This window comes from Streptomyces sp. NPDC041784 (assembly GCF_055591025.1).
Genome location: NZ_JBVJAB010000043.1, coordinates 1 through 46,810, shown reverse-complemented (window position 1 = coordinate 46,810; position 46,810 = coordinate 1). Strand labels below are relative to the sequence as shown.

The window sequence follows — 46,810 nt, the reverse complement described above, 5'->3', positions numbered from 1 at the left end:
GTACTGCAGGGGGGACCCTGTGGGAGAGTAGGACACCGCCGAACAATTATTGTGGGAAACCCCCAGACCTTAGGTCTGGGGGTTTTCTGCGTTTAGGGTTTGTCTATGCGCTACGACCTGGTGATCTTCGACAACGACGGTGTCCTCGTGGACAGTGAGCCGATCTCCAATCGGCTGCTGGCCGGCTATTTGACCGAGCTGGGGCATCCGACCAGTTACGAGGACTCCATCCGGGACTACATGGGGTCCGCGATGCACCGGATCCACGACCTGGTCCTGGAGCGCACGGGGGAGCGGTTGCCGGCGGACTTCGACGACGTCTTCCACCGGAGGGTGTTCGAGGCCTTCGAGCGGGAGTTGCAGCCCGTCGCGGGCGCCGTGGACGTACTTGAGAAGCTGGCGGTGGATGAGGTGCCGTACTGTGTGGCGTCCTCCGGGAGTCATGAGCGGATTCGGGTGGGGCATCGGACGACCGGGCTGGACCGGTGGTTCGAGGAGGCGCGGGTCTTCAGCTCGCAGGATGTGGGGAAGGGGAAGCCCGCCCCGGATCTGTTCCTGTACGCGGCCGAGCGGATGGGGGTCGCGCCGGAGCGGTGTGTCGTCGTGGAGGACTCCCCGCTGGGGGTCCAGGCGGCTGTCGCGGCCGGGATGGACGTGTACGGGTTCACCGCGATGACGCCGGCCGCCAGGCTGACAGGGGCCACCGGACTGTTCTCCGACATGGGTGAGTTGGCGGGCCTGCTGGCCTGACATGCGGCATGCGGAGGTCGGGACGCTCGTTTCTACCGACCAACCCTTATGGTCGGACACGTAAAGATGAAGGAAATTCATCTTTGGCTGGATCTACCCACGGGTACGCCGGGGCCCTACGCTCGCCGCCATGACAGAAGTGCTGCGGCGCGGTAGGGCCTCGTTGGCGTTCAGCTTCTTTGCCCAGGGGGCTGCCTTTGCGCTGCTCGTCACCCGGATCCCGGCCATCCAGGACCGGTACGGGGTCTCGGACGCGCTGCTGCCCGCCTTCCTCGCCGCGGTGCCGGTGCTTGCCGGGGTCGGGAGTGTGGCGACCGAGCAGTTGGTGAAGCGGGTGCCGGCCAGTCGGCTGTTGCGCTGGTCGCAGCCGGTGGTGCTGCTGGCGCTGGTCGGAGTGGGGGCCGGGGACGCGATGGTCCAACTGGGGGTCGCGCTGGCTGTGTTCGGGCTCGCCGTGGGGGCGCTGGACGCTTCGATGAACATGCTTGGGGTGAGTCTTCAGCGGTCGTACGGGCGGAGCATCATGCTCAGTTTCCATGCCGTGTACAGCCTGGGCGGGATCGTGGGGGCCTCGCTGGCGTGGGTGGGGGCGCACTGGCATCTCGCGCTCTGGGTGTCGTATCTGCCGGTTGTGGTGGTGCTGTTGCCGGCGGTGGTGGCGGGGAGTCGGTGGTATGTCGACGGGGATGCCGGGGGCGCGCAGGGGGGCGGGGTCGGTGGTGGGGGTGTGGAGGATGCGAAGGCCGGTGGTGGGGGTGTTGTTTTCAAGCTGTTGTTGCCGTTGTGCCTGGTGATGACCTTCGCCTATATCGGGGACTCGACGGTCTCCAACTGGAGTGCGAAGTATCTGCAGGACGTGCTGGGGAGCAGTGAGCAGCTGGCCACCGTGCCGTACAACGTGTACATGGTGACCACGCTGGTGGGGCGGACCATCGGGGACTTCGGGGTGCGGCGGCTCGGGGCCGCGGCGGTGGTGCGGATCGGGGCGCTGGTGGCGGCGGTGGGGTTCGCGGTGGTCGCGGGGGCGCCGGGGGCCTGGGTGGGGATGGGCGGGTTCACTCTGGTGGGGCTGGGGTTGTGTGTGCTGGTGCCGCAGACGTTCGCAGCGGCGGGGCGGTTGTTCCCGGGGGCGTCCGATGCGGCCATCGCTCGGTTGAACGTTTTCAACTACGTGGGGTTTTTGGTGGGCTCGCCGTTGGTGGGGGCGTTGGGGGACGCCTGGAGTTATCGGGGGGCGATGGTGGTGCCGATGGTGTTGGTGCTGGTGACGTTGGTGTACGCCCGGTCGTTCGCCGCTCAACCGGACCGATACGGTGGCGGGCATGAGCGGCCGCGCACAGCTGATGTGGGACGAGGCAGTAACGGGCTATGACTTCGGGCCCGAGCATCCGATGGATCCGGTTCGGCTGGAGCTGACCCGGAGGCTGGTGGGCGCCCTGGGGCTGGACCGGGAGATGGAGGTCGTCGGGGCGAAGCCTGCCGGGGATTCCACCCTACGGCTGGTGCACCGGGAGGACTACGTGGAGGCCGTGAAGGCGGCCTCGGCGGATCCTCGGGCGGCGGACGTGTCGTACGGGCTGGGTACGGTGGATGATCCGGCCTTCGCCGGGATGCACGAGGTGTCCTCGTTGATCGCCGGGTTGTCGGTGGGGGCGGCGGAGGCCGTGTGGCGGGGGGAGGCGCTGCACGCGGTGAACTTCTCGGGTGGGCTGCACCATGCGATGCCCGGGGGTGCGGCGGGGTTCTGTATCTACAACGACGCGTCGTTGGCCATCGCCCGGTTGTTGGAGTTGGGTGCCGAGCGGGTCGCCTATGTGGATGTGGACGTGCATCACGGGGATGGGGTGCAGGCGGCGTTCTGGGAGGACCCGCGGGTGCTGACGATCTCGTTGCACGAGCATCCTCGTACGTTGTTTCCGCAGACCGGGTGGCCCGAGGAGACCGGGGCGGGGGCGGGGGAGGGGGCCGCGGTGAACGTCGCGTTGCCGGCGGGGACCGGGGACGCGGGGTGGTTGCGGGCGTTTCATTCGGTGGTGCCGGAGCTGATCGCTGATTTTCGGCCGGATGTGCTGGTGACGCAGCACGGGGCGGATACGCATTTCGAGGATCCGTTGGCGCATCTGGCGGTGTCGTTGGATGCGCAGCGGGCGGTGCAGGTGGCGTGTCATGAGCTGGCGCATGAGTACGCCGGGGGGAAGTGGGTCGCGCTGGGTGGGGGTGGGTACGCGGTGGTGGATGTGGTGCCGCGGTCGTGGGCGCATCTGGTGGGGGTGGTGGCGGGGCGGCCGGTGGCGCCGGAGACGGTGATTCCGGAGAGTTGGCGGCAGGAGGTTTTTGCTCGTACTCGGCAGTTGGCGCCGGTGCGGATGACGGATGGACGGTGGCCGGTGGGGTGGGCCGGGTGGGAGGCGGGGTACGACCCGGCGGATCGGTTGGACCAGGCGGTGTTGGCTACGCGGCGGGCGGTGTTTCCGTTGCGGGGGTTGTTGGCGTAGGGCTCCGCCGGGGTGGGGGTTTTGCCCACCCGCCCGCCCGACTCGGTTGGTTGAGGGGTTGGCCCTGCCCCGGGGCTGCGCCCCGGACCCCGGCGGGGACTGCGTCCCCTGCATCCCCTCGCGGTAGGGCTGGGTGGGGTGTGCCGGGAGCAGGGCGACGGGAGGAGAACTGCAGGAGGAGGGAGAGGGGTGTAGGGGGATCTACGGCGGATGGGGGAACCGCGACGTATGCGGGGCCGGGGCGCGCGTTCCCCGTGGGTCTGGGGTGCAGTCGGGCGAGGGGATGCGGGGACGTGGGGTGCATGGGCCCCGCGAGGGGATGCAGGGGGCAGGGGGAGTGACCCCCCGCCGCCCTCGCCGCCCCCGCCGCCCTCGCCACCCCCCTTACGCCAACCGTGCCCACTTCCCCCCGTTCGGTGGTCCGGTGGGAGGGGGTGGGAAAGGATCGATGGGTGGTGGGTTGTGGGGGGATTCGGGAGTACCTCGTCGCGGTGGGGTTGGCGGGGGTCGTTGGGGCGGGAACGGGGGCGGGGCGGGAGAAGAGTCTGGGGCGGTATCGGTTGTTCGCTGCTCGGGATCCTCGGGTGCTGATGGGGGTCGAGCCGCAAGGGGCCTGGGGGGTGGGGGAGTTGCTTGCGTTGATGGCGGAGAAGTGTGGGGTTTCGGCCGATCCTCGATGCGTTTCCGGGCATGATGTGATCGATCCGGAGCGAACCGTTGCCGCGCTCGATGCCTTCGCCGAGCGGGTGGGGATGGTTGCCCAGCGTGGTGGGAGCGTGTTGATCGGGACCGGGCATCCGGATCGGCTGCTGGGGTTCTACGGCGGGCTCGCGGACGCTTTGTCGGCGGTGGGATGTACCGTTCTCACCCTCGCGCAGGGTCGCTCTGTCGACATAACGACCCGGTTCGGTCTACGCACGTACAACCTTGACTACGTACGAGGGGTTGCGGTCGTCCGGGAGGGCGACGGTGAACGCGCCGGTTGTGCGACCCCTGTGCACAGTCACTCGCCGCTGCCGGTTCGGGTCGCGCTCGGGGCGGCCGTGGAGGAGGGCCGGCCCTTGCCGGATCTGGTGATCGGGGACCACGGGTGGGTCTGCGGGGCAGGTCAGCTGGGGTTTGAGGCCATTGGGCTGGCCGACACCGATGACCCCGCGGTGTTCGTGGGGGAGGCCGAGGGGGTGGTGTCCGTTGCCGTTCCACTTGATGACGGCGTGCGGTCCGATTACTACCTGCCGCTTACCCGCTACGTACTCAATCGAGCGTGTCTGTCACAGTAGGCCTGCGATGGGTGCACCTCTTCCCCACTCGCATCACCCGCCCCTACATTGGGGAGTGAGCACGCAACGACGAAGAGTCACCGGAAGGGGAAGCCGGTGGCCGTCGAGTGCGGAAGGTTCAGGTGTGTCATGGCTGCAGCTGGCGAAAGGCCTCTGAACGAGGTTCAGTTCCTTACCGTGGCGGAAGTCGCCTCGGTGATGCGAGTGTCGAAGATGACCGTGTACCGGCTGGTGCACAGTGGTCATCTGCCCGCTATCCGGGTGGGGCGGTCCTTCCGCGTCCCCGAGCAAGCGGTACACGAGTACCTCCGCGAGAGTTACGTGGGGGTGGAAACCGCCTGAGACGGCGCCGGCGGAGGGGTCCGCAACAGCGGCACAGGGCACCTTCAGGACCCCTCCCGTCACCTCGATTACACCCTCAGCGCTCAGGCGGGTAGGCTAGCCCCTCGTAGGTCGTATGGGCCCATGGCGCCCAGCACCGAGTGATGAGAAGTGAGCGAGGGTAGTCGTGGGCTCTGTTATCAAGAAGCGGCGCAAGCGGATGGCCAAGAAGAAGCACCGCAAGCTGCTCAAGCGCACGCGCGTCCAGCGTCGTAACAAGAAGTAAGCGGATCCGGTACTCCGGTACCGGTTTTGCGCGACGCGAGCCGCGAGAGTGTGGTGTGGCCCCCCAGTCAGGGTTTCCTGTTGGGGGGCCACACTCATGTCCGGGTGATGTGCGGCCGGCTGAACCCTGTGCGTATGCCTGGACGGGCGGGGTGGCTGATCCGGTCGTATGACCGGCCGCTTTCGTCACTTCGTGCATCGGGTGGTCATCACAGCGCAACATCGACCCGGTAGGTTGGCCCGCACACGGGAATCCGGCAGGGTACGAGCAGTGCAGCAACCGAGCGGGACTGAGGCGGAAGGAAGGCGCTGGTCTTGGGGAAGGTCGTGCTCGTGACCGGAGTGGCCCGTCAGCTGGGGGGCCGGTTCGTACGACGGATTCAGCGGGACCCCGATGTCGATCGTGTCATCGGCGTGGACGCCGTGCGGCCCGAGCACCATCTCGGCGGCGCCGAGTTCGTCCAGGCCGACATTCGCCAGCCCACCATCGCGCGGGTGCTCGGCGAGACGGGCGCCGACACCGTCGTTCACCTGGACGTGACGGCCACCGCGCTGGGCAGCGGCAGCCGGACCACGGTCAAGGAGACCAACGTCATCGGGACGATGCAGCTCCTCGGCGCCTGCCAGAAGTCTCCGAGCGTGAAGCGACTGGTCGTCAAGTCGTCCACCAACGTCTACGGGTCCGCGCCGCGCGATCCCGCCGTGTTCACCGAGACGACCTCCGCCAAGTCGCTGCCCAGCGGTGGTTTCGCCAAGGACACCGTCGAGGTCGAGGGGTATGTGCGGGGCTTCGCGCGGCGGCGGCCCGATGTCGCCGTGTGCGTGCTGCGGTTCGCCAACATCCTCGGGCCCACCGCCGAGACGCCGCTCGCCTCGTACTTCTCGCTGCCCGTGCTGCCCACCGTGTTCGGCTACGACCCGCGGCTGCAGTTCGTGCACGAGGACGACGTCATCGAGGTGCTGCGTATCGCCTCGCACGATCCGGCGCGCTCCACCTTGAACAGCGGCACTTTCAACATCGCCGGTGACGGCGTGCTGCTGCTCTCGCAATGCTCGCGGCGGCTCGGGCGGCCCACCGTGCCGCTGCTGCTGCCCGCGGTCACCTGGGCCGGCTCCCTGGTGCGCACGCTGGGCATGACGGACTTCTCGCCCGAGCAGATCAGGCTGCTGACGCACGGACGGGTCGTGGCGACCGCCCAGATGCGCGAGACGCTCGGGTTCACGCCGCGGTACACCACGGCCGAGACCTTCGCGGACTTCGCGCGCGGTCATGGGCCGGGGCTGCTGCCGCCCGAGGCCGTCGCGGAAGCCGTCGACCGGATCGCCGCGCTGCCCTTCGCGGGCGGCGGCCTCCCCGGGGCCCACGCCCAGGCCCACCCCCCGACGCCGAGCGCCAACTGAGGAGCGCATCAACGATGGCGGACGCCAAGGTCATTCCGTTCGACGACGACCGGTCCCGCGGGGGCGCCGTAGGGCGGCTGCCGCGGCGGCGGGGCGCGAGCCGGCGCAGGAACGGCGAGTCCGCGCCGGTCCGTGAGATCGGTGACATCGCCGAGATCGGCGAGGTCCAGCCCCTGCCCACCAGGTCTGTCGAGCAGGATGATGTTCCTGTGACGGACGTGCGGGGTGGGTGGGACGAAGGGGGCCTGGAGCGGCGTATCGCGGGCGGGCTGGCCTTCCTGCGCCGTCGGCTCACGGGCGACTACGAGGTCGACGACTTCGGCTACGACGAGGAGCTGACCGATCAGGTCCTGATGTCGCTGCTGCGGCCGGTGTACGAGAAGTACTTCCGGGTCGACGTGAAGGGTGTCGAGAACATCCCGGCCGAGGGCGGGGCGCTGATCGTCGCCAACCACTCGGGGACGCTGCCGCTGGACGGGCTGATGATGCAGGTCGCCGTCCACGACCAGCACCCCGCCGGCCGGCATCTGCGGCTGCTCGCGGCCGACCTGGTCTTCGTGCTGCCGGTGGTCAACGAGCTCGCGCGCAAGCTCGGGCACACCCTCGCGTGCTCCGAGGACGCCGAGCGGCTCCTGGGGCAGGGGGAGCTGGTCGGGGTGATGCCGGAGGGGTTCAAGGGCATCGGGAAGCCGTTCGGGGAGCGGTACAAGCTCCAGCGGTTCGGGCGGGGCGGGTTCGTCTCCACCGCGCTGAGGCAGGGCGCGCCGATCATTCCGTGCTCGATCGTGGGGGCCGAGGAGATCTACCCGATGATCGGCAACGCCAAGACGCTGGCGCGGGTCCTCGGCTTCCCGTACTTCCCGCTCACGCCGACGTTCCCGTGGCTGGGGCCGCTGGGCGCGATTCCGCTGCCGACGAAGTGGACGATCCAGTTCGGGGAGCCGATCCCGACGGACGGGTATCCGCCGGAGGCGGCGGAGGACCCGATGCTGATGTTCAACCTGACCGACCAGGTACGGGAGCAGATCCAGCACACGCTCTACAAGTTGCTGGTGCAGCGGCGATCGGTGTTCTTCTGACCGCAGGGTCAGCCGGTCGGTACGGCGATGGGGCGCCCCTCCGAGGAGGGGCGCCCCGTTTCTGTGTGCGCCGGCGCTAGCCCGCGTCCTCGCTGTCGATGCCCAGGCCGGGCAGGAGGCCGGGGAGGAGGGGCGGGATGGTGACGTCGGGCTGGTCGGACGGGGTGGTGGTGGACGGGGAGGCCGTGCCGGACTCCTGCGGGGGGTCGAGCAGGCCGCCGGTGCCGCCGCCGAGGAGGCCGTCGTCCCCGGTGCCGGCGGTGGACGACTTGCTGGGGCTGCCGCCGGTGCCGGTGCCGCTTCCCTGGGAGGAGTCGGTGCCGGGGGCCGTCGAGCGGCCGGTGTCCGAGGTACCGGTGGACGCCGAGCCGGTGCCCTGGCGGCTGCCGGTGCCGCCGCCCTGGGCCGGTGGCTGCGGCAGCAGGGACTGGAGCGGGGCGACCTCTTCGTCTATGGCCTCGAAGACCGACGAGACCTGCTGACTGACGTCGCCGAGCTGCACGGGGAGCTTGTCGCGCAGGGCGCCCCAGGCGTCGCGGTGCGAGCGGGAGAACGCGGAGAGGGCCTGGATGGGTCCCAGGGACTCCGGGTCGCGCTCGTACGCCTCGTGGAGGAGGCGGTGGCCCTCCGAGGCGTCGTGCTGCATGCCGGCCAGGGCGCGCCGGATCTCGCCCAGGGACTCGTGGTCGAGGTGGCCGCCGCGGCCGCGTTCCATGAGCCGGCGGGCCTCGCTGAGCCGGGTGGAGGCCTGGTCGAGATAGGTCCGCCCACGCTCGTCGTTGCCGTCGGCCAGGTAGTTGAGCTTGAAGTCCTCGATGCCGCGCTTGAGTCCGTAGAGCCCGTCACCCGGGAGGGCGTCGGAACTCGCTGCCGCGACTCCGCCGAAGGCACCCGCGGCGACACCGACGCTCAGGCCGCCGGCCGTGAGGCCCTTGGCGATGCGGGATCGGGGTCGGAACTTGCTCAGTGGACTCGCCCGGTGGGCTCCCCGCGCGCGGTGCGACCGCTGCTCGGGCACCGAACGCTCCGCTGCCTCGCCTCCTACGGTGCCCGCTTGCAGCATGGCCTCCATCGCGGCGACCAACTGGGCCCGCTGGACGACCTTGACCTCGGGGTCGAACACCGGTTTGGGCAGCTCGGCGAGACTCGTGGCGAGGGCCAGAAAGCGGCCCCGCTCGGTCTGGTCCGCAGCGGCCGGTGCCGGCGGTGATCCTTCGGTCTGCTCGGCCGCCGTGTCCTGGTCGGACTGGTCCTCCAGGGCCTGGGCGAAGGCGTTCGCCCGCCGGTGTGCCGATACGTTCGCGATCACTGGCGGCACCTCCTCTCGTCATGACGGTCGACTCCCCGGGGGTCTCGAGGGTTGCACGTCCCGAACCGCTGCCACCCGATCGAGTGATCGGGGACGGCCGGAACGTGACCACAGGGAGCCTGTATCCCGCACAACGACTGGCGCGGCACTTGGGTTACGGACGGCGGATGATCGGATCGGGAAGTCAACGGACTTTCACTGAACGTGAGTTGGGGATTGCCGACAGTGGGTGCCGGACGGGTCAGTCAGCGGGCGTCGTCCGGCAGGAGGCGGGCCAGCGTGCGGACGGCCCGGTACTGGAGGGTTTTGATGGCGCCCTCGTTCTTGCCCATCACGCGCGCGGTCTCGGCGACGGACAGGCCCTGGAGGAAGCGGAGGGTCACGCACTCCTGCTGCTGGGGGTTGAGCCGGCGTACGGCGTCCAGGAGCGCGGCGTTGGAGAGGGACTCCAGGACGGAGTCCTCGGGGGAGCGCTCGACCTCGTTGGCGTCGAGCATCTCGCCCGTGGTCACCTCGAGGCGGAAGCGGCTCGACTTGAAGTGGTCGGCGACGAGGTTACGGGCGATGGTGACGAGCCACGCGCCGAAGTCGCGGCCCTGCCAGGTGAAGGTGCCGATGCGGCGCAGGGCGCGCAGGAACGTCTCACTGGTGAGGTCCTCGGCGGTCGCCTTGCTCCCCACGCGGTAGTAGATGTAGCGATAGACGGTGTCGCTGTACTGGTCGTACAGCCGCCCGAAGGCGTCGGCCTCGCCGGCCTGGGCGCGTTCGACGAGGTCCATCATGCGGGCGCTGTCGCTGTCGGCGGCCGGGCGGCGGGCGGCGGGGGACGCGCCGGTCGTACGTCCTCTTCTGCCCACTGTGGCGCTGCCTTCCGCCAGTGCGTAGCACGGGCTTGCCGGTGCGGCGGTGGCGAAGGCGGGTACGGCGTACGCGGTGGGGACGAAGCCGCGCAACAGGTCCTGGACCGTAGCGACCGTTGCGCGCAGCGTAGCCAGGCCCGAGGTGTCAACCCCGACGTGTGGGTACACGGGACTCCCAGAGGCAGAGCTTCCATCACGTGCAGTGCGGGACCTTTCACCCGTCGTGACGACAGGAGGGTTCCGGTTTGCGTCTGAGGAGAATAACGCTTCGTGCAGGCGCTGCTACACCGAGTTGCTCAAAACTTCGATTACGTCGCTTCTGTGACCTGTTGACGTTCGATCAAGTTGCGCAGGGTGAGCGATTGTTGATCGGAAGGGTTCGGGTTTCCGGTCGGTCCAGGGCGTGTTGTGGCTGTGCGCGGACAACCGTCAAGCGGGCATGAATAAGGACGGCCGTAGGGGGTACGACCGTCCTTTGTGCGCGCGCCCGCCGCGCGTCGGTTCAGCGGCGCCGGCGGTTGTGCAGGGCGATCGCCGCCGCCGTTCCGCCCGCGACCGCCCCGACCCCGGCGGCCGCCGGGATGCCCACCTTCGCCGCCTTGCGGCCCGTGCGGTAGTCGCGCAGGCGCCAGTCCAGGCCTCGGGCGTGTTTGCGGAGCTTGGTGTCCGGGTTGATGGCGTAGGGGTGCCCGACGAGGGAGAGCATCGGGATGTCGTTGTGGGAGTCGCTGTACGCGGCGCAGCGGGAGAGGTCGAGGCCCTCGGCCGCGGCGAGGGCGCGGACGGCCTCCGCCTTCGCGGGGCCGTGCAGCGGTTCGCCGACCAGCTTGCCGGTGTAGACGCCGTCGACCGACTCGGCGACCGTGCCGAGGGCGCCGGTGAGGCCGAGGCGGCGGGCGATCACCTGGGCGATCTCGACCGGGGCGGCTGTGACCAACCACACCTTCTGGCCGGCGTCCAGGTGGGCCTGCGCGAGGGCGCGGGTGCCCGGCCAGATGCGCTCGGCCATGTACTCGTCGTAGATCTCCTCGCCGATCGACATCAGTTCGGCGACGCGGTGGCCCTTGACGATGGACAGGGCCGAGTCGCGGGCGTCCTGCATGTGCTCGGGGTCCTCGATGCCGGCCAGCCGGAACCACGCCTGCTGCCAGGCGAACCGGACCAGGTCGCGGGTCTCGAAGAACTTGCGTTTGTACAGGCCACGGCCGAAGTGGAACAGGGCGGCGCCCTGCATCACGGTGTTGTCCAGGTCGAAGAAGGCGGCGGCCAGCGCGTCGCCGTGGACCGGGAACTGCGGTTCGTCCGCGGTGAGCTGTTCCTGCTGTGCGTCCTGCGAGGACTTGCGGGCGGCCTCCGCCGAGGCCTCGCCTGCCAACACGCTCCGCGCCGTGGCGGAGCGCCTACGGGGAGTGAGCCATCCGAGAGCGGCCATGGCGTGAGCATAGCCATTCTGTTCGGTGGTTCCGGAGCCACGAGGTTCGATGGGTGTGAACTCTCCGCGACCGCGCCGTTAAAGAGCGCGAGAATGGCCCACATGAGTCCCCTCTTTCGACGGAAGGCCGCGCCGCAGGAGCGGCTGGTCACCCTCATCGGCAAGCCCGGGTGTCATCTGTGCGAGGACGCGCAGGTCGTGATCGAGAAGGTCTGCGGAGACCTCGGAGTCCCCTGGGAACAGAAGGACATCACCCAGGATCCGCAGCTGCACGACCAGTACTGGGAGCAGGTCCCCGTCGTCCTGGTGGACGGCAGGCAGCACACCTTCTGGCGGGTGGACGAGGGCCGGCTGCGCAAGGAACTGACCGAGTAGTACAAGACCCGCCGAGAGTCGCTTAGGATCGATGGCGATTTGGTCTCGGGGGCGGGATTCACGAGGAGAGTGTCGGTTTTGCCCCCAGGAACAACGCGCGTGACCCCGGTCACGTTGGGCGGGCAAATCGGACACCATCTTTGTGCACGCGTTCACAAAGACATAGCCTGCTGTCGACGGGGCGGTCTGGGGACGTACGACCGCTCGCAGCCCCGCTCTACCCGCAGGAGCACCGTGGCAACTGGCCGAACTCACCGACCGGCGACCCGTAGCCGAGGGATTCCCGAGGCCACCGTCGCCCGGCTTCCGCTGTACCTCCGTGCGCTGACCGCACTGTCGGAGCGCTCGGTACCCACGGTGTCGTCGGAGGAACTCGCGGCCGCGGCGGGCGTCAACTCCGCCAAGCTGCGCAAGGACTTCTCGTACCTTGGCTCCTACGGGACGCGCGGTGTCGGCTACGACGTCGAGTATCTCGTCTACCAGATCTCCCGTGAGCTGGGGCTCACCCAGGACTGGCCGGTCGTGATCGTCGGTATCGGTAACCTCGGCGCCGCGCTCGCCAACTACGGCGGGTTCGCCTCGCGCGGGTTCCGGGTCGCCGCGCTGATCGACGCCGACCCGGCGATGGCCGGCAAGCCCGTCGCGGGCATCCCCGTGCAGCACACCGACGACCTCGAGAAGATCATCACGGACAACGGCGTGTCGATCGGTGTCATCGCCACTCCGGCCGGTGCCGCCCAGCAGGTCTGCGACCGGCTCGTGGCCGCCGGGGTCACCTCCATCCTGAACTTCGCGCCGACCGTGCTGTCCGTGCCCGACGGCGTCGACGTGCGCAAGGTCGACCTCTCCATCGAGCTGCAGATCCTCGCCTTCCACGAGCAGCGCAAGGCCGGCGAGGAGGCCGCGGCCCCCGACGGTGCCGTCCCGGCCCCCGTCGGCCGCGACGACTCCCACACGACCGAGACCGACCAGGGACCCGACGGGGACGTACCCGCCGTGATGCCGGCATGAGTCTCCTCGTCGTCGGGCTGAGTCACCGCAGCGCCCCCGTGAGCGTCCTGGAGCGGGCCTCGCTCTCCGCGGACGCCCAGCTCAAGCTGCTCCAGGACACGGTCGCCGCCGAGCCGGCCACCGAGGCCACCGTCCTCGCCACCTGCAACCGGATCGAGCTGTACGCCGACGTGGACAAGTTCCACGCCGGTGTCGCCGAGCTGTCCACGCTCCTCGCCCAGCACAGCGGCGTCGGGCTGGACGAGCTGACCCCCTATCTCTACGTGCACTACGAGGACCGGGCCGTCCACCACCTGTTCTCGGTGGCCTGCGGGCTGGACTCGATGGTCGTCGGCGAGGGCCAGATCCTCGGGCAGATCAAGGACTCCCTGGCCCGGGCGCAGGACCTGCACACCGCCGGACGGCTGCTGAACGACCTGTTCCAACAGGGCCTGAGAGTCGGCAAACGCGCTCACTCCGAGACCGGCATCGACCGGGCCGGGCAGTCCCTGGTCACCTTCGGTCTGGAGCAGCTCGCCGCGGGCGAGGACGTCCAGGCGTGGGCGCGGGGCAAGAAGGCGCTGGTCATCGGGGCCGGCTCGATGTCCTCGCTGGCCGCCGCGACCCTCGCGCGCGCCGGGGTCGCCGAGGTCGTCGTCGCCAACCGCACCTTCGACCGCGCCGAGCGGCTCGCCCGGATACTGACGGAGGACGAGGGCACGGACGTGCCGGCCCGCGCGGTACCGATGGAATCGGTGCCGGCCGAGCTGACACGTGCCGACATCGCCGTCTCCTGCACGGGCGCGACGGGCCTCGTCCTGACCGCGGAGGCGATCGCGGCGGCCGTCGAGGGCCGCACCGGCGCGCCGGCCGCCTTCGACGAGGCGACCCCGGTGATCGTCCGCGCGCTCCCGCCGACCTCCCTCGGGACCGACGAGAACTGCCCGCTCGACCTGCCGGCCGCACAGCAGTCCGGGTTCTCCGTGCTGGGCGAGGCCGCCGTGGCCGGCATGGACGCGGCGACGCTGGAGCAGCACGCCGCCTGGGTGGACAACGCGACCGTGGACCGCCGTACGGCCGCCCGGCGCACGCCCGAGGCCGACGCCGAGCTGATCACCGCGCTCGCCGCGGCAGCCGCCACCATCGGCCGGATCCCCGAGCGCCGCAGGCCCGAGCCGGCCGCCGGCCTCGTACGCCCCGAGCCCGTGCTGTTCCTGCTGGACCTCGCGATGCCGCGGGACGTGGACGCTGCCGCGCACCGGCTGGCCGGGGTGCGGCTGGTGGACATCGAGTCGCTGGCGGAGGCCTCCGCCGACGCCCCGATGGCCTCCGACGTGGACCAGGTGCGGCGGATCGTCGGCGACGAGGTCGCCGCGTTCGGTGCCGCCCAGCGGGCCGCGCACATCACGCCGACCGTGGTGGCGCTGCGCGCGATGGCCGCCGATGTCGTCGCGAACGAGATCGCGCGCCTGGAGGGACGGCTGCCCGGCCTCGACGACAAGCACCGCGCGGAGATCACCCAGACCGTGAAGCGGGTCGTCGACAAGCTGCTGCACGCGCCGACCGTACGGGTCAAGCAGCTCGCGGCCGAGCCCGGCGGCGCCGGGTACGCGGACGCGCTGCGCACCCTGTTCGACCTCGACCCGGAGACGGTGGCCTCTGTCTCCCGGGCCGACGACAGCACCGAGAAGAACCGAGGGCCGGCATGACTGACAAGGCATTGAGGCTCGGGACCAGGCGGAGCAGACTCGCCATGGCCCAGTCCGGGCAGGTGGCGGACGCCGTGAGCCAGGTGACCGGACGGCCCGTCGAACTCGTCGAGATCACCACCTACGGCGATGTCTCCCGCGAGCACCTCTCGCAAATCGGCGGCACGGGCGTCTTCGTGACCGCGCTGCGGGACGCGCTGCTGCGTGGCGAGGTCGACTTCGCGGTTCACTCGCTGAAGGACCTGCCGACCGCGCAGCCCGAGGACCTGGTCCTGGCCGCCGTACCGGTGCGCGAGGACCCCCGCGACGTGATCGTCGCCCGGGAAGCGCTGAAGTTCACCGACCTGCCGCGCGGGGCGCGCATCGGCACCGGCTCGCCGCGCCGCATGGCCCAGCTCAACGCGTACGCACGCGCCCACGGCCTCGACATCGAGACGGTCCCGATACGCGGGAACGTCGACACGAGGATCGGGTACGTCCGCGACGGCGCGCTGGACGCGGTGGTACTGGCCGCGGCCGGCCTCAGCCGGATCGGACGCATCGACGAGGTCACCGACTTCCTGTCGATAGACACGGTTCTGCCCGCCCCCGGCCAGGGGGCACTGGCGATCGAGTGTGCCGCGGGCAACGCGGACCTGATCGCCGCGCTCGGCGCCCTCGACGACCCCTTCACCCGGGTCGCCGTGACGGCCGAACGGTCCCTGCTCGCCGCCCTGGAGGCCGGCTGCTCCGCCCCTGTGGGCGCGCTGGCCGACCTTCTGGCCGACGGGCAGATTGTCAACGAAATGCGCCTGCGGGGCGTCGTCGGCACCACCGACGGCACCCGCATGGTGCAGCTGTCCACCACCGGTCCCGTGCCCGAGACGCATGACGGGGCAATGGCGCTCGGTCGCGAACTCGCCGCCGAGATGCTTGCCCAGGGCGCGGCCGGTCTGATGGGGGAGCGAGCACAGTGAGCCCCACCACCCTTCCCGCCGGTCCGGAACACGGGCACGTCACCTTCCTGGGTGCCGGACCCGGGGATCCGGGACTGCTGACTCTGCGCGCCGTGGAGGCGCTGGGGAACGCGGACGTCCTCGTCGCCGAGCACGAGGTGCTCGACGTCGTACGGACGCACGCGCGGCCCGGCGTCACCGTCGTGACCGCGGATCCAGGTCCTTCGTCGGACCCGCTTCCGGGCACGGGCACGCCTCACCCGACGCTTGTTGACGGCACGTCAACAAGCGTTGAGGTACCCGCTGTGCGGGATGCCTCACATCTTGTCATGGAGGCCGCGCGGGGCGGCAGGCGGGTCGTCCGTGCGGTGTCCGGGGACCCGGGTCTAGATACGTACGCGGCCGAGGAAATGCTCGCCTGCGCGGCGGCCGGTGTTCCCTTCGAGGTCGTGCCGGGTGTCGCGGCCGCCGTCGGCGTGCCCGCGTACGCCGGTGTGCCGCTGCGCGACGCGCAGGGCGCGGACGTCCGCTTCGTGGACGCCCGGACCGCCTCGGACCGGTGCTGGACCGAGGTCGGCGCGTCGGACGGCACCGTCGTGGTGTCGACGACCCTGGACTCCGTGGCCGCCGCCGCCGGTGAGCTGGTGTCGGCGGGCCGCAAGCCCGATACGCCGATGACGGTCACGGTGGCCGGTACGACCACCCGCCAGCGGACCTGGACGGCGACCCTCGGCACCATCGCGCAGACGCTGAAGCAGGCGAAGGTGCTGCCCTCGCCGGACGGCGGCCGCCCGGTGATAGCCGTGGTCGGCGAGCGTTCCGCCCCCGCCCAGCGCGACCAGCTGTCGTGGTTCGAGTCCAAGCCGCTGTTCGGCTGGAAGGTCCTCGTCCCGCGGACGAAGGAGCAGGCGGCGTCGCTCTCCGACCAGCTGCGGTCCTACGGGGCCGTGCCGCACGAGGTGCCGACGATCGCCGTCGAGCCGCCGCGCACGCCCCAGCAGATGGAGCGGGCGGTCAAGGGCCTGGTGACGGGCCGCTACGAGTGGATCGCCTTCACGTCGGTCAACGCGGTCAAGGCCGTGCGGGAGAAGTTCGAGGAGTACGGGCTCGACGCGCGCGCCTTCGCCGGCATCAAGGTCGCCGCGGTGGGCGAGCAGACCGCCAAGGCGCTGGTCGCCTTCGGCGTGAAGCCGGACCTGGTGCCGAGCGGCGAGCAGAGCGCGGCCGGGCTCCTGGACGACTGGCCGCCCTACGACCCCGTCTTCGACCCGATCGACCGGGTGTTCCTGCCCCGCGCCGACATCGCCACCGAGACCCTGGTCGCCGGGCTCATCGAGCTGGGCTGGGAGGTCGACGACGTCACGGCCTACCGGACCGTGCGGGCCTCGCCGCCGCCGGCGGAGACCCGGGAGGCGATCAAGGGCGGCGGCTTCGACGCCGTGCTCTTCACGTCGTCGTCGACCGTGCGGAACCTGGTGGGTATCGCCGGGAAGCCGCACAACGTGACGGTCATCGCGTGTATCGGCCCGGCGACGGCCAAGACCGCCGAGGAACACGGCCTGCGGGTCGACGTCATGGCGCCCGAGCCGTCCGTGCACAAGCTCGCGGAGGCGCTCGCCGACTTCGGGCTGCGGCGGCGGGCGGCGGCGCAGGAGGCCGGCGACCCGGTCACCCGGCCGAGCGAACGGCGTCCGGGGGCGCGGCGGCGGCGGGCGACGTAGTCGCCCCGGCCTTGATGGCACTTTGCGCCCCGTCGTCTCTTTCGGAGACGGCGGGGCGTTCTTTTGAACAGCAGTAGACGGATGTCTTCAGTGGCGAAAAAAGCACGTACCCACTCCTGAGAAGGACCCTTCTCAGGAGTGGGGCGCCGGCCTCCTTCTCGGCCTGGCTGAGCCGGAACTTCTGGAGGGTGGTGAAGGTGCCGGTCTCCTTGAACCACGACGATCACGTCACGGCGCGGGGAGACGAGCGGGTGCCGGATGCGCGGAGCGGCCCTGATGCAGGCCATCGCCCGCGTCAACCGCACCTGGCCGGGCAAACCGTCTGGGCTGGTCGTCGACTTCCAGGGAGTCATCCGGGAGATCAAGGAGGCCCTGGCCGAGTACTCCGAGCGGGACCAGGAGAACCCCATGCTCGGTGCCGACCTGCGCCAGGCCGTCCAACTCGTCCGGGAGAACCACCAGCGCACCGACGAGCTTCTTCGCGGCTGTCACTGGCGGGAGATCCGCGACGCGGGCGGTCCGAGCGCCTACCGGGAGGCGCTGACGGAGGTGTTGGAGTTCCTGATCGCTCCCGAGCGCGAACTGGAGCCTGGGAAGGCCACTCGCAGGCAGCGTTTCATGTATCACGCCAACCTGTTGCAGCAGGCCTTCTCCCTCTGCCCCACCGACGAGCGGGTGCAGGACCTGCTCCCCGACATCCGCTTCTTCGAGGCCTTGCGCACCTCCCGCGAGAAGTACGCCATGGACGAGAAGGAGGAGCAGGGCCTGGCCACGGCCGCTGACGTACGTCTGCTGATCGCCCAGCTCAACGAGTCCGTCGTCGCCACCGAGGGCGTGGTGGACATCTACGACGCGGCCGGCCTCACCAAGCCCGACCTGTCCCACCTCGACGACCGCGTGCTGAACGACCTGAAGGCGAGCAGGCACCCCAACCTCGCCATCGCGGCGCTTCGACGCGCGCTGGTGAAGGAGATCAAGGACGCCCACCCGAACAACCTCACCCGGCAGGAGACCTTCACCAAGAAGATGAAGGCCGCCATGAACCGCTACACCAACGGCCTGCTCACCGCCGCCGAGTTCATGGAGTTCCTGGTCAGCCTCGCCCGCGAGGTGTCCGCCGACCGCGGCCGAGCGAAGAAGCTCGGTCTGACCGAGGACGAACTCGCCTTCTATGACGCCCTCGCTGCCGACCCGTCGGCGGTCGAAAAGATGGAAGACACCCTCCTCGCGAAGATCGCCCACGAGCTGTACGAGCAGATACGGAAAGACGTCACCGTCGACTGGAAGGTGAAGGAGCAGGCCCGGGACAAGATCATGGCCCGGGTCCTCCGCCTGCTGCGCAAGTACGGCTACCCGCCGGACAGGCAGCCCGCAGCGATCGAACGCGTCCTGAAGCAGGCGGAGGAGAAGGCGGGGAGCCTCGCCTGAGTACTCGGCCGGGCTCCCGTCCGGGATGGTCGGCGCGGGAGCCCAGCCAGTGGTGACGTCAGTGGTCGGACGCGTACGGCAGGAAGGCCGTCCAGGCGGTGGGGGCCAGGGTGAGGCGGGGGCCCTGGGGGCGCTTGGAGTCGCGGACCAGGATGTGGGCGGGGGCCGAGGCCACTTCTACGCAGTCGGGGCCCTCGTCCGTGCTGTAGCTGCTCCTTATCCACTCCTGGCCGGGGCTGGCTTCGCTGTACGGCTTCAGAGGCATGTCTCTCCAAGCACCTTCTCGATGAGGGCTGTCGACTCTCGCGGGTCGAGAGCTTGTGCCCGGATGGTTCTATAGCGCATGTCGAGCAGCTGAACCTCTTTCGGGTCAGTGATCACACGGCTGATGTGCTGCACCTCGACATGTCCGACGGTGCTGCCGTCCCTGAGCCTGAGCAGTCTGAAAGAACCGGCCAGGCCGGAGTTGACCTCACGACTCGGCGGGAGCACCTGGAGGTCGACGTTCCGGAACTCGGCGATCTCCAGTAGGCGTTCTAGCTGGCGCCGCATAACCATCTTGCCTCCGATGGGTCTCCGGAGAGTCGACTCGCAGTGGACGAAACTGAAGAAGGGCCGTGCCTTCGTGTCGTCGACGATCTTCTGGCGTGACACGCGTGCTGCCAGCCGCTGCTCCAAGTCGTCCGCGCTGAAGGGAGGTCGGCGCGCGCTGAAGACCGAGGTCGCGTACTCCGCGGTCTGCAACAACCCATGAATCACCGAGTTGTTGTACGCGCCCAGCTCGACCGCGTCCGCCTCCAGCTTCTTCAGGTCCCGGACCTTCTTCGGGTACCGGATCTCCGCCAGGTCCTCCTTCAGGGCCGCGATCCTGCCGCCCGCCGACAGGGCCTCGTCCGCGCGGTCCAGGTACTCGGGGCGAGGGATGCGCCGGCCCCGCTCCACGGAGGAGACCTGTTCCTCGCCGTACCCGATGGCCGCGCCGAACTCGGCCTGGGTGAGGCCGGCCGACTCCCGCCACAGCTTCAGCTGCCGCTGGACGGTCCTCATGACCGCCCCGGCTTCCTCGTCGTCCTCCGGCCCCGTGTCCCATTCGCTCACGTCCGCCGTCCTCCCGTCGCGCCCTTCCCGGTCCAACCCCGGATGCCCGCGCCCGTCACCCCGTACGGCCCGGACGGAACCGGACGCCACACGGACAGACAGCTCCGCACGGGCCACCTTCCTTCACAAGCTACGCACGCATGGCGACGCTGAGTGATGTGAATCAACAAACTGTGCGTGCCCCGCTCCACCAGTTCTCCGTGCCCTCTCCGCCACCCGGCGCGGGGCCCGTCTCGCCCGCCTGCTCGCCGCCGGGCAACTGGACGACTGGGGGCTGCCCTTGGACCCGGCCCGGCTCCTCGTCGCCGAACTCGCCGCGAACGCCGTCCTGCACGGCCGTGTCCCGGGCCGGAGCTTCCGCCTCACACTTTCCGTCACCGCGTCCGGGACGCTGCGCATCGAGATCACGGACACCCGAGGTGATCACCTGCCCGCCCCGGCCCGGACAGTCCCGGAGGTGCCCGCAGAGTCCGGCTACGGCCTGCTTCTCGTGGAGGAGTTCGCTGACCGCTGGGGGGTATGCGCCGGACCGGCGCCCTGCAAGACGGTGTGGGCGGAACTCGATCTCGCGCCCTGCCGGTGAGCCCGGTGCCGGAGCCTGGCGATGTGTCCTCCGGTGAGGCGCGCTCCGGGGCTGCGGGCGGTAAAAGACCAAAGAACCCGGGGAAAAAAACCTAACCAACCAACCAAACCTCGCGCACGTCACACGGCCGGGTGAAATCGGCTGGTCCGGCTGGCGCTTCTGCGGGTTGGGCGGGCAGTCTCGCCGCAGGCAACATCCACAACTCCACAGCCCCACACATGCTTCGGCCCCCGCCGGGACTGCAATCCCAATGCGAGGGCCTGACCGCCGAGGAAGAGAGCACCTTCCCCATGGCTGAGAAGAAGCCTAACGCCGCCGCGCGCCCGAATCAGGACGTTCCGCGGACCACCACCCACTCCGGTGTCACCCACGTACGCACGTACCAGTCGGGCCACTACACCGTCGTAGGCAACCACCTCGCCCAGCACCGCGAGCTGTCCCTGACGGCCATCGGGCTGGCCACGCACATCCTGTCGCTGCCGGAGGGCGCGCCGGTCGACATCCGCAGCCTCGCCGACCGCTTCCCCGAAGGCCGGGACCGGATCGCCTTCGCGCTGCGGGAACTGGAGGCGCACGGGTACCTGGAGCGGGTGCGGGAGCGTACGGAATCGGGGCGACTGTCCACCCGTACGTATGCGCATCACACACCTGGAGCCGCCTCGGCGCACTCGGCCGCCGCGCGCATCCTGACGGCCCGTCCTCGTGGCCGAAGCGCTGTGGTCCGCCCTTCAGAAGGCGACCGGCAGCAACCCCAGGAGGAAGACCGAGGCGCTGACCCGTCATCGTCCTGCCACGCACAAGCCGCTTCAGAAGTCAGCCAGCCATCTGTGGTTCCCGAGCACCACCTCCTACACAGCGGCTCGTGCGGGCGACCCTGACCAGGCCGTGTCGATGATCGACGACGCCACGCGGGCTGCCCGTGCCCTGCCCGCCGTCGCGCCGACCGGTCGCCTCTTCGCGATCACCCCCGCGTCCGTGCGGCTGTACCAAGTTGGCATCCACTGGGCGCTCGGTGACGCCGAGGCCGCGATCAGAGCGGGTCAGCAGCTCCGCGAGGAGCAGTTCGCCACCGCGGAGCGAAAGGGGCGCCTGCATACCGACATGGCCCGCTCCTGGTGGCAGTGGAGGAAGCCGGACCAGACCGCACAGTCGCTGCTGAACGCGATGCGAGTGACTCCCGCGGAGGTTCGGGACCGGCCCAGTATGCGAGCGATCGTCAAGGAACTTCACCGCACGCATCCCCGCGTCAGCGGCGTTCGCGAGCTCGTCCGGGTGGCCCTCGCCGAATAGGACCGCGCTTGCGGCGGCGCGCCGGTCGGACCCGGAACGGGTGACGGCCTTCACGGTCGCATCGGATCGTGAAGGCCGTCGCCCGTTCTGGGGGTGGGGGACTACTTGATGTACACCAGACCGTCGGTCGTGACGGTGGGGCGGCCGCTGGTGCCCACGACCACGATCTTGACCGTGTGCTGGGCGCTGCTCGACCAGGTCTTGGTCCAGATCGCCTGGCGGTACAGGGTGGTGGCGGACTTCAGGTCGACGGTCGCGACCTTGGTGCCGTCGACGTAGACGTACGCCTGGCCGGAGGTGGTGGCCCGGGAGACCACCCAGGCGGCGGAGCGGCCGGTGAAGGTCCAGGTGAGGGACGCGCCCTTGGAGCCGCTGGAGTACGACTTGCCGCCGAGGTAGCTGGTCGACGAACGGCTGGTCCAGCTGCCGGACTTCGTCGCCGAGGTCTCCTGGAGGATCACCGGGGTCGAGGAGAGGGAGGCCGTGCGGTAGTTGCCGGCGTAGTCGTAGGCCCGCAGCGACCAGGTGGTCGCGGTGCCGGGCTTGGCCGTACGGCTGGAGGAGGTGACGGTCGGGCCGAAGGTCGCGGTGGTGGGCGCCAGCAGCTTCACCGAGCTGAGGGCCTTGTCGTCGGTGGCCTTCCAGCCCAGGGTGACCGGGACGGCGGTGGTGCTGACCGTGCCGGTGCGCAGGGAGAGCTTCGGGGCGGTGGTGAAGGCCGGGGCCGTCGTCTCGGCCACGGCGTTCAGCGCGGTGGTCGTTGTCGTACTGCCGGACTGGTGCACCGCCCGTACGGCGACCGTGTGGTTGCCCAGCGGGAGCGTGGTGCTCGCGGAGGTGGCCGTGCCGGCCGTGGTCGCGGCCACCTTGCCGTCGACCAGCAGCTCGAACTTCGAGATCAGCGTCCCGGGCGTGGTCGTCGTCCACTTCACCGTGACGGCGCCCTTGGTGTAGTACGTCGAGCCGGACAGGGTCGCGCCGCCGGCCACCGAGGTGACCTTCAGGCCCTGGACCGGGCCGGCCGCCCAGGCGCGGATGGTCGGCAGCTGGTCGTAGAGGAGACCGCCGGGGCACTGCGTGTTGTAGCCGTCGCGGTGACCGGAGATCCGGTTGAAGGTGTACAGGCTGCCCGAGGTGAAGCTCTTGCTGAAGAAGTTCGTCTGGGTCGCGCCCGCGGTGAGCTGGGCGGTTCCGGCCGGGGTGGCGCCGTACTGGCCGAGCTTCCAGGCCGCCAGGCGGGCGACGGAGGCCAGCGCGGCATCGGTGGCGGTCGTCTGGGTGTGGTCCCCGATGACGGCGACGGCCGCGGCCTCACGGTTCCAGCCGTAGGTGTGGGCGCCGAGCACCGGCAGGGCCACACCTCCCTTGCGGCCCTCGTACAGGGTGCCGCACTTGTCCACGAGGAAGTTGTAGCCGATGTCCTTCCAGCCGCTGACCTGCACGTGGTACGCGTAGATGCTGCGGATGATCGACGGCGTCTCATCGCAGGTGTAGTCGTTGGTGCCGTTCGTGTGGTGCACGAACATCACCTTGACGGCGTCGTTGTACTCCGGCGCCTGGGGGCTGATCGACTCGTCGGCGCCCCAGTCGCCGCGCGAGCGGATCGCGGGCTGGGGGACGGTGGACTTCGGGGCGGTGGGCGTGGACGCGGTGGCGGAGGGGCTCGCGGTCGGGGACGCGGTACCCGTCGAGGCGCTCTCGGTGACCTCGGGCGCGGTGTCCGTCGCGGAGGCGGAAGCGGAGGCCGTGGCCGTGGCCGTGGCCGTGGCGGTGGCGGTGTCGGTCGGGGCGGCCGTGTCCGTGGGCTCGGTGGCCGAGGCCGAGGGGGCGGCGGTCTCGGAGGCGCTCTCGCCGGGGCTCGGGTCCAGGACGAAGCCGGCGGGCTCGATACCGGTCCGCGTCTCGGCGTCGGTCGCGACCCCGGGGTCGACCAGGTCGACCCGCAGTCCCCCGGGGAGCGCGGCGGTGGTGCCGTTCTTGCGGACGACCCGCACCTCCACGCCGTCGGAGGGGCCGACCCAGAGGGGCTCGGAGGCGCCGCGCACCTTCGGACCCGGCTGGTCCAGCGGGTCGACGTCCAGCTCCAGGCCGCGCCAGGCGCTCCACTCGCCGGTCTCGGCACCGCGGGTCCGTACCTCCGCGGTGCCGGCCAGCCGACGGGCACCTCCGGTCCAGGTGACGCCGAGCAGTGAGAACGGCTCGGTGTCCGTGCGCGGCAGCTCCTTGCGGTCGGCCGAATCGCCCTTGAGGGCGAGGCCGTAGACCTTCACCGGCCGCTTGGGCCGGGTGCCCTCGTCGGCGGGCTGACCTGCGACGGCGTACGTCACCACGCCTCCGCTGCCCAGCAGCACCGCGCCCAGGGTCAGCCATGCTCTCCTGCGCATGCTCAGCGGTCTGTACGCGCGTGTCCCACCCCGGCGCTGACGTCGACTCACGACGGAACCCCACCCCTATGTCATCAAAACGGTCACTGAGGGCACAGCTGGTCAAGACATGGCCCATACACAGAGCGTCGGACGGCCGGCAAGTGTCACAGGTGGGCCGGTGCCCGGGCCGACTCGGCGTCGGTAAAGGCGGCCGCGGGGCGGGCGTAGCGTAGAGGCATGACGAAGTACGGTTCCTTCCCCGGTACGCGTCCTCGGCGGCTGCGCACCACCCCCGCGATGCGGCGCATGGTCGCCGAGACCCGGCTGCATCCGGCCGACTTCATCCTGCCCGCGTTCGTGCGGGAGGGCGTGAGCGAGCCGGTGCCGATCCGGGCGATGCCCGGGGTCGTCCAGCACACGCGGGACAGTCTGAAGAAGGCCGCGCTGGAGGCCGTGGAGGCCGGGGTCTCCGGGATCATGCTCTTCGGAGTGCCGGAGGAGTCGAAGAAGAACGCGTTCGGGACGGCGGGGACGGACCCGGAGGGGATCCTCCAGGTGGCCCTGCGGGACGTACGGGCCGAGGTCGGCGACGAACTGCTCGTCATGTCCGACCTGTGCCTCGACGAGACGACGGACCACGGGCACTGCGGTGTGCTGGACTCGGAAGGGCGCGTGGACAACGACGCGACCCTGGAGCGGTACGCCGAGATGGCCCAGGTCCAGGCCGACGCCGGCGCCCATGTCGTCGGCCCCAGCGGGATGATGGACGGCCAGATCGGCGTCATCCGCGACGCCCTCGACCAGATCGGCCGGGAGGACGTCTCGATCCTCGCCTACACCGCGAAGTATTCCTCCGCGTTCTACGGCCCCTTCCGGGAGGCCGTCGGGTCCTCGCTCCAGGGCGACCGCAAGACCTACCAGCAGGACCCGGCCAACTTCCGCGAGTCGATGCGGGAGCTGGCGCTGGACCTGGAGGAGGGCGCCGACATGGTCATGGTCAAGCCGGCCGGGCCCTACCTCGACATCCTCGCCCGGGTCGCCGACGCCGTGGACGTGCCGGTCGCCGCCTACCAGATCTCCGGCGAGTACTCGATGATCGAGGCCGCCGCCGAGAAGGGCTGGGTCGACCGCGACCGGGCGATCTTCGAGACGCTGACCGGCATCAAGCGGGCCGGGGCGCGGAACATCCTCACCTACTGGGCGACGGAAGCGGCCCTGAAGCTCCGCCAGGGCTGAGCCCGCCTCACCAGGACAGGGCGTCGTCCGCGTTCTGCTGCCAGTACGTCACCGTCAGGGAGCTGTCGTAGTACACGCCCTTGGCCGGCAGGGACGGCGTCGCGGAGGCGCCGCCGTCGCTGTTGGGCGTACGGCCCTGGAAGGCGACGGTGAGCTTCTCGGCGGTCGCGCCGCCGTCCCCGCTGCCGTCGGCGGCCGCCAGCAGGACGCCCGCGTACCCGGACTCGCCGGGCGCGAGGGTCGTCACCGCCTGCGGGTGGGTCTCCTCGGCGGCCCGCGGCACCCACTGCATCTCGTCGAAGCGCAGGACGGGGTAGTAGGTGAGGTCGCAGGTCTTGCTGCCGGTGTTGGTCACGGTGAGCAGTATGTGGTTGAGCGGGCGGCTGACCGGCTGTGCGGTGACCTTGGTGTTCGAGCCGTTGCACAGGACGCGGTTCCCGGCGGCGTCGTCGCCGGAGCCGGCGGGGGCCTTGGCGTCGGTGGAGCCGTTCGAGCCGGATGACCCGTTCGAGCCCGTGCCGCCCGTCGAGCCGGTGGTGGCCTTGCCGTTGTCGCCGGCCGACGCGGCGTCACCGTCGCCCGTCGGCTTCGTCGTCGCGTTCGTCCCCGACGACGCGGGCAGGGCCGACGCCCCCTCGTCCTGGGTGCCCGTCCCGTTCTCGCACGCCGTGAGGGCGAGGGCGGTGAGCGCGGTCAGGGCGAGCAGGTGGCGGGTGCGGCGGATACGCATGGTGAGATCCTCTTCCGTGGTGCCGGGGTGCCGTGTTGCGGCGGTGTGCCTGGTTGGCCAAAGCTTGCGAGGGCATCCGTCCCGGCCGCCACGACCGGCGGACGATCAGGGACGCTGGAACGCCCGCACTGGGTCTGAACTGGGAAAACACACCATCCCTGGAACGCCGGGATGGGACGTATGGGGGTGGACGAACGGTGTCTGCGGGCGACTTCGCGGAGCTGCTGAGGGAACTGAAGGAGCGGTCCGGGCTGAGCTACGGGACGTTCGCGAAACGGCTCCACATGAGTACGTCGACGCTGCACCGCTACTGCAACGGGGACGCCGTGCCCACGGACTACGCCCCCGTGGAGCGCATGGCCCGCCTCTGCAAGGCGTCCCCGGACGAACTCGTCGAGCTGCACCGGCGGTGGGTACTGGCGGACGCGGGGCGGGGGAGGAAGGGGAGCGGGGCGGAGGCCGTCGGGGAGGCGGCTGCCCCGGAGGGAGAGGCGGCGGAGACCGTGGCGGAAGCGGCCGTGGCGGAAGCGGCTGGGGTGGCAGCGGCCGGCGGGGAAGCGGTCGTTGTGGACGCGGAGGGCGAGCAACCCCGCCGTACCCGCCGCCCGTTGGTCCTCGCCGGTGTCGGTGCCGTGGCCGCCCTGGGCTCTGTGGCGCTGGCCCTCGCCCTCGTCCTGCCCGCCGGCGGCTCGGACGACGACGGTGACACCGGCCGTCCCGTCGGGGCGGCGGCGTCCGCGCAGGGGCGGGACGCGGGGGGTGTCTCGCCGTCCGCGTCGGCCTCGGCCTCGCCGTCGGGGACGGCCTCCTCCTCGCCGTCGCCTTCGCCCTCCGCGTCCACGACCGCCTCCGCGTCCGCCGGGGCCCACGCCGCCGCGAAGGGATCCGGCGCGGCCGTCCCGCTGACGGTCAGGACCCGTCCGTACGCCTGGGAAGGCCCCTGCTCGCAGCACTACTTGATCCAGCAGGGACCGGCGGAGGTCGGCCCGCCGCCGGTCGAGCAGGACGCGGCCGCCTGGGTGTCGCGGCACGGGGCCGTCTCGGCGGGGGAGCAGTTCCTGGAACTCACCGTGCAGGGGACGGGTGAAGAGACCGTGGTGGTGGACAGCCTGACGGTCCGTACGGTGGCCAAGCGCGCCCCGCTCGCCTGGAACGACTACGCCATGGGCTACCCCGGTGTCGGCTGCGGCGGCGGTGTGCCGACGCGTCTCTTCTCGGTCGCGCTGGACGCGGCCCGCCCGGCGCTGGTCCCCGAGGCGGGGCACCGGGACTTCCCGTTCACGGTGAGCGAGTCGGACCCGGAGGTCTACTACGTGTCCGCCGACGCCTCCGCGTACGACGTGAGCTGGTACCTGGAGCTTGCCTGGTCCAGCGGCTCGCGGCACGGCACGCTGACGGTCGACAACGAGGGCCGGCCGTTCCGCACGAGCGGCGACACCGGGCGCCCGGCCTACGAGTTCCCGCTCGGCGGCTCCGCGTGGCAGCGGGCGGGCGCCTCACCGGCGTCCTGAGCCGAGGCCCTGAGCCGAGGCCCTGAGCCGACGACCTGGCAAGCCGACGCCGTAGGAAGCCGACGTGCCTAGGACCCCGTGCCGGAGTCGGTGTCGGACAGTGTGCTGCTGCCCGACGGCCCCTCGTCGCGCAGGCCCTCGCCGTCGTTGCACGCGGTGAGGGTGAGCGCGGCGACGGCGGTCAGCGCGGCGGCCAGCAGACGGACACGGCGGCGGACGGGAACGGCCGATGCGGGAGTGGGACGTGTGGACATGGGGCAAGCCTGAGCCGTACCGCGTCCGGCCTGCCACATCCGCCGCCCAAGTCGGGACGCCGATCCGATCCCATACCCTCTGACCTGCGCAGACGGCGGGCGTATGGGACGCGGCATGGGACGGCCGGACCGTGCGCCGGGGTCGGGGGCGGGGCCGGGGCCCGGCCGGGGCGACGGGCGTGAAGGCGGCCTGAGCGGCGTCCGGATCCCGAAAAGCCAGGTGTAGACGGCATGTATCTCTCTAGGGTGCGGCCATGACACCCGCATCCGCGCCCGCCTCGCCGCCCGCGCCCGCCTCGCCGCCCGCGCCCGCCTCTCCGTCCGTGCCCGCCCCCGTCCCCGCGACGGCCGCCCGTGTCCGGGCGACCGGGGGCTCGGCGGTGCGGGACATCCTCGCCGTCACCGCCCGCCCCGAGGTGATCAACTTCGCGGGCGGGCTGCCCGCGCCCGAGCTGTTCGACCGCGAGGGCGTGGCGGCCGCCTTCCGGCACGTGCTGGAGGAGGCCCCGGCCCAGGCCCTCCAGTACGCCACCACCGAGGGCGAACCGGCGCTGCGCGAGCGGCTGGCGGCGCGCGTCACCGCCCGCGGCCTGCCGACCGAGGCCGACGACCTGCTCGTCACCACCGGCTCCCAGCAGGCCCTGTCCCTGCTGGCGACCGCCCTCCTCGACCCCGGCGACACCGTCCTCGTCGAGGAACCCTGCTACCTCGCCGCCCTCCAGGTGTTCGGCCTGGCCGGCGCCCGGATCGTCGCCGTCCCCGGCGACGCCGACGGACCCGACCCGGACGCCCTCGCCGCCCTCGTCGTCCGCGAACGCCCCAAGCTCCTCTACACCGTCCCCACCTTCCAGAACCCCACCGGCCGCACCCTGCCCGCCGAGCGCCGCGCCGCGCTCGCCGATGTCGCCGCCCGGCACGGCCTGTGGATCGTCGAGGACGACCCCTACGGCGAACTCCGCTACGACGGCGCGCACCTGCCCTGGATCGCCGCCCACGCCGACGCCCGCGACCGCACCGTCCTCCTCGGCTCCTTCTCCAAGGTCATGGCCCCCGGTCTCCGGCTGGGCTGGCTGCGCGCCCCGGCGGAGCTGCTCCGTGCCTGCGCCGTCGCCAAACAGGCCGCCGATCTGCACACCCCGACCGTCAACCAGCTTGCCGCGGCCCGCTATCTGGCCGCGAACGACCTCGACGCGCATGTGCGGCGGGTGGCGGCGGTGTACCGGGAGCGGCGTGACGCCATGCTCGCGGGCCTGCCGGACGCCCTGCCGGAGGGGTCGGTGTGGAACCGCCCGGACGGCGGCATGTTCCTCTGGGTCCGCCTCCCGTCGTCGTACGACACCACGGCTCTGCTGCCGCGGGTGGTGCGGCAGGACGTGGCGTACGTGCCCGGCGCGCCCTTCCACGCCGGTGCGCCCGACCGTTCGACGCTGCGGCTGTGCTTCGTGACGCAGACGCCGCGGGAGATCGCGGAGGGGCTGCGCAGGCTCGGACGCGGGCTGAGCTGACCGGGCGGGGAGGTCAGTCCCACCAGAAGAACCAGGTGTGGGCGCCGATCAGCTTCTCGGCGTAGGCGCGCAGGGTGCCCGGGCCGTTCTGGAGGATGCTGTCCGGGCAGAACGCGAAGTGCTCCGCCGCCACCGCCTCGGCCTCGGCCGGGCTGGTGGGCGGGGCGGCCACGGAGACGACGAGGGTGTCGAAGCTCAGCGCGACGACCCGTATGCCGAACCGGTCCTCCCAGGAGCGCAGCGCCGCGCAGAGCCGGGCCACGTCGTTCTCGTGGTTCAGCGGGCCGCTCCAGCCGATCGCCGCCGGTATGTCCGCGGAGCGGCGGGCCGGGACGAGGGCCAGGTGCGGTTCCCCGAACCAGGACTTGGAGCCGTCGGGCGTCAGCTCGTCCGCGATCTGCGCGGCGCGGGTGTCCGGATCGGCGGTGAGCGCGCCGGCGGGGGCCAGGCCGGGCCAGTCGAGGCCGAACGGCTCGGTCTCCTCGGCCGGTTCGTCCTCCGCGTACGCGTCCCAGAACTCCGCCAGGACCTCCTCGGCGTCATGGTCCCCCGGGTACGACGTCCGGCCGGGTTGCAGCTCCCACCGGTCCGGCCCGCCCTGGCTGTCGAGGTCGATCAGCACGGGCAGCAGCCCGGCGCGGGTCGCGGGCGCCCCCAGCGCCGACCAGTTCCCGGTGGACGCGGGCTGCTGCGCGCACCAGAGCATCGGTTCGTGCCACGGACCGTCGTCGGTGGCATCGACCAGTCTCCCCAGGGGGAGTCGCAGCCCCAGGGAACGTCCGCTCGGGTCGGACGCGAGCTTCGGCAGCGGGTTGGGAAGAGTTGCCATGCCCGTGACTGTAGGGGCAGGCACTGACAGTGCGGGATGCCATGATCGGACGCGGCGGCGGGAGCGCCGCCGACAGCGCGTACGGGGGTACACGAATGGGACGCCGACTGACATCCGCGGCAGGGACAGTGGCCGCGCTCGGCCTGCTCACGGCTGCCTGCGGGGGCGGCGGATCCGGGGGCGAGGGCACCCCGGACGGCGGTGCGCGGCCCGGGACTTCGGCCTCGCAGGCAGCCAAGTCCTATGACCCGCCGGTGACGTTCGCGGACACCGGCGCGCGGCACATCGTGGGCGGCGGCCTCGACGACGAGGCGTGGAACGTCCGGCTGGACGGGAGCACCGCCTACGCCGTCTCCGACGGGGAGGTCAGGGCGGTGAGCGTCCTCGACGGCGGGCATCGAGGCGTACCGGGCGACCGGCTGAGCGCCCGCCGTCAGCGGGTCCTCACCGGGTCCTCACCGGGTCCTCACCGGGTCCTCACCGGGTCCTCAGCGGTTCTCAACGGTCCTCAGCGTGTCTTTCTCGCGCGCAGGCGATGGGTCAGCCAGATGCCGAGGCCGATGACCGGAAGCACCACGAGCGCCGGGATCACCACACCGGCCGCCGTGATCAGCAGAAGGCTGTACAGGGCCTCGCCCACCGTCGGATCGTCCGCACCGCCCAACCGGCTCTCCTCGCACTCGTGTTCCCACGCTTCCGAAAGGGTGAGACGCGCGAGCGCGAGGAGCCGGTTCCGTGTGCCGGAAGGACCGGAAGGACGTCAGAGCTTGTCGGGCGTCCTGATGCCCAGCAGTGCCATGCCCCGGTGCAGGGTGCGGGCCGTCAGGTCGATCAGGAAGAGGCGGTTCTCCTTCAGCTCCGGAGTCTCCGCCTTCAGCACCAGGCACTGGTCGTAGAACGTCGTGAGCAGCGACGCCAGCTGGTAGAGGTACGCCGCGAGCTTGTGGGGCTCGTAGGCCGCCGCCACCTCCAGCACCGTCTCGCCGAACTGGTCCAGGTGCAGGCCCAGGGCACGCTCCGCCGGGGCCAGCTCCAGCTCCGGGTGGGCGGTCGGCGCGGCACCCTCGGACTTGCGCAGGATCGACTGGATACGGGCGTACGCGTACTGGAGGTACACGGACGTGTCGCCGTTCAGCGACACCATCTGGTCCAGGTCGAACTTGTAGTCGCGGACCGCCGACGTCGACAGGTCGGCGTACTTCACCGCGCCGATGCCGACGTACCGGCCGTTCTCCACGACCTCCTCGTCGGTCAGGCCGACCTTCTCGCGCTTCTCGGCGACCACGGCCGTCGCCCGCTCGACCGCCTCGTCCAGCAGGTCGACCAGCTTCACCGTCTCGCCCTCACGGGTCTTGAACGGCTTGCCGTCCTTGCCCAGGACCGTGCCGAAGGCCAGCTGGTGCGCCTTGACGTTCTCGTTCAGCCAGCCCGCCCGGCGGGCCGTCTCGAAGACCATCTTGAAGTGCAGCGACTGACGGGCGTCGACGACGTACAGGAGCGTGTTCGCCTTCAGGTTGAACACACGGTCGCGGATCGCCGACAGGTCCGTCGCCGCGTAGCCGAAACCGCCGTCGGACTTCTGGACGATCAGCGGGACCGGATTGCCGTCCGGGCCCTTGATGTCGTCGAAGAACACGCACAGCGCGCCGTCCGAACGGACCGCCACGCCCGACTCCTCCAGGAGGCGGCAGGTCTCGTGGAGCATGTCGTTGTACCCCGACTCGCCGACGATGTCGGGGTCGCGGACCTCCATGTCCAGCTTCTCGAAGACGGAGAAGAAGTAGATCTTCGACTCGTCGACGAACTTCTGCCAGGTGGCGAGGGTGTGCGGGTCCCCGGCCTGGAGGTCGACGACCCGGCGGCGCGCCCGGGTCTTGAACTCCTCGTCCGCGTCGAACAGCTTGCGCGCGGCCTTGTAGAGGCGATCGAGGTTGGACATCGCCTCCTCGCCGCTCACCCCTTCGGTGTCCTTGTGGTCCAGCTCGTGCGGGTGCTCGTCCAGGTACTGGATGAGCATGCCGAACTGGGTTCCCCAGTCGCCGATGTGGTGCCGGCGGACCACCGACTCGCCGGTGAACTCCAGCAGTTGGACGACCGCGTCACCGATCACCGCGGACCGCAGGTGACCGACGTGCATCTCCTTCGCCACGTTCGGCTGGGCGTAGTCGATGACGGTGGTGCCCGGGTGCTGCGCGTGCGGCACGCCGAGGCGCTCCGCGTCCGCGTACCGCGCGGCCAGGTTCTCCGTGATCGCACGGTCGGTGATCGTCACGTTCAGGAAGCCGGGGCCCGAGACCTCGATCTCCTGGATCACCCCACCGGTGGTCACGTTCGCCACGACCTGCGTCGCCAGCTCGCGCGGGTTCGCCTTCGCCTTCTTGGCCAGGGCCAGGATCCCGTTGGCCTGGAAGTCGGCCCGGTCGCTTCGTCGCAGCAGCGGGTCCGCGCCGGCGGCCTCCGGCAGGGTGGCCGAGAGGGCGGACGCGAGATGCTGCTCGACGGAGTGGCTGAGGGACGTGACCGAGGCCATAGGAGTGGGTGCCGTTCTCCTCGTGGGGATGGATAGACAGGCCCAGTATCCCACGGGGGGTAAAGCGGTTTTCCCGGGCGCGGGGTGGTCTGGGAGAATGGGCGGACATCGTTTCCAGCCTTCAGAACACACAGAGGACGTGCCGATCGTGGCTCAGAGCACCGAGACCACCGACTGGGTCTCCCGTTTCGCGGATGAGGTCATCGAGGAATCGGAGCGCCGGGCCCCGGGCAAAGCGACATCAGCCGATGCCGCTCCGGTGGTCGTCGTCGCGTCCGGCCTCTCCCCGTCCGGGCCCATCCACCTGGGCAACCTCCGCGAGGTCATGACCCCGCACCTGGTCGCCGACGAGATCCGGCGCCGGGGCCACCAGGTCCGCCACCTGATCTCCTGGGACGACTACGACCGCTACCGCAAGGTGCCCGCCGGCATCGAGGGCGTCGACGACTCCTGGGCCGAGCACATCGGCAAGCCGCTGACCTCCGTCCCGGCCCCCGCCGGCTCGCCGCACCCGAACTGGGCCGAGCACTTCAAGGCCGCCATGGTCGAGGCGCTGGCCGAGCTGGGCGTGGAGTTCGACGGGATCAGCCAGACGGAGCAGTACACCTCCGGCGTCTACCGCGAGCAGATCCTGCACGCCATGCGCCACCGCGGTGACATCGACGCGATCCTCGACCAGTACCGCACCAAGAAGGCCCCCGCGAAGAAGCAGCAGCAGAAGCCGCTCGACGAGGCGGAGGTGGAGGCCGCCGAGGGCTCCGGCGCCGCTTCCGAGGACGACGGCAGCTCCGGCTCCGCCGGGTACTTCCCGTACAAGCCGTACTGCGGCAACTGCCAGAAGGACCTGACGACCGTCACCTCCTACGACGACGACTCCACCGAGCTGACGTACACCTGCACGGTGTGCGGCTTCTCCGAGACCGTCCGGCTGAACGAGTTCAACCGCGGCAAGCTCGTGTGGAAGGTCGACTGGCCCATGCGGTGGGCGTACGAGGGCGTGGTCTTCGAGCCCTCCGGCGTCGACCACTCCTCCCCGGGGTCGTCGTTCCAGGTCGGCGGCCAGATCGTCGGCATCTTCGGCGGCAAGCAGCCCATCGGACCCATGTACGCCTTCGTCGGCATCAGCGGCATGGCCAAGATGTCCTCGTCCCGGGGCGGCGTGCCCACCCCCGCCGACGCGCTGAAGATCATGGAGCCGCAGCTCCTGCGCTGGCTCTACGCCCGCCGCCGGCCCAACCAGTCCTTCAAGATCGCCTTCGACCAGGAGATCCAGCGGCTCTACGACGAGTGGGACAAGCTCGACGCCAAGGTCGCCGACGGCTCCGCCCTGCCCGCCGACGCCGCCGCGCACTCCCGCGCGGTGCGCACCGCCGCCGGCGAGCTGCCGCGCACCGCACGGCCGCTGTCGTACCGGACGCTCGCGTCCGTCGCCGACATCACCGCCGGGCACCAGGACCAGGCGCTGCGGATCCTCAGCGACCTCGACCCCGAGAACCCGCTCGGCACGCTCGACGAGGCACGGCCCCGGTACGACAAGGCAGAGGCCTGGATCAACACGCACGTCCCCGCCGACCAGCGGACCATCGTGCGCGAGGAGCCCGACGCCGAACTGCTGAAGTCCCTCGACGAGGCCTCCCAGCAGTCCCTGCGGCTCCTCCTCGACGGCCTCGCCGACCACTGGTCGCTGGACGGCCTCACCCACCTCGTGTACGGCGTCCCCAAGGTGCAGGCCGGATTCTCGGCCGACGCCACGCCCAAGGAGCTGCCGGCGGAGATCAAGACCGCCCAGCGGACGTTCTTCGCGCTCCTGTACCACCTGCTCGTCGGCCGCGACACCGGCCCCCGCCTGCCCACCCTGCTGCTCGCGGTGGGCCAGGAGCGGGTCCGGGCCCTGCTCGGGGAGTAGACCCCGGTGCTACGACGAGGGGGGCGCCCGGTGTTCGCCGGGCGCCCCCCTCGTCGTCCACGCCTGTCCTGCGCGTGACGCGTGTCTTTACGCGATGTGGTCCTCCTCCAGCTCCGTGTTGAAACGGAGCTGGAAACGGTCGTTGAGCGCCTTCAGGGCACTCGGGCTGAGAGTCGTGCCGTACGTCGCCTGGATGTTGTCGCCCAGCACCCCCGGCGTGGGGAAGCTGCCGTCTATCGACTGACGGAACACCTGGTAGTACGCCTCCTCGTCCGGCTCCGGGGTGCCGCCGCCCTCGCCCAGCTCACGGGTGCGGTTCGGGCCCACCGGGATGGGGAACGTACCGGTCTCCTCCGGGCCGGGCTCCTGGCCCGGCATCGGGGGCTCCTCCTCGTACTGCTCGCGGTACTCGTCCGCCTGCTGCTGCTCCTCGTACCACTGGGCGTACTGCTCCGACGGGTCGTACGTGGGGTCGTAGCCCCCGTGGTACTCGACGGCGGCCGGAGTGCCCTGGAACCAGGGGCTCTGCTCCGGGCCCGGGCCCTGGGCCTGGCCCTGGCCGGGGTACGGCATCGGCTGACCCGGGTTCTGGACCGGCTGGCCGGGGCCGAACTGCCCGGCGTTCGGCCGCTGCCCCGCGGCGGGCGCCGCCTGCTGGGGCACGGGCGCCGCGCCGACGGCCAGGGCGGGCTGCCCGGGCGCCGCCGCCAGCTGGGTGGCCGTCGTCGGCAGCTGCTGCGTGGCCGGGGGAAGCACTGCCGGTTCTATGCCCGCCGCCGCCAGGCCCGCCGGGGCCGTCTCCGCCAGCGGTACCCCGTACCGCGCCAGGCGCAGCGGCATCAGGGACTCCACCGGGGCCTTGCGGCGCCAGGCCCGGCCGAAGCGGGAGCGGAGCCGCGCCTGATAGACGAGACGTTCCTGCTCCAGCTTGATGACCTGCTCGTAGGAGCGCAGCTCCCACAGCTTCATCCGGCGCCAGAGAAGGAACGTGGGCACGGGGGAGAGCATCCACCGGGTGAGGCGGACGCCCTCCATGTGCTTGTCGGCGGTGATGTCGGCGATCCGGCCGACGGCGTGCCGCGCCGCCTCCACCGCCACCACGAAGAGGATCGGGATGACCGAGTGCATCCCGACGCCCAGCGGGTCCGGCCAGGCGGCCGCGCCGTTGAACGCGATGGTGGCCGCCGTCAGCAGCCACGCCGTCTGGCGCAGCAGCGGGAACGGGATGCGGATCCACGTCAGCAGCAGATCCAGGGCCAGCAGGACGCAGATGCCCGCGTCGATGCCGATCGGGAACACATAGGAGAAGTTCCCGAAGCCCTTCTTGATCGCCAGCTCGCGGACGGCCGCGTACGAACCGGCGAAGCCGATTCCGGCGATGATGACGGCGCCGGTCACGACCACGCCGATGAGAACGCGGTGCATCCGTGTCAGCTGTATTGGCGCGGCCACCCGTACTCCCCTCCCAGTGCATGCTGTTGCGCGCAACAGGGTGGCACATGTGTGCGGCGCACGTGTGGCCGGATCGTCAGCTCTTCGCTACGGAGGACTTCGAGGCCCTCGCCGACGGCGTCTTCGAAGCGGTCGCACTCGGGGTCGCCGACGCCGACTTCGAGGCCGACGCGGAGGGGCTCGGGCTCTTCGACGGCGACGCCGAACTGCCGCTCGTGCCTTCGCCGTTGGCCGACCGCACCGCCGCCACGACCTCCTTGGCGGCCTTCTTCGCGGCGGCCGTCAGGGTGTCCGCGCTCGGGGTCTTCTCACCGGCCAGACCGGCACCGTTGTAGTCCAGCGTGACGACGACGTTCTCGACGAGGGCGACGACCGTCTGCTGCTTGAAGGCGCCCTCCTTCTTCTTCAGGTCGTACCGCACCACGGTCGCCTGGTCGCCGGTCCCGGTGACCGGCTCCGACTTGGTGTTCTTCGCGCCCGAGACGGTCTGGGCGGCCTTGACCTGCTTCGCGAAGTACGTCTGCGCCTGCGACTCGCCACTGCCGCCCGCCTGGTCCGAGTCGAAACGCAGCAGCGAGACGTTCAGCCAGCGGAACTGGGAGCCGTCCACACCGTTGTTGTCCAGGCTCGACCAGGAGCAGCTGGCGCGGGCCTCGGTGTCGCTGGAGGTGCCCTCCTTGCCGGAGGTCCCCTTCGGCACCAGGTCCGTCAGCGTCTTCTTCGCCAGCACCTTGCACGCGTCGGGCAGCGCGGCGTACGCGGCGGCCTGGACGGTCGGCGAGGGGGTCGCGACGGTGTCGGTGGCGGCCGCGGCGCCCTGCGCGTCGTCGCCCGAACCGGAGTCGGAGCCGGAGTCCGAGGAGCAGGCCGCGGCGAAGACCATCACGGGGACCGCGAGCGCGGCTGCGAGGACGCGGTTCAGGCCTCCCATCGCGGTCGCTCGCTCGGCACGCTGCTGGTCGTCTCGCTGGGCTCGTCGCTGCATGGTTCCTTCACTCATGACGCTCGTGGTTCCTGCGGTCGGATCGGGTCCGAGGGGCCACGGTACGCGGTGAGGAAGCTGTGCGGTTCCGCTTCGGGGGCTTTGCGGCCGTGGTGCGGGTGCGGCCCGAAGGCCGTTGTCAGGCCAGGGAGTCGGCCAGCTGGGAGGCCAGTTTCCGGGCCCTGTCCTGCATTTCCTCGCTGTCCGGGACCGTGCCGACGGTGGCCGGCTGTTCGTCGTACTGGATGGTCACGATGACGTTGGACGTGCGGAACGCCACAGTCACGGTGCGCTGTTTCGCCGTCGAACCGGAGCTGGCGAGCACGTCGTCGACGAACGCCTCGTCGCCGAGGTCGTCCAGCAGACGGGGCTGGAGGTCGGCCGGGGTCCCGGTGGAGGAGGCGGACGCGGAGGCCGACGCGGAGGAGGAGCCGGAGGCGGAGGCGGACGCGGATGCCGAGCGGGACGCGGAGGCGGAGGGGGTCGAGCCGGCGGAAGGGGACCCGGACCCGTCCGGCTCCTCTGTCTCCTCCTCGTCGGCGCTGGAGGCGGTGGGCTCCGGGAGGTCGGCCGCGGTCACCTTCTTCGCGAACAACTCCTCGGCCTCGCTGTCGTCGCTGACGGCGTTGTCGTAGGAGACGACCCGCTCGAAATCGACGAGGAGATGGTCGGTGGCGTCCGCCGACTGCACCTTCCAACGGCAGCCGACCTTGCGGTCCGTGTCGAACGTGGGCGTGGCCTCGCCCTCGTAGGCCGTCTCCCGCTGCCCCTCGTCGGTCAGCTCCTTGATGCCGGGCAGCAGGGAGTCGAGGGTGGAGCGGCTCACCACGCCGCAGGCCTCGGGGAGGGAGTCGTACTTGCCGGGCTGGGCGGCGACGGAGGCGGTACCGGCCTCGCCGGGGTTGGAGTTGTCCGTCGAACCGCCGTCGTCCGAGGCTCCGGTGCAGCCGGCCAGCAGGGCCGCGAGGAGTGCGGCGACGCCTGGTACGTACGCCTTCCGCTGCACGGTCGGCTCCTCTCGACGGTTGGGATGCGTGATCGCTGGTCCAGTGTCCCCGCCGGTTATTCGCTTGCCGGACGGGGGCGGCGCCAGCAGACAATGTGTATCGCACGCAACACCGTGGATGCCGGTCCGCTGTCCTGTTCGTTGACCTTGGCGCCGGTTTTGCGATTGAAGACTTCTGTGTGCCTTTCGGGGGAATGAGGACGGTATGTCGTACGTGGAAATGCCGGGCGCGAAGGTACCGATCCGTCTGTGGACCGACCCCGCGTCGGTCGAGGACGGAGCGCTCCAGCAGCTCCGCAATGTCGCCACCCTGCCCTGGATCAAGGGCCTCGCGGTCATGCCGGACGTCCACTACGGCAAGGGCGCGACGGTCGGCTCGGTCATCGCGATGCAGGGCGCGGTCTGCCCGGCGGCGGTCGGGGTCGACATCGGCTGCGGGATGTCCGCGGTGCGGACGTCACTCACGGCGAACGATCTGCCGGGCGATCTGTCGCGCCTGCGGTCGAAGATTGAGCAGGCGATTCCGGTGGGGCGGGGGATGCACGACAGCCCCGTCGACCCGGGTCGGTTCTACGGGCTGGCCACTGGGGGGTGGGACGACTTCTGGGGGCGGTTCGACGGGGTGGCGGAGGCGGTCAAATTCCGTCAGGAACGGGCCACTAAGCAGATGGGAACGCTTGGATCCGGAAATCACATGATCGAAGTGTGTCTTGATCAGTCGAATTCGGTGTGGCTCATGCTGCACTCCGGATCCCGGAACATCGGCAAGGAACTGGCCGAGTACCACATCGGCGTCGCCCAGAGGCTTCCGCACAACCAGGATCTGGTCGACCGTGACCTGGCGGTGTTCGTGTCGGACACCCCGCAGATGGCCGCGTACCGGAACGACCTGTACTGGGCCCAGGAGTACGCCAAGTACAACCGCGCGATCATGATGGCGCTGCTGAGGGACGTGATCCGCAAAGAGTTCAAGAAGGCCAGGCCGACCTTCGAACCCGAGATCTCCTGCCACCACAACTACGTGGCGGAGGAGCGGTACGAGGGCATGGACCTTCTGGTCACGCGCAAGGGCGCGATTCGCGCCGGTTCTGGCGAGTTCGGGATCATTCCCGGCTCGATGGGCACCAGTTCGTACATCGTGAAGGGTCTCGGCAACGAGAAGGCATTCAACTCGGCCTCACACGGAGCCGGGCGGCGCATGAGCCGCAACGCGGCGAAGCGGCGTTTCACGGTGCGGGATCTGGAGGAGCAGACCCGGGGCGTGGAATGCCGTAAGGACACCGGCGTGCTCGACGAGATCCCGGGTGCCTACAAGAACATCGAGCAGGTGATGGAGCAGCAGCGCGATCTGGTCGAGGTCGTGGCGAAGCTCAAGCAGTTCATCTGCGTGAAGGGCTGACGGCCCCGGAGGGGGAGGACACGAGTCCTCCCCCTCCGCCGTCTCCTCGTCACGTGAGTCGTTTCTCCAGCAGGGTCACCGCGTACGGGCTGCCCAACCCGCCGTCCTTCGCGCGTTGTTCGCCTACGACCGTGTAGCCGGCGGACTCGTAGTACGTGCGCAGGCGGGGGTTGGAGGAGAGGCAGTCGAGGCGGGCGTAGGGGCGGCCGGTCGCGGCTGTGCGTGATTCCGCCTGGGCCAGCAGGCTGCGGCCCGTTCCCGGTGGGGCCGTGTGGGGAGTGGTCATCAGGCGGTGGATGTAGCCCGCTTCGGGTGGGCGGGGGCCCCAGGCCGCCGGGTCGTCCCACCAGAGTTCGTACGCGCCGACGAGCGAGCCCTCCGCGTGGGCCAGCCAGACCTCGCCGTCCCGCATGCGGGTGCGGAAGTGGGTCTCGTCCTTCTCGCCCGGCTGCCATTGGCGGATGCCCCGCGCCAGTTGCCAGAGGGCCGCTGTGTCGCGGAGGCGAACCAGGAGCGGGGCGTCCTGCGGGGTCGCCCGGCGGTAGGTCAGGTCCGGCCAGGTGGTGGGCGTCGGTTCCAGGAGCCGGGTGCGCAGGGTGGTCGCGAGGGCGGCAGCGTCCATGCCGAGGGCGTGCGTGACGTAGGACTCGATCGAGCCGTAGCGGCCGCGCATCGCCGTCAGGAACAGGCGCATCACCGACTCGGGGGCGCGGGCGAAGGACGGCCAGGCGGGGGAGCGGCCGGCGTTGCGGGCGCGCCAGTCGGCCAGGAGGGCCGGGGTCGCCAGTTCCGTCAGGCTGAAGTCCTCGATGATCACCTCGTCGGGGACGCCGAGGAGGGCCAGGATCAGGGCGGCCAGCTGGCCCGTGCGGTCCTTGCCCGACGCGCAGTGGAAGACGAGCCCCTCCCGCGCCTCGGCCACCAGCGACAGCGCCGCCGCGATCTCCTTCGTACCGTCCTGCGCCACCTCCATGAAGCGTTCCGAGAGGTACGGGCCGGGGTCGGTGTCCGCGGTCTGGGCGGCCTGGTCGTACGGGCGGTGCTCGATGCTGAGGTTGTGGTACGTGAAGGACGTGTCGTGCGGGATCCGGCCCCTGCCCTCGGCCTCCCAGGGATGGCGGAGGTCGATCACCGTGCGGACGCCGAGGGAGCGGAACCGGTCCCAGTCGGGGGTGCCGGTGGTCAGCTTTCCGAGGGAGTCCGCGCGGAACAGGAGGCCCGCGCGGACCCGTCGGCCGTCCCGGGTGGGATAGCCGCCCAGGTCACGGAAGTTGTGCAGTGCGTCGAAGTCGAGATGTCGGTCCACGGTCACGACCCTAGGGGCTCGCGTCGTGGCGGCTACGGCGCGTGGTGGATCGCGTAGATCAAGACGAACGCGATGATGTGGATGCCGAAGAGGAACCAGGCCAGGAAGATCCAGACCTGGCGTTCGTCCTTGGTCTCCTGGGCGAGGCGCCGCTTCTCGAGGGCCTCGGGGGAGTTGATGTCCGCGGTGGGCTCGGCGTCGGACATCACAGCTCCCGGTGGATCTTGGTGTTGGACGCCTGGGCGCGCGGGCGCAGGACGAGGAGGTCGACGTTGACGTGGCGGGGGCGGGTGACGGCCCAGGTGATGGTCTCGGCGACGTCGTCGGCGGTGAGGGGTTCGGCGACGCCCTCGTAGACCTTGGAGGCCCGGTCCTGGTCGCCGCCGAAGCGGGTCAGGGCGAACTCTTCGGTGCGGACCATGCCGGGGGCGATCTCGATCACCCGGACCGGCTGTCCGACGATCTCCAGGCGCAGGGTCTCGGCGAGGACGTGGGCGCCGTGCTTGGCGGCGACATAGCCACCGCCGCCCTCGTACGTGCCGTGGCCGGCGGTGGAGGAGACGACGACGACCGTGCCGTCGCCGCTCGCGACCAGCTTGGGCAGCAGGGCCTGGGTGAGGTTGAGGGTCCCGATGACGTTGGTCTCGTACATCGTGCGCCAGTCGGCGGGATCGCCGGTGGCGACGGGGTCGGCGCCGAGGGCGCCGCCCGCGTTGTTGACGAGGACGCCGATGGTCGTGAAGGCCGTCGCGAACTCGTCGACGGCGGCGCGGTCGGTCACGTCCAGCTGGTACGCGGTCGCCTTGCCGCCCGCCGTGACGATCTCCTCGGCCAGCGCCTCGATGCGGTCCTTGCGGCGGGCGGTCAGGACGACGCGGTAGCCGGCGGCGGCGAGCTGCCGGGCGGTGGCGGCGCCGATTCCGCTGCTCGCACCGGTGACGACGGCGATGCGGGAGGCGGCGGACGGTGCGGCGGTGGCCATGGACTGCTCCTCGGACGTGGGCGGAACCCTGTCCGGCCAGGATAGGCGGCGGCTACCAGGGGACCTCGGGGACCTCGGGGGTCTCGGGGGCTTCGGGGACCTCGGGGGCTTCGGGGACCTCGGGGGCTTCGGGGGCCTCGGGGCCTTCGGTGGTCTGCGTGGGGGCGGGGCCGGTGGGACGATGGGAGCGGTGGTCCTCCTGTCGACCGGATACCGGAGGCGGATCATGGGACAGGCACGTGAGGTCATGGACCGGCTGACCACGGCGCTGACGTCGAAGGCGGACGCCAAGGTCATCGGCGAGCTGTTCGCGGAGGACGCGGTCGCGGTGACGCCCGACGGCGGGGAGCTGCACGGGCGGGACGACATCGCCGACTACTGGCGGCAGATGACGGACGCGATCCCGGACGGGTCGTACGAGTCGGTGCACGCGTACGAGGTCGGCGACACCGCCATCGACGAGGGGTACTTCAGCGGCCGCAACACCGGGCCGATCCAGTTGCCCTCGGGGGAGTCGCTGCCCGCGACGCAGAAGGAGATCCGCATCCGCGGGGTGGACTTCGCCACCGTCGGCACGGACGGGCGGATCGTCGACTACCGGCTCTACTTCGACGAGATGGAGTTCCTGGGGCAGTTGGGGCTGCTGCCCGACGAGCCGTCGTGAGAGGCGCCGTCACTCGCCCCGCGGCACCCCCACGGCACCCCCACGGTGACGGCCGTGCCGGGGCCGTTCTGTCACCTGATGGACGGCGCCTGCCGCGCGCCCGGCGTGGGATACATCCCCTGCGTGAGCCCTTGCCGAGTGAGGAGTGGTGGCATGCGCAGGATGCGGGGTCCGGTCGTGTGGGGTGCGGCGCTGGTGCTGGGGGCGGTGGCGGTCGCACCGGCGGTGTCGGCCGTCCCCGCTGTGCCCTCGGTGACGGACGTGCCCTCGGTGGCGGACGTGCCCGAGGCCGATCTCTCCTACCACGGCTTCGCCGTGCTGGACCGGGGCCGGGTGGAGATCCGGCTGTCGCCGCGCAACCACGGGCCCGCTGACGTCGCCGACGCGACGGTCCGGCTGCGCTGGTCGGTGCCGCTCGCGGTGGGGGCGCAGCGGCTGCCCGACGGGTGCGCGCGGACGGGGGAGCGCTCGGTGGTGTGCCGTACGGGTCCGCTGGCCGCGGACGGGATGGGGGAGCGGATCGCGCTGGGGGTGTCGCTGCTGGGCCGGCCGACGGAGATGACGCTGGAGGTGGACACGGTGTGGGCCGGGGGTTCGGTGGACCGCAACCGGGACAACGACCGGCAGCGGGTGCTCGTGCTGGACACCGGGGACGCGTACTACTTCTGACGCCGGGCGCCGTACGATCTCGGCATTCGGCGCTGACGAAGGGGTGGGCGATGTCCGGGAACGTGCGGTCGGGGCTGCTGGACGAGCTGTCCGCCGTCGCCCGCCGGTACGTGGCGTCGTACGCCCTGCTCAACCAGGCGCTCGCCGACCGGCTGGGGCTGCACCCCACCGAGCTCCAGTGCCTGAACCTGCTGACGCTGGAGCGGGAGCCGGTGACGGCGGGCCGGGTGGCCCGGCTGACCGGGCTGACCACGGGCTCGGCGACCCGGCTGGTGGACCGGCTGGAGAAGGCGGGGTACGTGGTCCGGGAGCGGGATGCGGAGGACCGCCGGCGGGTGCTGGTGGTGACGGTGCCGGAGCGGATCGCGGAGTTCTGCCGGATGTTTGAGCGGCTGGGCGGTGACCGTTCGTCGCTCTTCGAGGGGCTGGCGGACGCCGAACTGGCCGTGATCCTGAGGCATATGAGGCGGACCGTGGAGTTCAGCGGGGAGCGGGTCGCGCGTCTGCGGGAAGGCCGGGTCTAGGGCGGGATGCAGGAGACGGAGATACGGCCGGCGGCGGCCGGGGCGGCGGGGGAGGCCGGGGCGGCGGAGGAGGCCGGCGGGGGCCGTCGGCTGCCGCGGTACTGGCCGCTGTTGCTGTTGGGGGCGGCTTTGCTGCCGGGAGCGGTGCTGGTGGTCGTCGGGCGGTCGCTGGACGAGCCGGCCGTGCAGGCGTGGCGGACGGTGTGTCTGGCGGTGACGGTGCAGGCGACGCCGTTCCTGCTGCTGGGCACGGCGCTGTCCGGGGCGATCAACGCGTTCGTGCCGGCGAGCGTCTTCGGGCGGCTGCTGCCGAAGCGGCCCGCGCTCGCGGTGCCGGTGGCCGGGATGGCGGGCGTGGTGCTGCCGGGCTGTGAGTGCGCGTCGGTGCCGGTGGCGAAGAGTCTGATCGGGCGGGGGGTGACCCCGGCCGCGGCCTTCGCGTTCCTGCTGTCGGCGCCGGCCGTGAACCCGGTGGTGCTGACGGCCACGGCGATCGCGTTCCCCGGCAGTCCCGAGATGGTGCTGGCCCGGCTGCTCGCCTCGCTCATCGCGGCGGCCGCGATGGGCTGGCTGTGGCTCTGGCTGGGCAAGGAGGAGTGGCTGCGGCCGTCCGTACGGCACACCGGGCACCGGCCGGGGCACAGTCGCTGGACGGAGTTCCGGGAGGGCTTCCAGCACGACTTCCTGCACGCGGGCGGGTTCCTGGTGGTGGGGGCGATGGCGGCGGCCACCTTCAACGTGGCGGTGCCGCGGTCGGTGGTGGAGACGTTCTCCGGGTCGCCGTGGCTGTCGGTGCTGTTCCTGGCAGGGCTGGCGATCGTGCTGGCGGTGTGCAGCGAGGCGGACGCGTTCGTGGCGGCCTCGCTGACCGGGTTCTCGCCGGTCGCGCGGCTGACGTTCATGGTGGTCGGCCCGATGGTCGACCTGAAGCTGATCGCGTTGCAGGCGGGGACGTTCGGGCGGGCCTTCGCGGTCCGCTTCTCGACGGCCACGGCGGTGGTCGCGGTGGTGTGCAGCGTGCTGATCGGAGGGGTGCTGCTGTGAAGCGGTGGGTGAAGGTGGGGCTGCTCGTGCTGGGCGGGCTGGGGCTGCTGCGCACGTCGCTCTTCACGGAGGAGTACCTGCGGTACGTGAAGGAGGGGATGCGGCCGCTGCTGATCGCGTCCGGGGTGCTGCTGGTGGGGCTGGGGGCGGCGGAGGCCTGGGCGGCGTCGCGGCGCCGGACTCCCGGGGGTCCCGCGCACGACGACGACCACGCGTCCCCGTCCCCGTCCGCGGACGGGGACGACGACGGCCACGACGGCCACGGCCACGGCCACGGTCACGGCCACGGTCATGACCACTCCGGTGTCCCCCGAGTCGCCTGGCTGCTCGTCCTCCCCGCCCTGAGCCTGCTGTTCTACGCCCCGCCCGCCCTCGGCTCGTACACCGCCTCGCGGGAGCCCGCGAAGCCCGTCGCGGTGCAGGAGCCCGACGGCTTCGACCCGCTGCCCGCGACCTCCCCGCTGCCGATCACGCTGACCGACTTCACCCAGCGGGTGCAGCAGGACCGCAAGCGGGCGATCAAGGGGCGCGCGGTGCTGATGAGCGGATTCGTCTCGCCGGTCGCGGACGGCAAGGGCGGCTGGTATCTGACCCGGATCCTGGTCAGCTGCTGCGCGGCGGACGCGACGACGCTGAAGGTGCGGGTGTACGGGGTCGCCGCGCCGAAGGCCGACACCTGGGTGTCGGTCACCGGGACCTGGCACGCCGACGGCACGCTGGGCACGTCGTCGGCGGCGGTGGCGCTGGACGGGCGGAGCCTGCAGAAGATCCGCAAGCCGTCCAACGCGTACATGGACGCCCTGCTGCTCGGTTAGGGAGCGTCCTGGCGCTCACGGCTGCCGTGCGGCCTGGGCGTACGCCGTCGGGGGCACCCCCACGGTCGCGGTGAAGGCGCGGGCCAGGTGGGCCTGGTCGGCGTAGCCGAGGTCGGCGGCGAGAGTGGCCCAGTCGAGGTCGCCGCGGGTGCCGGCGAGTTCCAGGGCCTCGTGGATGCGGTAGCGGAGGATGGCCCACTTCGGACTGACGCCGACGTACGCGGCGAACAGCCGTTGCAGGGACCGTACGGACAGGCCCTCGGCGCGGGCGAGGTCGGTGACGCGGCGCACGGTGCGGTCGGCGCGGATGTGCTGGACGAGGTCCATGGCGAGGTCGGCCCGGGGGTCGGGTGCGGGGTCGAGGGAGAGCAGGAAGGCGTCGAGCGCGGCGATCCGGTCGAGGTCGTCGGCGGGGGTGACGACAGTCCGGGCGGTGGCGCCGCCGGCCCCCGGGAAGACGTCCCGGGCGGGCAGCGCGCGGCCGGTCCAGTGCGAGACGGGGACCTCGGGGGCGTACGGCCGGAAGCCGCCGGGGCGGAACTTCGCCCCGCACACCCGGCCCCGGCCGGTCAGCTTCCGGGTGTAGAGACCGAGAGCGACGCCGGTCAGCTCGCCGTAGGGCGGCGCCTCCTCCTCGTCGGCCCCGTCCCACTGGAAGGTGAGGTTGACGGAGGGGTGCGGGACGACGTGGGAGGCGTAGGGCTCGGGGAGGTCCCAGTCGATGAACCAGTACGTCTCGACATGGCGGCGCAGCGGCTCGGCGGGCTGGTGGCGGCGGAACCGCACACGGGCCAGCAGCGCGGCCGGGTCGACGATCCCGCGGGTGTCGCGGCGGGGGGCGGCCATGGCCGGATCGTACGTCGCGTTTGTTCAAGATGGGCGGGGTCCGGCGTCCGTACGGTCGGGGCATGGACACGAACAGTGTGACGACGGTGTACGGCATCGGTGAGCTGCTGGGCAGGGCGCGGGAGCGGGCCGTGCCGGTGGTGCGGGGCATTCCCGACACGGCGCTCGCGGCTCCCACGCCGTGTGCGGAGTACGACGTGAAGGACCTGGTCAACCATCTGTTCCAGGTGGTGACGCAGTTCCAGCGGCTGGCGGCGAAGGAGCCGTCGGACTTCGGTGAGACGCCCGACCGGGTGGGCGAGGGGCCGGGCTGGCGGGACGGGCTGGTGGCGGAGGCGGACCGGCTGGTGGCGGCCTGGTCCGTGCCCGGGGCCGAGGAGGGCACGACCGGGGCGATGGACATGCCGGCGCGGCTGGTCGGCTCGATGGCGCTGCTGGATCTCACCGTGCACGTGTGGGACCTGGCGCGGGCCACGGGGCAGGAGTACGGGGCGGCCGACGAGGCGGTGGTGACGGAGCTGGCGGGCGCGGTGGCGACGCTGGAGCCGACGGCCCGGAGGATGGGGGTGTTCGGGGAGGCGGTGGATGCCCCGGAGGGGGCGTCGGCGTTCGAGCGGCTGCTGGCGCGGACCGGCCGGGACCCGCGCTGGAAGCGATGAGGGGGCGGGGGAATAGCCGTGGGCCGGCCGCCGTTCTCCGGGTATAGTTGAACCGTCAACAACTTTGGAGGGTGAGCGGCCATGCAGTTCGGCATCTTCACGGTCGGCGACGTCACGCCGGACCCCACGACGGGGCGTACGCCGACGGAGCGCGAGCGGATCAAGGCCATGGTCGCCATCGCGCTCAAGGCCGAGGAGGTCGGCCTGGACGTCTTCGCGACCGGCGAGCACCACAACCCGCCGTTCGTGCCGTC

At 71.1% G+C, this 46,810-nt stretch carries 46 protein-coding genes and 1 pseudogene; 29 read left to right on the top strand and 18 right to left on the bottom strand.

Going from position 1 to position 46,810, the window contains the following annotated elements; genetic code table 11:
• The first annotated feature begins 105 nt into the window (after positions 1 to 105).
• From ACZ6D7_RS43380 to ACZ6D7_RS43345, 8 genes are all read left to right on the top strand, one after another.
• Positions 106 to 750, top strand: a complete 645-nt coding sequence (locus ACZ6D7_RS43380) for an HAD family hydrolase (RefSeq protein WP_469503430.1) — start codon at positions 106 to 108, stop codon at positions 748 to 750.
• A 130-nt stretch (positions 751 to 880) separates the two neighbouring features.
• The gene (locus ACZ6D7_RS43375; protein ID WP_469503427.1) at positions 881 to 2,122 is read left to right on the top strand and encodes an MFS transporter; all 1,242 of its coding nucleotides are present in this window, start codon (positions 881 to 883) and stop codon (positions 2,120 to 2,122) included.
• Positions 2,073 to 3,245: an acetoin utilization protein AcuC gene (locus tag ACZ6D7_RS43370; protein ID WP_469503424.1), complete on the top strand. Its 1,173-nt coding sequence runs from the start codon at positions 2,073 to 2,075 to the stop codon at positions 3,243 to 3,245. Before ACZ6D7_RS43375 ends, ACZ6D7_RS43370 begins: the two co-directional genes overlap by 50 nt.
• Before the next feature lie 452 nt (positions 3,246 to 3,697).
• Positions 3,698 to 4,525, top strand: a complete 828-nt coding sequence (locus ACZ6D7_RS43365) for a phosphatase (RefSeq protein ID WP_469503437.1) — start codon at positions 3,698 to 3,700, stop codon at positions 4,523 to 4,525.
• A 129-nt stretch (positions 4,526 to 4,654) separates the two neighbouring features.
• Positions 4,655 to 4,867 carry a helix-turn-helix domain-containing protein gene (locus tag ACZ6D7_RS43360; protein ID WP_004984898.1) on the top strand — a complete coding sequence of 71 codons (213 nt, stop codon included), beginning with the start codon at positions 4,655 to 4,657 and terminating at the stop codon, positions 4,865 to 4,867.
• A gap of 166 nt (positions 4,868 to 5,033) precedes the next feature.
• Positions 5,034 to 5,132, top strand: a complete 99-nt coding sequence (locus ACZ6D7_RS43355; protein ID WP_003948845.1) for a 30S ribosomal protein bS22 — start codon at positions 5,034 to 5,036, stop codon at positions 5,130 to 5,132.
• Between the two features lie 314 nt (positions 5,133 to 5,446).
• The gene (locus ACZ6D7_RS43350; protein ID WP_469503421.1) at positions 5,447 to 6,532 is read left to right on the top strand and encodes an NAD-dependent epimerase/dehydratase family protein; all 1,086 of its coding nucleotides are present in this window, start codon (positions 5,447 to 5,449) and stop codon (positions 6,530 to 6,532) included.
• A 14-nt stretch (positions 6,533 to 6,546) separates the two neighbouring features.
• On the top strand, positions 6,547 to 7,611 hold the full coding sequence (locus tag ACZ6D7_RS43345) for a lysophospholipid acyltransferase family protein (RefSeq protein ID WP_469503418.1): 1,065 nt from the start codon (positions 6,547 to 6,549) through the stop codon (positions 7,609 to 7,611).
• A gap of 76 nt (positions 7,612 to 7,687) precedes the next feature.
• On the opposite strand, the gene ACZ6D7_RS43340 is transcribed toward ACZ6D7_RS43345, so the two are convergent.
• The 3 genes from ACZ6D7_RS43340 to ACZ6D7_RS43330 all read right to left on the bottom strand — a co-directional run bounded on the left by ACZ6D7_RS43340 (position 7,688) and on the right by ACZ6D7_RS43330 (position 11,212).
• Complete coding sequence (locus ACZ6D7_RS43340; RefSeq protein ID WP_469503416.1) at positions 7,688 to 8,920, bottom strand: DUF5667 domain-containing protein; 1,233 nt, start codon at positions 8,918 to 8,920, stop codon at positions 7,688 to 7,690.
• A gap of 245 nt (positions 8,921 to 9,165) precedes the next feature.
• A complete protein-coding gene (locus ACZ6D7_RS43335) occupies positions 9,166 to 9,948 on the bottom strand; it encodes an ECF subfamily RNA polymerase sigma factor, BldN family (protein ID WP_469503413.1) in 783 nt (260 codons plus the stop codon).
• 334 nt (positions 9,949 to 10,282) lie between these two features.
• Complete coding sequence (locus ACZ6D7_RS43330) at positions 10,283 to 11,212, bottom strand: HAD family hydrolase (protein ID WP_469503410.1); 930 nt, start codon at positions 11,210 to 11,212, stop codon at positions 10,283 to 10,285.
• Positions 11,213 to 11,305: 93 nt separating this feature from the next.
• Here ACZ6D7_RS43330 and ACZ6D7_RS43325 point away from each other — a divergent pair, with 93 nt between their 5' ends.
• From ACZ6D7_RS43325 to ACZ6D7_RS43300, 6 genes are all read left to right on the top strand, one after another.
• On the top strand, positions 11,306 to 11,587 hold the full coding sequence (locus tag ACZ6D7_RS43325) for a glutaredoxin family protein (RefSeq protein ID WP_469503408.1): 282 nt from the start codon (positions 11,306 to 11,308) through the stop codon (positions 11,585 to 11,587).
• Positions 11,588 to 11,821: 234 nt separating this feature from the next.
• Positions 11,822 to 12,598 (top strand): redox-sensing transcriptional repressor Rex, encoded by a 777-nt coding sequence (locus ACZ6D7_RS43320; RefSeq protein ID WP_469503405.1) that lies wholly within the window; start codon positions 11,822 to 11,824, stop codon positions 12,596 to 12,598.
• Positions 12,595 to 14,286, top strand: a complete 1,692-nt coding sequence (locus tag ACZ6D7_RS43315; RefSeq protein ID WP_469503403.1) for a glutamyl-tRNA reductase — start codon at positions 12,595 to 12,597, stop codon at positions 14,284 to 14,286. The genes ACZ6D7_RS43320 and ACZ6D7_RS43315 overlap by 4 nt, the downstream gene beginning before the upstream one ends.
• Positions 14,283 to 15,242 carry a hydroxymethylbilane synthase gene (gene hemC, locus ACZ6D7_RS43310; protein ID WP_469503401.1) on the top strand — a complete coding sequence of 320 codons (960 nt, stop codon included), beginning with the start codon at positions 14,283 to 14,285 and terminating at the stop codon, positions 15,240 to 15,242. The genes ACZ6D7_RS43315 and hemC overlap by 4 nt, the downstream gene beginning before the upstream one ends.
• Positions 15,239 to 16,942: a bifunctional uroporphyrinogen-III C-methyltransferase/uroporphyrinogen-III synthase gene (locus ACZ6D7_RS43305; RefSeq protein ID WP_469503398.1), complete on the top strand. Its 1,704-nt coding sequence runs from the start codon at positions 15,239 to 15,241 to the stop codon at positions 16,940 to 16,942. Before hemC ends, ACZ6D7_RS43305 begins: the two co-directional genes overlap by 4 nt.
• A 258-nt stretch (positions 16,943 to 17,200) precedes the next feature.
• Complete coding sequence (locus tag ACZ6D7_RS43300; protein ID WP_469503395.1) at positions 17,201 to 18,370, top strand: type I restriction enzyme endonuclease domain-containing protein; 1,170 nt, start codon at positions 17,201 to 17,203, stop codon at positions 18,368 to 18,370.
• A gap of 58 nt (positions 18,371 to 18,428) precedes the next feature.
• Here the strand turns inward: ACZ6D7_RS43300 and ACZ6D7_RS43295 are convergent, their stop codons facing one another.
• Entirely contained in the window at positions 18,429 to 18,635 is a 207-nt protein-coding gene (locus ACZ6D7_RS43295; RefSeq protein WP_469503392.1) for a DUF397 domain-containing protein, read from the bottom strand.
• The gene (locus ACZ6D7_RS43290) at positions 18,626 to 19,468 is read right to left on the bottom strand and encodes a helix-turn-helix domain-containing protein (RefSeq protein ID WP_469503389.1); all 843 of its coding nucleotides are present in this window, start codon (positions 19,466 to 19,468) and stop codon (positions 18,626 to 18,628) included. Before ACZ6D7_RS43290 ends, ACZ6D7_RS43295 begins: the two co-directional genes overlap by 10 nt.
• 280 nt (positions 19,469 to 19,748) lie before the next feature.
• On the opposite strand from ACZ6D7_RS43290, the gene ACZ6D7_RS43285 reads away from it, so the two are divergent.
• The 3 genes and pseudogenes from ACZ6D7_RS43285 (at position 19,749) to ACZ6D7_RS43275 (ending at position 21,341) form a co-directional block, all read left to right on the top strand.
• Positions 19,749 to 20,051, top strand: a complete 303-nt coding sequence (locus ACZ6D7_RS43285; RefSeq protein ID WP_469503387.1) for an ATP-binding protein — start codon at positions 19,749 to 19,751, stop codon at positions 20,049 to 20,051.
• A 290-nt stretch (positions 20,052 to 20,341) separates the two neighbouring features.
• Positions 20,342 to 20,693 (top strand): annotated as a pseudogene (locus ACZ6D7_RS43280) (helix-turn-helix domain-containing protein); the annotation flags it as partial.
• Positions 20,694 to 20,942: 249 nt separating this feature from the next.
• Positions 20,943 to 21,341, top strand: a complete 399-nt coding sequence (locus ACZ6D7_RS43275; RefSeq protein WP_469503384.1) for a hypothetical protein — start codon at positions 20,943 to 20,945, stop codon at positions 21,339 to 21,341.
• Between the two features lie 101 nt (positions 21,342 to 21,442).
• Here the strand turns inward: ACZ6D7_RS43275 and ACZ6D7_RS43270 are convergent, their stop codons facing one another.
• Positions 21,443 to 23,725 (bottom strand): N-acetylmuramoyl-L-alanine amidase, encoded by a 2,283-nt coding sequence (locus ACZ6D7_RS43270; protein WP_469503381.1) that lies wholly within the window; start codon positions 23,723 to 23,725, stop codon positions 21,443 to 21,445.
• Between the two features lie 219 nt (positions 23,726 to 23,944).
• On the opposite strand from ACZ6D7_RS43270, the gene hemB reads away from it, so the two are divergent.
• On the top strand, positions 23,945 to 24,943 hold the full coding sequence (hemB, locus tag ACZ6D7_RS43265; protein ID WP_469503379.1) for a porphobilinogen synthase: 999 nt from the start codon (positions 23,945 to 23,947) through the stop codon (positions 24,941 to 24,943).
• A 7-nt stretch (positions 24,944 to 24,950) separates the two neighbouring features.
• Here the strand turns inward: hemB and ACZ6D7_RS43260 are convergent, their stop codons facing one another.
• Entirely contained in the window at positions 24,951 to 25,673 is a 723-nt protein-coding gene (locus tag ACZ6D7_RS43260) for a DUF4232 domain-containing protein (RefSeq protein ID WP_469503378.1), read from the bottom strand.
• Between the two features lie 197 nt (positions 25,674 to 25,870).
• Between ACZ6D7_RS43260 and ACZ6D7_RS43255 the strand changes: the two genes are divergently transcribed.
• Positions 25,871 to 27,184, top strand: a complete 1,314-nt coding sequence (locus tag ACZ6D7_RS43255) for a helix-turn-helix domain-containing protein (protein ID WP_469503375.1) — start codon at positions 25,871 to 25,873, stop codon at positions 27,182 to 27,184.
• Between the two features lie 68 nt (positions 27,185 to 27,252).
• Here the strand turns inward: ACZ6D7_RS43255 and ACZ6D7_RS43250 are convergent, their stop codons facing one another.
• Positions 27,253 to 27,438: a hypothetical protein gene (locus ACZ6D7_RS43250; RefSeq protein ID WP_469503374.1), complete on the bottom strand. Its 186-nt coding sequence runs from the start codon at positions 27,436 to 27,438 to the stop codon at positions 27,253 to 27,255.
• A gap of 254 nt (positions 27,439 to 27,692) precedes the next feature.
• Between ACZ6D7_RS43250 and ACZ6D7_RS43245 the strand changes: the two genes are divergently transcribed.
• Complete coding sequence (locus tag ACZ6D7_RS43245) at positions 27,693 to 28,943, top strand: aminotransferase-like domain-containing protein (protein ID WP_469503372.1); 1,251 nt, start codon at positions 27,693 to 27,695, stop codon at positions 28,941 to 28,943.
• 13 nt (positions 28,944 to 28,956) lie between these two features.
• On the opposite strand, the gene ACZ6D7_RS43240 is transcribed toward ACZ6D7_RS43245, so the two are convergent.
• From ACZ6D7_RS43240 to argS, 3 genes are all read right to left on the bottom strand, one after another.
• Entirely contained in the window at positions 28,957 to 29,772 is an 816-nt protein-coding gene (locus ACZ6D7_RS43240; RefSeq protein ID WP_469503370.1) for a DUF4253 domain-containing protein, read from the bottom strand.
• Positions 29,773 to 30,280: 508 nt separating this feature from the next.
• Complete coding sequence (locus tag ACZ6D7_RS43235; RefSeq protein ID WP_469503367.1) at positions 30,281 to 30,412, bottom strand: hypothetical protein; 132 nt, start codon at positions 30,410 to 30,412, stop codon at positions 30,281 to 30,283.
• Between the two features lie 120 nt (positions 30,413 to 30,532).
• Positions 30,533 to 32,302 (bottom strand): arginine--tRNA ligase, encoded by a 1,770-nt coding sequence (argS, locus tag ACZ6D7_RS43230; RefSeq protein WP_469503365.1) that lies wholly within the window; start codon positions 32,300 to 32,302, stop codon positions 30,533 to 30,535.
• Positions 32,303 to 32,441: 139 nt separating this feature from the next.
• Between argS and lysS the strand changes: the two genes are divergently transcribed.
• Positions 32,442 to 34,208, top strand: a complete 1,767-nt coding sequence (gene lysS, locus ACZ6D7_RS43225) for a lysine--tRNA ligase (protein WP_469503363.1) — start codon at positions 32,442 to 32,444, stop codon at positions 34,206 to 34,208.
• Positions 34,209 to 34,295: 87 nt separating this feature from the next.
• Here lysS and ACZ6D7_RS43220 read toward each other — a convergent pair whose 3' ends face one another.
• The 3 genes from ACZ6D7_RS43220 to ACZ6D7_RS43210 all read right to left on the bottom strand — a co-directional run bounded on the left by ACZ6D7_RS43220 (position 34,296) and on the right by ACZ6D7_RS43210 (position 37,648).
• Entirely contained in the window at positions 34,296 to 35,660 is a 1,365-nt protein-coding gene (locus ACZ6D7_RS43220; RefSeq protein WP_469503360.1) for a DUF2637 domain-containing protein, read from the bottom strand.
• 76 nt (positions 35,661 to 35,736) lie between these two features.
• On the bottom strand, positions 35,737 to 36,660 hold the full coding sequence (locus ACZ6D7_RS43215; RefSeq protein WP_469503357.1) for a DUF3558 domain-containing protein: 924 nt from the start codon (positions 36,658 to 36,660) through the stop codon (positions 35,737 to 35,739).
• A 121-nt stretch (positions 36,661 to 36,781) separates the two neighbouring features.
• Positions 36,782 to 37,648 (bottom strand): DUF3558 domain-containing protein, encoded by an 867-nt coding sequence (locus ACZ6D7_RS43210; protein WP_469503355.1) that lies wholly within the window; start codon positions 37,646 to 37,648, stop codon positions 36,782 to 36,784.
• Between the two features lie 205 nt (positions 37,649 to 37,853).
• On the opposite strand from ACZ6D7_RS43210, the gene ACZ6D7_RS43205 reads away from it, so the two are divergent.
• Positions 37,854 to 39,047: an RtcB family protein gene (locus ACZ6D7_RS43205; protein ID WP_469503352.1), complete on the top strand. Its 1,194-nt coding sequence runs from the start codon at positions 37,854 to 37,856 to the stop codon at positions 39,045 to 39,047.
• A 49-nt stretch (positions 39,048 to 39,096) separates the two neighbouring features.
• On the opposite strand, the gene ACZ6D7_RS43200 is transcribed toward ACZ6D7_RS43205, so the two are convergent.
• Genes ACZ6D7_RS43200 through ACZ6D7_RS43190 form a run of 3 tightly spaced genes read right to left on the bottom strand, consistent with a single transcriptional unit; the run spans position 39,097 to position 41,335 of the window.
• Positions 39,097 to 40,353: a GNAT family N-acetyltransferase gene (locus ACZ6D7_RS43200; RefSeq protein WP_469503351.1), complete on the bottom strand. Its 1,257-nt coding sequence runs from the start codon at positions 40,351 to 40,353 to the stop codon at positions 39,097 to 39,099.
• Positions 40,354 to 40,385: 32 nt separating this feature from the next.
• Positions 40,386 to 40,559: a hypothetical protein gene (locus ACZ6D7_RS43195; RefSeq protein ID WP_469503348.1), complete on the bottom strand. Its 174-nt coding sequence runs from the start codon at positions 40,557 to 40,559 to the stop codon at positions 40,386 to 40,388.
• Positions 40,559 to 41,335 carry an SDR family NAD(P)-dependent oxidoreductase gene (locus tag ACZ6D7_RS43190; protein ID WP_469503346.1) on the bottom strand — a complete coding sequence of 259 codons (777 nt, stop codon included), beginning with the start codon at positions 41,333 to 41,335 and terminating at the stop codon, positions 40,559 to 40,561. Before ACZ6D7_RS43190 ends, ACZ6D7_RS43195 begins: the two co-directional genes overlap by 1 nt.
• 226 nt (positions 41,336 to 41,561) lie before the next feature.
• On the opposite strand from ACZ6D7_RS43190, the gene ACZ6D7_RS43185 reads away from it, so the two are divergent.
• The 5 genes from ACZ6D7_RS43185 to ACZ6D7_RS43165 all read left to right on the top strand — a co-directional run bounded on the left by ACZ6D7_RS43185 (position 41,562) and on the right by ACZ6D7_RS43165 (position 45,051).
• Positions 41,562 to 41,999, top strand: a complete 438-nt coding sequence (locus ACZ6D7_RS43185; protein WP_469503343.1) for an ester cyclase — start codon at positions 41,562 to 41,564, stop codon at positions 41,997 to 41,999.
• A 153-nt stretch (positions 42,000 to 42,152) separates the two neighbouring features.
• Positions 42,153 to 42,668, top strand: a complete 516-nt coding sequence (locus ACZ6D7_RS43180) for a hypothetical protein (RefSeq protein WP_469503341.1) — start codon at positions 42,153 to 42,155, stop codon at positions 42,666 to 42,668.
• Between the two features lie 50 nt (positions 42,669 to 42,718).
• A complete protein-coding gene (locus tag ACZ6D7_RS43175) occupies positions 42,719 to 43,192 on the top strand; it encodes a MarR family winged helix-turn-helix transcriptional regulator (RefSeq protein ID WP_469503338.1) in 474 nt (157 codons plus the stop codon).
• 6 nt (positions 43,193 to 43,198) lie between these two features.
• A complete protein-coding gene (locus ACZ6D7_RS43170; protein ID WP_469503334.1) occupies positions 43,199 to 44,236 on the top strand; it encodes a permease in 1,038 nt (345 codons plus the stop codon).
• The gene (locus ACZ6D7_RS43165; protein WP_469503331.1) at positions 44,233 to 45,051 is read left to right on the top strand and encodes a TIGR03943 family putative permease subunit; all 819 of its coding nucleotides are present in this window, start codon (positions 44,233 to 44,235) and stop codon (positions 45,049 to 45,051) included. Before ACZ6D7_RS43170 ends, ACZ6D7_RS43165 begins: the two co-directional genes overlap by 4 nt.
• Before the next feature lie 15 nt (positions 45,052 to 45,066).
• Here the strand turns inward: ACZ6D7_RS43165 and ACZ6D7_RS43160 are convergent, their stop codons facing one another.
• Complete coding sequence (locus ACZ6D7_RS43160) at positions 45,067 to 45,897, bottom strand: DUF6597 domain-containing transcriptional factor (protein WP_469503329.1); 831 nt, start codon at positions 45,895 to 45,897, stop codon at positions 45,067 to 45,069.
• A 62-nt stretch (positions 45,898 to 45,959) separates the two neighbouring features.
• Here ACZ6D7_RS43160 and ACZ6D7_RS43155 point away from each other — a divergent pair, with 62 nt between their 5' ends.
• Complete coding sequence (locus ACZ6D7_RS43155) at positions 45,960 to 46,556, top strand: TIGR03086 family metal-binding protein (RefSeq protein WP_469503326.1); 597 nt, start codon at positions 45,960 to 45,962, stop codon at positions 46,554 to 46,556.
• An 81-nt stretch (positions 46,557 to 46,637) separates the two neighbouring features.
• On the top strand, positions 46,638 to 46,810 hold a 173-nt coding region (locus ACZ6D7_RS43150; protein WP_469503435.1), incomplete at its 3' end, for an LLM class flavin-dependent oxidoreductase.

What these genes read in the sequence shown, in the direction of transcription:
- ACZ6D7_RS43205 (WP_469503352.1), top strand. Translation starts at nt 37,854, where the DNA reads ATGTCGTACGTGGAAATGCCGGGCGCGAAGGTACCGATCCGTCTGTGG.
- ACZ6D7_RS43245 (WP_469503372.1), top strand. Translation starts at nt 27,693, where the DNA reads ATGACACCCGCATCCGCGCCCGCCTCGCCGCCCGCGCCCGCCTCGCCG.
- ACZ6D7_RS43345 (WP_469503418.1), top strand. Translation starts at nt 6,547, where the DNA reads ATGGCGGACGCCAAGGTCATTCCGTTCGACGACGACCGGTCCCGCGGG.
- ACZ6D7_RS43250 (WP_469503374.1), bottom strand. Translation starts at nt 27,438, where the DNA reads ATGTCCACACGTCCCACTCCCGCATCGGCCGTTCCCGTCCGCCGCCGT.
- ACZ6D7_RS43175 (WP_469503338.1), top strand. Translation starts at nt 42,719, where the DNA reads ATGTCCGGGAACGTGCGGTCGGGGCTGCTGGACGAGCTGTCCGCCGTC.
- ACZ6D7_RS43330 (WP_469503410.1), bottom strand. Translation starts at nt 11,212, where the DNA reads ATGGCCGCTCTCGGATGGCTCACTCCCCGTAGGCGCTCCGCCACGGCG.
- ACZ6D7_RS43315 (WP_469503403.1), top strand. Translation starts at nt 12,595, where the DNA reads ATGAGTCTCCTCGTCGTCGGGCTGAGTCACCGCAGCGCCCCCGTGAGC.
- argS (WP_469503365.1), bottom strand. Translation starts at nt 32,302, where the DNA reads ATGGCCTCGGTCACGTCCCTCAGCCACTCCGTCGAGCAGCATCTCGCG.
- ACZ6D7_RS43295 (WP_469503392.1), bottom strand. Translation starts at nt 18,635, where the DNA reads ATGCCTCTGAAGCCGTACAGCGAAGCCAGCCCCGGCCAGGAGTGGATA.
- hemC (WP_469503401.1), top strand. Translation starts at nt 14,283, where the DNA reads ATGACTGACAAGGCATTGAGGCTCGGGACCAGGCGGAGCAGACTCGCC.
- ACZ6D7_RS43155 (WP_469503326.1), top strand. Translation starts at nt 45,960, where the DNA reads ATGGACACGAACAGTGTGACGACGGTGTACGGCATCGGTGAGCTGCTG.
- ACZ6D7_RS43190 (WP_469503346.1), bottom strand. Translation starts at nt 41,335, where the DNA reads ATGGCCACCGCCGCACCGTCCGCCGCCTCCCGCATCGCCGTCGTCACC.
- ACZ6D7_RS43275 (WP_469503384.1), top strand. Translation starts at nt 20,943, where the DNA reads ATGATCGACGACGCCACGCGGGCTGCCCGTGCCCTGCCCGCCGTCGCG.
- ACZ6D7_RS43375 (WP_469503427.1), top strand. Translation starts at nt 881, where the DNA reads ATGACAGAAGTGCTGCGGCGCGGTAGGGCCTCGTTGGCGTTCAGCTTC.
- ACZ6D7_RS43240 (WP_469503370.1), bottom strand. Translation starts at nt 29,772, where the DNA reads ATGGCAACTCTTCCCAACCCGCTGCCGAAGCTCGCGTCCGACCCGAGC.
- ACZ6D7_RS43370 (WP_469503424.1), top strand. Translation starts at nt 2,073, where the DNA reads ATGAGCGGCCGCGCACAGCTGATGTGGGACGAGGCAGTAACGGGCTAT.
- ACZ6D7_RS43380 (WP_469503430.1), top strand. Translation starts at nt 106, where the DNA reads ATGCGCTACGACCTGGTGATCTTCGACAACGACGGTGTCCTCGTGGAC.
- ACZ6D7_RS43180 (WP_469503341.1), top strand. Translation starts at nt 42,153, where the DNA reads ATGCGCAGGATGCGGGGTCCGGTCGTGTGGGGTGCGGCGCTGGTGCTG.
- ACZ6D7_RS43195 (WP_469503348.1), bottom strand. Translation starts at nt 40,559, where the DNA reads ATGTCCGACGCCGAGCCCACCGCGGACATCAACTCCCCCGAGGCCCTC.
- ACZ6D7_RS43170 (WP_469503334.1), top strand. Translation starts at nt 43,199, where the DNA reads ATGCAGGAGACGGAGATACGGCCGGCGGCGGCCGGGGCGGCGGGGGAG.
- ACZ6D7_RS43360 (WP_004984898.1), top strand. Translation starts at nt 4,655, where the DNA reads ATGGCTGCAGCTGGCGAAAGGCCTCTGAACGAGGTTCAGTTCCTTACC.
- ACZ6D7_RS43270 (WP_469503381.1), bottom strand. Translation starts at nt 23,725, where the DNA reads ATGCGCAGGAGAGCATGGCTGACCCTGGGCGCGGTGCTGCTGGGCAGC.
- ACZ6D7_RS43325 (WP_469503408.1), top strand. Translation starts at nt 11,306, where the DNA reads ATGGCCCACATGAGTCCCCTCTTTCGACGGAAGGCCGCGCCGCAGGAG.
- ACZ6D7_RS43160 (WP_469503329.1), bottom strand. Translation starts at nt 45,897, where the DNA reads ATGGCCGCCCCCCGCCGCGACACCCGCGGGATCGTCGACCCGGCCGCG.
- ACZ6D7_RS43185 (WP_469503343.1), top strand. Translation starts at nt 41,562, where the DNA reads ATGGGACAGGCACGTGAGGTCATGGACCGGCTGACCACGGCGCTGACG.
- ACZ6D7_RS43260 (WP_469503378.1), bottom strand. Translation starts at nt 25,673, where the DNA reads ATGCGTATCCGCCGCACCCGCCACCTGCTCGCCCTGACCGCGCTCACC.
- hemB (WP_469503379.1), top strand. Translation starts at nt 23,945, where the DNA reads ATGACGAAGTACGGTTCCTTCCCCGGTACGCGTCCTCGGCGGCTGCGC.
- ACZ6D7_RS43215 (WP_469503357.1), bottom strand. Translation starts at nt 36,660, where the DNA reads ATGAGTGAAGGAACCATGCAGCGACGAGCCCAGCGAGACGACCAGCAG.
- ACZ6D7_RS43300 (WP_469503395.1), top strand. Translation starts at nt 17,201, where the DNA reads ATGCGCGGAGCGGCCCTGATGCAGGCCATCGCCCGCGTCAACCGCACC.